The sequence below is a fragment of the Streptomyces sp. NPDC031132 genome (assembly GCF_055570595.1).
The window spans coordinates 224,911-268,856 of record NZ_JBVIGX010000007.1 but is presented as its reverse complement, the minus strand read 5'-3'; the positions used below and the strand labels follow the sequence as shown (position 1 = coordinate 268,856).

Annotated in this window: 40 protein-coding genes; 26 read left to right on the top strand and 14 right to left on the bottom strand. The window is 73.6% G+C overall.

Features of this window, described 5'->3' with window-relative positions:
- Positions 1–158: 158 nt before the first annotated feature.
- From ACZ49B_RS13640 to pgm, 3 genes are all read right to left on the bottom strand, one after another.
- Positions 159–884, bottom strand: a complete 726-nt coding sequence (locus ACZ49B_RS13640) for an SOS response-associated peptidase (protein WP_468304635.1) — start codon at positions 882–884, stop codon at positions 159–161.
- A gap of 389 nt (positions 885–1,273) precedes the next feature.
- Entirely contained in the window at positions 1,274–2,509 is a 1,236-nt protein-coding gene (locus ACZ49B_RS13635) for an FAD-dependent monooxygenase (protein WP_468304632.1), read from the bottom strand.
- A gap of 144 nt (positions 2,510–2,653) precedes the next feature.
- Complete coding sequence (pgm, locus tag ACZ49B_RS13630; RefSeq protein ID WP_468304629.1) at positions 2,654–4,294, bottom strand: phosphoglucomutase (alpha-D-glucose-1,6-bisphosphate-dependent); 1,641 nt, start codon at positions 4,292–4,294, stop codon at positions 2,654–2,656.
- 228 nt (positions 4,295–4,522) lie between these two features.
- Between pgm and ACZ49B_RS13625 the strand changes: the two genes are divergently transcribed.
- Positions 4,523–7,780, top strand: a complete 3,258-nt coding sequence (locus tag ACZ49B_RS13625; RefSeq protein WP_468304626.1) for an amidohydrolase family protein — start codon at positions 4,523–4,525, stop codon at positions 7,778–7,780.
- A 2-nt stretch (positions 7,781–7,782) separates the two neighbouring features.
- Here ACZ49B_RS13625 and ACZ49B_RS13620 read toward each other — a convergent pair whose 3' ends face one another.
- Positions 7,783–9,231, bottom strand: a complete 1,449-nt coding sequence (locus tag ACZ49B_RS13620) for an MFS transporter (protein ID WP_468304623.1) — start codon at positions 9,229–9,231, stop codon at positions 7,783–7,785.
- On the bottom strand, positions 9,228–10,103 hold the full coding sequence (locus ACZ49B_RS13615) for a class I SAM-dependent methyltransferase (RefSeq protein WP_468304620.1): 876 nt from the start codon (positions 10,101–10,103) through the stop codon (positions 9,228–9,230). The genes ACZ49B_RS13620 and ACZ49B_RS13615 overlap by 4 nt, the downstream gene beginning before the upstream one ends.
- 185 nt (positions 10,104–10,288) lie before the next feature.
- On the opposite strand from ACZ49B_RS13615, the gene ACZ49B_RS13610 reads away from it, so the two are divergent.
- Positions 10,289–10,912 (top strand): helix-turn-helix domain-containing protein, encoded by a 624-nt coding sequence (locus ACZ49B_RS13610; RefSeq protein ID WP_468304617.1) that lies wholly within the window; start codon positions 10,289–10,291, stop codon positions 10,910–10,912.
- Positions 10,913–11,273: 361 nt separating this feature from the next.
- Here the strand turns inward: ACZ49B_RS13610 and ACZ49B_RS13605 are convergent, their stop codons facing one another.
- Both ACZ49B_RS13605 and sigK read right to left on the bottom strand, forming a co-directional pair.
- Positions 11,274–12,023: an anti-sigma factor gene (locus ACZ49B_RS13605; protein WP_468304615.1), complete on the bottom strand. Its 750-nt coding sequence runs from the start codon at positions 12,021–12,023 to the stop codon at positions 11,274–11,276.
- Complete coding sequence (gene sigK, locus ACZ49B_RS13600; protein WP_468304612.1) at positions 12,020–12,640, bottom strand: ECF RNA polymerase sigma factor SigK; 621 nt, start codon at positions 12,638–12,640, stop codon at positions 12,020–12,022. The genes ACZ49B_RS13605 and sigK overlap by 4 nt, the downstream gene beginning before the upstream one ends.
- A 282-nt stretch (positions 12,641–12,922) precedes the next feature.
- Between sigK and ACZ49B_RS13595 the strand changes: the two genes are divergently transcribed.
- From ACZ49B_RS13595 to ACZ49B_RS13575, 5 genes are read left to right on the top strand one after another with little or no spacing between them, the layout of a single operon-like run.
- Positions 12,923–14,227 (top strand): NAD(P)/FAD-dependent oxidoreductase, encoded by a 1,305-nt coding sequence (locus ACZ49B_RS13595; protein ID WP_468304610.1) that lies wholly within the window; start codon positions 12,923–12,925, stop codon positions 14,225–14,227.
- A gap of 20 nt (positions 14,228–14,247) precedes the next feature.
- Positions 14,248–15,000: a DUF1365 domain-containing protein gene (locus ACZ49B_RS13590; RefSeq protein WP_468304607.1), complete on the top strand. Its 753-nt coding sequence runs from the start codon at positions 14,248–14,250 to the stop codon at positions 14,998–15,000.
- Positions 14,997–16,274, top strand: a complete 1,278-nt coding sequence (locus ACZ49B_RS13585) for a class I SAM-dependent methyltransferase (RefSeq protein WP_468304604.1) — start codon at positions 14,997–14,999, stop codon at positions 16,272–16,274. Before ACZ49B_RS13590 ends, ACZ49B_RS13585 begins: the two co-directional genes overlap by 4 nt.
- Positions 16,271–17,080, top strand: a complete 810-nt coding sequence (locus ACZ49B_RS13580) for a DUF1295 domain-containing protein (RefSeq protein WP_468304601.1) — start codon at positions 16,271–16,273, stop codon at positions 17,078–17,080. The genes ACZ49B_RS13585 and ACZ49B_RS13580 overlap by 4 nt, the downstream gene beginning before the upstream one ends.
- Positions 17,077–17,796, top strand: a complete 720-nt coding sequence (locus tag ACZ49B_RS13575; RefSeq protein WP_468304599.1) for an alpha/beta hydrolase — start codon at positions 17,077–17,079, stop codon at positions 17,794–17,796. The genes ACZ49B_RS13580 and ACZ49B_RS13575 overlap by 4 nt, the downstream gene beginning before the upstream one ends.
- Positions 17,797–17,802: 6 nt before the next feature.
- On the opposite strand, the gene ACZ49B_RS13570 is transcribed toward ACZ49B_RS13575, so the two are convergent.
- Together ACZ49B_RS13570 and ACZ49B_RS13565 are read right to left on the bottom strand one after the other, a co-directional pair.
- Positions 17,803–18,423, bottom strand: a complete 621-nt coding sequence (locus tag ACZ49B_RS13570) for a hypothetical protein (RefSeq protein WP_468304596.1) — start codon at positions 18,421–18,423, stop codon at positions 17,803–17,805.
- A 135-nt stretch (positions 18,424–18,558) separates the two neighbouring features.
- Positions 18,559–18,969, bottom strand: coding sequence for an organic hydroperoxide resistance protein (locus tag ACZ49B_RS13565; RefSeq protein WP_468304593.1), 411 nt, complete (start codon positions 18,967–18,969; stop codon positions 18,559–18,561).
- 123 nt (positions 18,970–19,092) lie between these two features.
- Here ACZ49B_RS13565 and ACZ49B_RS13560 point away from each other — a divergent pair, with 123 nt between their 5' ends.
- The 8 genes from ACZ49B_RS13560 (at position 19,093) to ACZ49B_RS13525 (ending at position 28,639) form a co-directional block, all read left to right on the top strand.
- The gene (locus ACZ49B_RS13560; RefSeq protein ID WP_468304590.1) at positions 19,093–19,566 is read left to right on the top strand and encodes a MarR family winged helix-turn-helix transcriptional regulator; all 474 of its coding nucleotides are present in this window, start codon (positions 19,093–19,095) and stop codon (positions 19,564–19,566) included.
- Between the two features lie 115 nt (positions 19,567–19,681).
- Entirely contained in the window at positions 19,682–20,068 is a 387-nt protein-coding gene (locus ACZ49B_RS13555) for a VOC family protein (RefSeq protein ID WP_468304587.1), read from the top strand.
- 295 nt (positions 20,069–20,363) lie between these two features.
- Positions 20,364–21,971: a benzoylformate decarboxylase gene (gene mdlC / locus ACZ49B_RS13550; protein WP_468304585.1), complete on the top strand. Its 1,608-nt coding sequence runs from the start codon at positions 20,364–20,366 to the stop codon at positions 21,969–21,971.
- Between the two features lie 92 nt (positions 21,972–22,063).
- Entirely contained in the window at positions 22,064–23,470 is a 1,407-nt protein-coding gene (locus ACZ49B_RS13545; RefSeq protein ID WP_468304582.1) for an FAD-binding oxidoreductase, read from the top strand.
- Positions 23,467–24,930, top strand: a complete 1,464-nt coding sequence (locus ACZ49B_RS13540; RefSeq protein ID WP_468304579.1) for a cytochrome P450 — start codon at positions 23,467–23,469, stop codon at positions 24,928–24,930. Before ACZ49B_RS13545 ends, ACZ49B_RS13540 begins: the two co-directional genes overlap by 4 nt.
- 89 nt (positions 24,931–25,019) lie before the next feature.
- The gene (locus ACZ49B_RS13535) at positions 25,020–26,375 is read left to right on the top strand and encodes a lipase family protein (RefSeq protein WP_468304576.1); all 1,356 of its coding nucleotides are present in this window, start codon (positions 25,020–25,022) and stop codon (positions 26,373–26,375) included.
- A 72-nt stretch (positions 26,376–26,447) separates the two neighbouring features.
- Complete coding sequence (locus tag ACZ49B_RS13530) at positions 26,448–28,388, top strand: peroxidase family protein (protein WP_468304573.1); 1,941 nt, start codon at positions 26,448–26,450, stop codon at positions 28,386–28,388.
- The gene (locus ACZ49B_RS13525; RefSeq protein WP_468304571.1) at positions 28,385–28,639 is read left to right on the top strand and encodes a hypothetical protein; all 255 of its coding nucleotides are present in this window, start codon (positions 28,385–28,387) and stop codon (positions 28,637–28,639) included. Before ACZ49B_RS13530 ends, ACZ49B_RS13525 begins: the two co-directional genes overlap by 4 nt.
- A 67-nt stretch (positions 28,640–28,706) precedes the next feature.
- On the opposite strand, the gene ACZ49B_RS13520 is transcribed toward ACZ49B_RS13525, so the two are convergent.
- Positions 28,707–29,564 carry an alpha/beta fold hydrolase gene (locus tag ACZ49B_RS13520; protein ID WP_468304568.1) on the bottom strand — a complete coding sequence of 286 codons (858 nt, stop codon included), beginning with the start codon at positions 29,562–29,564 and terminating at the stop codon, positions 28,707–28,709.
- Positions 29,565–29,685: 121 nt separating this feature from the next.
- A complete protein-coding gene (locus ACZ49B_RS13515; protein WP_468304565.1) occupies positions 29,686–30,042 on the bottom strand; it encodes an ArsR/SmtB family transcription factor in 357 nt (118 codons plus the stop codon).
- A 70-nt stretch (positions 30,043–30,112) separates the two neighbouring features.
- On the opposite strand from ACZ49B_RS13515, the gene ACZ49B_RS13510 reads away from it, so the two are divergent.
- The 6 genes from ACZ49B_RS13510 to ACZ49B_RS13485 all read left to right on the top strand — a co-directional run bounded on the left by ACZ49B_RS13510 (position 30,113) and on the right by ACZ49B_RS13485 (position 38,042).
- Positions 30,113–31,141, top strand: a complete 1,029-nt coding sequence (locus ACZ49B_RS13510) for a cation diffusion facilitator family transporter (protein WP_468304562.1) — start codon at positions 30,113–30,115, stop codon at positions 31,139–31,141.
- A 113-nt stretch (positions 31,142–31,254) separates the two neighbouring features.
- Positions 31,255–31,611 carry a VOC family protein gene (locus ACZ49B_RS13505; protein WP_468304559.1) on the top strand — a complete coding sequence of 119 codons (357 nt, stop codon included), beginning with the start codon at positions 31,255–31,257 and terminating at the stop codon, positions 31,609–31,611.
- 173 nt (positions 31,612–31,784) lie between these two features.
- Positions 31,785–34,190 (top strand): ATP-binding cassette domain-containing protein, encoded by a 2,406-nt coding sequence (locus ACZ49B_RS13500; protein WP_468304556.1) that lies wholly within the window; start codon positions 31,785–31,787, stop codon positions 34,188–34,190.
- 216 nt (positions 34,191–34,406) lie between these two features.
- Positions 34,407–34,769 carry an SAV_915 family protein gene (locus ACZ49B_RS13495; protein ID WP_468304553.1) on the top strand — a complete coding sequence of 121 codons (363 nt, stop codon included), beginning with the start codon at positions 34,407–34,409 and terminating at the stop codon, positions 34,767–34,769.
- A gap of 15 nt (positions 34,770–34,784) precedes the next feature.
- Positions 34,785–36,119, top strand: a complete 1,335-nt coding sequence (lysA, locus tag ACZ49B_RS13490) for a diaminopimelate decarboxylase (protein ID WP_468304550.1) — start codon at positions 34,785–34,787, stop codon at positions 36,117–36,119.
- Positions 36,120–36,404: 285 nt separating this feature from the next.
- Positions 36,405–38,042 (top strand): FAD-dependent monooxygenase, encoded by a 1,638-nt coding sequence (locus ACZ49B_RS13485; protein WP_468304547.1) that lies wholly within the window; start codon positions 36,405–36,407, stop codon positions 38,040–38,042.
- Here the strand turns inward: ACZ49B_RS13485 and ACZ49B_RS13480 are convergent.
- Positions 37,967–38,713, bottom strand: coding sequence for a DUF4386 domain-containing protein (locus tag ACZ49B_RS13480; RefSeq protein ID WP_468304545.1), 747 nt, complete (start codon positions 38,711–38,713; stop codon positions 37,967–37,969). The genes ACZ49B_RS13485 and ACZ49B_RS13480 overlap by 76 nt on opposite strands.
- A 121-nt stretch (positions 38,714–38,834) precedes the next feature.
- Between ACZ49B_RS13480 and ACZ49B_RS13475 the strand changes: the two genes are divergently transcribed.
- Positions 38,835–39,557 carry a TetR/AcrR family transcriptional regulator C-terminal domain-containing protein gene (locus ACZ49B_RS13475; RefSeq protein WP_468304542.1) on the top strand — a complete coding sequence of 241 codons (723 nt, stop codon included), beginning with the start codon at positions 38,835–38,837 and terminating at the stop codon, positions 39,555–39,557.
- Between the two features lie 9 nt (positions 39,558–39,566).
- Positions 39,567–40,187: an L-threonylcarbamoyladenylate synthase gene (locus tag ACZ49B_RS13470; RefSeq protein WP_468304539.1), complete on the top strand. Its 621-nt coding sequence runs from the start codon at positions 39,567–39,569 to the stop codon at positions 40,185–40,187.
- A 30-nt stretch (positions 40,188–40,217) separates the two neighbouring features.
- Here the strand turns inward: ACZ49B_RS13470 and ACZ49B_RS13465 are convergent, their stop codons facing one another.
- Positions 40,218–40,643, bottom strand: coding sequence for a guanyl-specific ribonuclease (locus ACZ49B_RS13465; protein WP_468304536.1), 426 nt, complete (start codon positions 40,641–40,643; stop codon positions 40,218–40,220).
- 186 nt (positions 40,644–40,829) lie between these two features.
- Here ACZ49B_RS13465 and ACZ49B_RS13460 point away from each other — a divergent pair, with 186 nt between their 5' ends.
- From ACZ49B_RS13460 to ACZ49B_RS13450, 3 genes are all read left to right on the top strand, one after another.
- Entirely contained in the window at positions 40,830–41,495 is a 666-nt protein-coding gene (locus ACZ49B_RS13460; RefSeq protein WP_468304532.1) for a maltokinase N-terminal cap-like domain-containing protein, read from the top strand.
- A 72-nt stretch (positions 41,496–41,567) separates the two neighbouring features.
- Positions 41,568–41,795, top strand: coding sequence for a DUF6296 family protein (locus ACZ49B_RS13455; RefSeq protein ID WP_468304529.1), 228 nt, complete (start codon positions 41,568–41,570; stop codon positions 41,793–41,795).
- A 275-nt stretch (positions 41,796–42,070) separates the two neighbouring features.
- Entirely contained in the window at positions 42,071–43,474 is a 1,404-nt protein-coding gene (locus ACZ49B_RS13450; protein WP_468304526.1) for a L,D-transpeptidase, read from the top strand.
- A 10-nt stretch (positions 43,475–43,484) separates the two neighbouring features.
- Here the strand turns inward: ACZ49B_RS13450 and ACZ49B_RS13445 are convergent, their stop codons facing one another.
- A complete protein-coding gene (locus ACZ49B_RS13445; protein WP_468304523.1) occupies positions 43,485–43,763 on the bottom strand; it encodes a hypothetical protein in 279 nt (92 codons plus the stop codon).
- Positions 43,764–43,946: the final 183 nt, after the last annotated feature.

Genomic DNA, 43,946 nt, shown 5'->3' with positions numbered 1-43,946 from the left:
GCTCTAATGCGCGCAAGAGAAGCCCCCCCATTGGTTTGGGTTTTGGCCAACCATATGTGGGCGGCCCGCGCGAACCCCCCCCTGTCCCCCCCCCCCCGACAACACGGCGAGGTGCGGCACCAGACACCGCGGGCCAGGCAGGACTGTGCGGACACCCCCTAGGGAGCCTCCAGCAGCTCCGGTCCGTTGTTGCGCACGCTGTTGACCGCCGTGGAGACCGGCCGGACGTCGAGGCGGCCGTCGGCCGGGGTGTGGAGGATCGTCCGGAGGCCGTGGACGTCCTGGTAGGCGGGATCCAGCCAGGTGTCGTGGTCCTCGGGGGACACGGCCAGGGGCATGCGGGGGTGGATCCGGCCGGCCGCGTCGACGGCCTCGGTGGTGATGATCGTGGCGGTGACGAGCCAGGCGGCCGGGTCGTCCTCGTCGGTCACGGCCGGGTCGCGCCAGAACTCGTACAGCCCGGCCATGGCCATGACCTCGGCGTCCTCCGGGGCGATGAAGTACGGCTGCTTGTACGCCTTCGCCGTGGCCGTGGCGGCCACGGACTGCCACTCGTAGAAGCCGTCCGCGGGCAGCAGGCAGCGGCGCAGGCTGAATGCACGGCGGTACGCCGGCTTCTCGTGCACCGTCTCGACCCGCGCGTTGATCATCCGGGCGCCGCCGTTCGGGTCCTTCGCCCAGGAGGGGACCAGGCCCCACCGCAGGGTGCGCAGCCGGCGCTCCACCTCCCCGGTCCCGCGGTCGGGGCGCTCGAGGACGGCCCAGACCTGGTCGGTGGGGGCCACGTTCCAGCTCGGCGCCAGCGTCTCCCGGGGATCCCAGCGGGCCTCGAACAGGCCGGCCAGGTCTTCGGGGGCTCGGCTCGAGGCATATCGACCGCACATGGCATCCACTCTCCCACCGCGACGGCTCCCCCGGCCGCCGGGCCGGCGCCGCGGGCGCGGGATTCAAGGAGGGGTACGTGCCCGCAGCCACCGGGGCGGCCGCCCGGGCCGCTCACCGCGGACGGCCGCCGTCTCCAGCGTAGGCCGCGATGCCGCTGCCCCGCACAGCGACGTGACCGGCAGGTACGGACGCGGCCGCTGCGAGCCGGTGTCACCGAACGGCGGGGCGCCGGTGCTCCGTGCGTCAGCCGCAGGAGCGCTGTGTCGGCAAGTGCAGGTCCCACAGCTCCACGCGTCCCGTGTCCTGGTCCCCGACGGCGAGCAGTTCGCCGTCCGGGCTGACGGCCGTGCGGCGCACGGCCGATCGTCGGCGCGAGCGAAGCTGCAGGTCAAGGCACCTTCCGGGTCACGGCTGTCATGGCCTGGCCGCCGATGTCGGCGGCGCCGCCGAGCTGCCCCTGCCACCACGACTCCGCCGCGCGGTGGTTCATCGCGGCCCAGGCGGGGGTCTGCTCGACCTGGCCCCGGCCGAGGCGGCGGGCCAGGGCGACCATCTCCCGCCCGGCCGCGCCCCGCGCGGCCTGGTACGCGTGCAGCAGCTCGTTCCAGGTGCCGGCCCGGCGCCAGGCGTCCTCGAACGCGGTGGCGTCCTGGAGGGCCTTGGCCGCCCCGCTGGTGTTGTGGGGGCGCACCACGGTGGCCGCGTCGCCGGCGAGCAGCAGCCGCCCGGCCGTCGTACGCGCCGTCTCCAGGTCGTAGATGGGCTGGACGAAGGTGTCCGCCGGCTCCGTCAGCCCGATCACCTGCGCCCAGTACGGCGGGAACTCCCGGTCCAGTAACGCGCCGAGGTGCGCGGTGAGTTCCTCGGTGACCCGCCCCGGCGGGAAGCTCGTCGGGTCGTCGAACGGCAGCCGCCCGGTCTGCGGGGGCATGGCGTACAGGACCCAGTTCACGCGGGGGCCGTCCGGCCCGGGAATGCGGTAGATGACGCAGCTTCCGCCGCCGAAGCAGACGGTGGTCACGGCCTCGGTGGGCCAGCCGCCGTCGCCGAGCGCCTCCAGCCGTCGCGCGTCGAAGTTCCCGCGCCAGCAGACGTACCCGGCGTAGGCCGGCCGGGATTCGGGGCAGACCGCCTCGCGTACCACCGAGCGGTACCCGTCGGCGCCGACGACCAGGTCGAACGCCTCGGTGGTGCCCTGCGCCAGCCGCACCTCGGCCCGCCCGCCGTCGCCGGCCACGCCGGTCACCGCCGCGCCCTGCCGGTAGACCACCGAAGCGGGTGTCGCCTCGCGCAGCCCTCTCCACAGCAGACCCCAGTGGTAGGAGTGGAACGGGAACGGCTGCTCCCAGAACACCCTGCCGGCCGGACCGGCCGCCGTGTCGTCCCGGACCAGCCACCTGCGCCGGGTCAGCCGGTGCGCGGCGATGCCGGCGGGCAACGCGCCGGTGGAGGCGAGTTCGGCGGCGCGCCCGTCGTGGATGCAGAGCCCCAGTCCGCGGTCCGCCAGCCGTCCGTGGGTGCGCTCCAGCACCACCACCTCGTCCGCGCCCGCCCGGGCCGCTGCCGACGCCAAGGCGCAGCCCGCAATGCTGCCGCCCACCACCGCGACCGTACCGCCTCGCATACGTGCCCCCTCCGCGCCCTCTTCGGAGTCCGCCACCCTACTGGGACTTTCCGGCCGGGGCAGGAGGTTCGTCCGAAGCCGGACACCGCACCGGACACCGCACCGGCCACCGCACCGGCCACCGCATCCCGCGCCTCGCTCCGCTCAGTCGGCGAGCGCCGCCGATACGACGGACCGGGCCTCCTCCTGTACGCGGGTCAGGTGGTCGGGGCCCAGGAAGGACTCGGCGTAGATCTTGTAGACGTCCTCGGTGCCCGACGGGCGGGCCGCGAACCAGGCGTGCTCCGTCGTGACCTTGATGCCTCCGATGGCGGCCCCGTTCCCGGGAGCCTGCGTCAGCACCGCCGTGACCGGCTCCCCCGCCAGGGTGTCGGCGGTGACCTGCCGGGGGGACAGCCCACCCAGCACCGCCTTTTCCTCGCGGGTGGCGGGCGCGTCGATACGGGCGTACGCGGGCTCGCCGAAGCGGGCCGTCAGGCCGGCGTACCGCTCGCTCGGGGTCTGCCCCGTGACCGCCAGCATCTCCGAGGCCAGCAGGGCCAGGATGACGCCGTCCTTGTCGGTGGTCCACACGGAGCCGTCGCGGCGCAGGAAGGAGGCTCCGGCCGATTCCTCCCCGCCGAAACCGATGGTGCCGGCGGCGAGCCCGTCGACGAACCACTTGAACCCGACGGGCACTTCGACCAGTTCACGGCCCAGGTCGGCGGCCACCCGGTCGATCATGCTCGAGGACACCAGCGTCTTGCCGATGCCCGCGGCCGCCGGCCACTGCTCGCGGTGGCCGTACAGGTACTCGATCGCCGTGGCGAGGTAGTGGTTGGGGTTCATCAGACCGCCGTCCGGGGTCACGATGCCGTGCCGGTCGGCGTCCGCGTCGTTGCCGGTGGCGATCTGGAACCGGTCCCGGCGCTCGATCAGCGAGGCCATCGCGTACGGGGAGGAGCAGTCCATCCGGATCTTGCCGTCCCAGTCCAGCGTCATGAACCGCCAGGTGGGATCGGTGTGCGGGTTGACCACGGTCAGGTCGAGGCGGTGCTCCTCGGCGATCCGCCCCCAGTACGCGACGGAGGCCCCGCCGAGCGGGTCGGCCCCGATGCGCACGCCCGCGGCGCGTACGGCGTCCAGGTCGAGCACGGACGGCAGATCGCGCACGTACGTGCCGAGGTAGTCGTACGCACCGGTGGTCGGGGCGGCGGCCGCCCGTGCGAACGGGATCCGCCGGACCTCCTTCATGCCGCCGGTGACGATCTCGTTGGCGCGCTCCTGGATCCAGCCGGTCGCCTCGGAGCCGGCGGGCCCGCCGTGCGGCGGGTTGTACTTGAAGCCGCCGTCCGCCGGCGGGTTGTGCGAAGGGGTGACCACCACCCCGTCGGCCAGGGCCGAGGTGCGCCCGCGGTTGTGGGTGAGGATGGCGTGCGAGACCGCGGGCGTCGGGGTGTAGCCCTGCGCGGCGTCGACGAGCACGGTCACGTCGTTGGCCGCGAAGACCTCGAGGGCGGTCACCCGTGCGGGTTCGGACAGGGCGTGGGTGTCCGCGCCGAGGAAGAGGGGGCCGTCGATGCCCTGCCGGGCCCGGTACTCGCAGATCGCCTGGCTGGTCGCGGCGATGTGGTCCTCGTTGAAGGCCGTGGCGAGGGACGAGCCGCGGTGTCCCGAGGTGCCGAAGCTGACGCGCTGGCCGGGATCCGCCGGATCGGGGTGCAGCGCGTAGTAGGCGGTCACGAGCCGGGCCACGTCGATCAGGTCCTCCGGGCGCGCCTGCTGCCCCGCTCTTTCGTCGAGCATCCGCCCATTCCTCCGTAGTCGATCCGTACTGACTCAAAGAGAACAACCGTGGTCATTGTGTCGCCCCCTGAACGTGCCCGCACCGCCGCCTCGCCACGCGGCCCGCCCCTGTGCGCCCGGTCACGCAGCCTGCCGTGTCCTACGGAGTGACCGCGGAGTCGGCCGGTCGTTGAGCCCGGCGGCAGAAACCCCGGCCCCCGGAACCCGACTGCGGAGACGTGGCAGCTGATGAACGCCCCCTACGGCACCGACCCGCGGAACCTGTCCCGCCGCAGGCTGCTCACTGCGGCGGGCGCCGTCGGCGCGGCGGAGCTCCTCGGGGCGGGCCCCGCGGCGGCGGCCGGTACCGGAAGCCCGTCGTCCGCGCCGGCTCCGTTGTCCTTCACGGCGGCCACGAACGGCGCGGCGAGCCTGTCTCCGGCCGGGGACCGGCTGATCGCCGAGATCCACAACGTGCTGTGGTCGGTGCCGGGTTCAGGAGGCGACGCCGTGCCGCTCACCGCGGCGGCCCTGGAGGCGAGCCGGCCCGTGCACTCGCCCGACGGCGCGTCGGTCGCCTTCTGCGCCTACGGCAGCGGTACGTACCACATCTGGACCATGCGCCCCGACGGAACCGGGTTGCGGCAGCGCACCGAGGGACCGTTCGACCACCGCGGGCCGGCCTGGTCGCCCGACGGGACGCGCATCGCCTTCGCCTCCGAGCGCGCCGGGGATCCGGTCGGCGGGGCGCCGTACCGGATCCACGTGCTGGAACCGGGGAGCGGCGCAGTCACGCCGGTGACCGGACTCGCCGGGCAGGAGGGGCCCCTGCAGAGCGGTCCCTGGGAGGACTTCGACCCCACGTGGTCACCGGACGGGAAGCGGATCCTGTTCGTCCGGGCGACGGTGACGGCTGCCGCGACCGGGCCCCGGGCGGATGCGCGGACCATCGCCTCGGTCGCCGCGGACGGATCGGGTCCGGTCACCGTCGTGTTCACCGAGCAGGAACCGGCCGCGCAGCTCCTGGCCCCGGCGGTCGCGCCGGACGGCCGCCGTACGGCATGGCTGCGGACCACGTCCCCGCCGAACGCCTCCTGCGTCCTCGTCGTCGACGGCCGGCCGGTGCCCCTCGCCGGGGACGTGGCGGCCCAGCCGCCGCGGTGGACGGCGGCCGGGGAGCTGCTGGTCACGGTCGACGGCCGGTTCACCCTCGTCCACCCGCAGCGGCCGCAGGCGCCCCGGACGATCCCCTTCCGCGCGCGGATGGCGGCGGACCGTCCGCGCTACCGGACGAAGCAGTACGACCTCGGTGCCGAAGGCCGCGTGCGCCCGGTCCGGGGCATCCATCTGCCCGCACTGTCCCCTGACGGGCGGTACGTCGCCTTCGCCGCCCTGAACACGCTGTGGCTCGGCAGCACTTCGGGCGGCCGCCCGCCCCGGCGGCTGCGCCAGGCGGCCCCCACCCGCTATCTGCTCGCCCCCTCGTGGGCGCCCGACGGGCGGTCCCTGCTGTACTGCGACGACCGCGACGGGCTGATGGCGGTCCACCGGCGGGATCTCGCCACCGGAGCGGAGAGCACGCTCGCGACCGGCGGCCGGGCCTTCCCCGCACTGTCGCCCGACGGGCGGCGGCTCGCCTGCCTCGACCTGGTCGGGCGGCTCCTCGTCCGCGACCTGGCGAGCGGCACGGAGCGCGTCCTCGCCGCGCCGCTCGGCGGGGGCGGGCTGCCGGGTCGGCCCAGCTGGTCGCCCGACGGCTCCCGCATCGCCCTGTGTGACCGCAATCGGCTCAACATGCGGTTCAGGGAGGGCTACAACCTGATCCGGGTGGTCGATGCGGCAACGGGCTCCGACCGCCTCCACCTCGTCGGTCCCCACGCCTCCGTCGCCGACCGGTACGACAGCGGGCCCGTCTGGTCGCCCGACGGCCGCTTCATGGCGGTGATCGTGGAGTCCGCGCTGTGCGTGCTGCCGGTCGCGCCCGACGGCTCCCCGCGGGGCGACCTGCGCACCCTGACGGCCGAACCCGCCGACCATCCCTCGTGGTCAGGTGACGCGAAGACCCTGCTGTACCTCTCGGGCACGCGGCTGCGCCTCATCGGCGTGGACGGCGGTCCGCCGAGGACCGTGCGCCTGCCGCTCGACCGGCGCCGTCCCACGCCGCCCGACACCGTCGTGCACGCCGGGCGGCTGTGGGACGGCACGGGCGAAACGGTACGGGAGGACGTGGACGTCGTCGTCCGCTCCGGACGCATCGCCGCCGTCGAACCCCACCGCGCGTCCCGGCCGTCGGCATCGGGGGGCTCCCGGTACGTCGACGCCTCGGCCGGGACGGTCGTCCCGGGACTGTGGGACACCCACACCCACCCGTGGCAGAGCATGTACGGGGGCCGCCAGAGCGTGGGCCAGCTGACGTACGGGATCACGACGGCCGTCTCGCTCGGCGGGTTCGCGTACGAACAGACCCGGATCCGCGAGGCAGTGGCGTCGGGGCAGCTCGCCGGGCCGCGGCTGCTGACCAGCGGCGAGCTCCTCGACGGGGCGCGCGTCGCGTACAGCATGGGGCGCGCCCACCGCACGGCGGAAGGGCTGCGCCGGTCGCTGGAGCGGGGTGCCGCGCTCGACTGGGATTTCGTCAAGACCTATGTACGGGCCCCGTCCTGGGTGATGGCGGAGGCCGCCCGGTTCGCCCACGACCGGCTGGGCGTCCGGTGCGGAAGCCACCTGGCCTCCCTGGCCTTTCAGCTGGGCCAGGATCTGACCACCCATCTGCAGGCCACCGAACGCGCCGAGGCGGGGCACGTGCTCACCGCCTCGGGCCGTTCCCACGAGGACGTGGCCGAGATCTACGGCGGGGGCGACGGGCGGCTCGCGATGATCGCCACCCCGTTCGCGGCCACCGCACTGATCGGGGCCGATCCGACGCTGGCGGAGGACCGGCGGGTCACGGCCGTCATGGCGCCCTGGGACGCCGATCTGGTGCGCCGGTCCGCCGCGGCCGCCCCGACGGCGGCTCAGCTGGCGGCGCTGCGCCGGGAGACCGACGTCTACCGCAGGCTGCTGGCCGCGGGAGGCCTGGTCGCCCTCGGCACGGACGCGCCGCTGGTCCCGGTCGGGCTCTCTCTGCACCTGGGGCTGCGCGCCCTGCACCGGGGCGGACTCTCCCCGGCCGAGGCCCTGCGTACGGTGACCGTCCTGCCGGCCCGGCTCTTCGGCCTCGGCGACGAACTCGGCACGGTCCGGCCCGGCCGGATCGCCGACCTGACGATCGTGGACGGCGACCCGTTCACCGATTTCGACACGCTGGTCCGGACCTCCGGTGTCCTCCGGGGCGGCGTACCCCACACGACGGACGACCTCGTGGCCGCCTGTACTCCGGCGACGGACACCGTGACGGCCGGCTCCCCGGCCGCCGGCGGCCCGGCCCACCGGCAGGCCGACCCGGTGGACTGGCTCGGCGAACGGCACTTGATGCTGCGCGACGGCTGCTGTCACGCCACCGGGTAGCGTCAGCCGACCGGTCGGCGTCGCGCGAGCGCACGGCCTCCCACGGCAAGGGCGATCGCGGCGGCGATCAGCGACGCCGCGACGGCGAACGTGATCCGCATCCCGTGGGCCACGGCCTCGGGGTGCGCCGTCGTGACGTCGGTCGTCGCCGAGGCGAGCGCGAACACGGCGCCCATGACGGATGCGCCGGTGACGAGCCCGAGGTTGCGGGACAGGTTGAGCACTCCCGAGATGACGCCCCGCTGGTCCGGGCCGACGTCTGCCATGACGGCGGTGTTGTTGGCCGTCTGGAACACCGCGTAGCCGGCGGTGGTGACCACGAGCGGGACGACGTAGCCGGCCACGCCGAGCGTCACCGACGTGAGGGACAGGGCCGCGCAGCCCACGGCCACGCCGGCGAGCCCCGCGACGGTCATGCGCTGTGCGCCGAAGCGGTCCGCGATACGGCCGGCGGGCACGCCGGTCAGTGCGGCGACGAGCGGACCGACCGACAGGACGAGTCCGACCAGGGCTTCGCCGAGCCCGAGCGCACGCGAGAGGTAGAACGGGCCGACCACCAGCGTCGTCATCATCACGGTGGAGACGAGCGCGCTCGTGCCGAGGCTCGCGCTCAGCAGCGGATCGCGGAACACGGCCAAGCGGATCAGCGGGGATGCCACGCTCGCCTCGGCTCGTACGAACAGGCCCACTCCGAGGACGGCCGCCAAGAGGAGAGCGAGGTTGAGCGGACCGAAGCTGCCGCGCCCCACGGTCATGGCCAGGGCATAGGCCCCGAGCGTCAGTGCGAGGAGCAAAGTGCCCACGTGGTCGAAGCGGCCCCGGCCGGTCTTCGCGTCCCGCCGGTCGACGGGCAGGTGGCGGTGGGCCAGGAGCAGTGCGAGGACCCCGAGCGGGGCGTTGACGAGGAAGATCGCCCGCCAGCCGGGGCCGGCGAGCAGCAGACCGCCGAGCGAAGGGCCGAGGGCCGTGCCGATCGAGGACATGGTGCCGAGCAGCCCCATGGCGCTGCCGGTCCTCTCCTTCGGCACCGTCTCACCGACGAACGCCATGGTCAGCGCCATCATGGTGGCCGCACCGAGGCCCTGCGCCGCCCGGGCGACGATCAGCAGCCCGAGTGTGGGGGCGAGTCCGCACAGCACCGAGGCCACCGTGAACAGGGAGATCCCGGACAGGAGGAGCCTGCGGCGGCCGATCATGTCACCGAGTCGGCCGACGCTGACGATCAGGGTCGTGATGGCGAGGAGATAGGCGAGGACGATCCACTGGACCTGCTGGAACGAGGCGCCGAACACCTGCGCCAGGGTGGGCAGGGCGACGTTCGCGGTGCTGGTGCCGAGCGAGGACAGCAGCATGGACAGGGACAGGCCGGCCGGCGCCCACCGGACCGAGGTCGCCTTCCCCTCGCCGCTCCCGGACAGCGCCTCGACGCGGCCTGCAGCGAGGCGCTTCATCGTGCGCTCCGTTCGCCGTCGGCCGCGCGCAGGCCCGTGAAGACCGTGGTGGCGGACAGGAGGAAGGCGTCGGGCCGGTGGAGGATGCCCCGCTGCGCCTCGGGATCGAGCAGTACGTCGAGCGTCCCGAGGTCTTCGGCGTTCAGGAGGTCGCCGGCGTTCTCCCGCAGCCGGGTCAGCTGGGTGTGCAGAAAACTGCGGGCCGTCCCGTCCAGGGGAGCCGGCAGGTCGAGGAGGTACGTGAAGCTGCCGACACCGGTGAGCCCGGCGCGGCCGAGCATCGCGGGCCAGTCCTCGACGACGGGGACGCTGCCGGGGAGCTCGGCGCGCATCGTCTCGAACGAGCGCTCCTGGACGGCGTCGAGCCGGGCCTGGAGGCCGGGTGTGCCGATCCCGATGTCGCGCGGGAGGAAGCGCACCGGCAGGCCGCCTTCCGCCACGGCGAGCAGCCCGCCGGGCCTCAGCAGAGCGGCGAGTGCGTTCAGCGCGCCCTGCTGATCGGCGAGGTGGTGCACGGTCTTGCTGCTCCAGATCAGATCCGCCGTACCGGGGCCGCCGTCCGTCGCCCCTCCGTCTCCGCCGTGCAGGCCCTCGGGCAGTTCCGCGTGCCGTACGGTCACCGTGGCGCCGAGGCCGAGCCGCTCGGCGCGGGCGAGGGTGCGGTCCAGCAGTCCGGGGGTGCCGTCCACGGCGACGGTTTCGGCCCCTGCGAAGGCTTCGGCGAGCACGCAGGTCATCACGCCCGGCCCGCTGCCGATGTCGAGGATCCGCCGGACCTCGGCCGGGGGGCCGAGCAGTTCGCTCAGGTGGGCCGCCGTCCGGTGGAGGACGGGGAGCTGGAGTTCGCCGCTCCGCTCCAACTGGGCTGCCATGACGTCCCAGTCGAGGTCGGCGTGACCAGGTCCGTGTCCGTGTCCGTGACCATGTCCGTGACCTTGTCCGTGACCGTGCCCGGGTCTGGAATCGCTGTGTGGGTTCATGCCGCGGAGCCTGCCCCCGAGGCCCGGTCACGACAACTCTTGTTGCTGTTTCCGGGACGGCGGGGTGGAATGCCTCCATGGACACACCCTCCGACACGCCACCGGGCACGCCGTCGGACACGCCGCCGCTGCCCTACCAAGCGGTCCTCGACGAGGTCGGCCCCCGGCTCAAGCGGCTGCGCGCCAAGCGCGGCCTCACCCTCGCCGCGCTCTCCGAGGCCACCGGCATCTCCAAGAGCACCCTGTCCCGGCTGGAGTCGGGGCAGCGCCGCCCCAGCCTGGAACTGCTGCTGCCGCTGGCGGGTGCGTACCACGTGCCGCTGGACGACCTGGTCGGCGCCCCCGAAGTGGGCGACCCCCGGGTCCGGCTGACGCCCCGTACGCTGCCGAGCGGCGGTTCGTTCGTCCCGCTGTCCCGGAGTCCGGGCCCGCTCCAGGCGTACAAGCTGGTCATCTCCGACCGGGGCGGCGAGCCGGACCTCCGTACCCACGAGGGCTACGAGTGGATGTACGTGCTGGAGGGCCGGCTGCGGCTGGTGCTCGCCGAGCACGATCTGGTCCTCGGCCCCGGCGAGGTCGCCGAGTTCGACACCCGGCTGCCCCACTGGTTCAGCAGCGCCGACGGACGGCCCGTCGAGATCCTCAGCCTCTTCGGGCGACAGGGCGAGCGCATGCACGTCCGCGCGAAACCCCGCGGCTGACGCCGCGAGGCGGTCGCAAGGCCGGCGGCCGGGGCAGCCGGCGGCCGGCGGCCGGCACGAGGAGGCTGGTACCCGGGTTCCGCAGGACCTCGCCCTTCCCGGAACCAGAGGCTCCCGGACAGAGCAGTCCCCGGCGGTCCTGTTCCGGTTCCGGGAGTTCAGCCGTCGCTGACGGCTCCCGCACCGACAGGATCTGCCGGGGGCCTGGCCAGAGCCGAGATGGGGGTCACGCGGACTTCTGGACGTCTCCGGAAGTGAGTGCGGCTCTCTCTGGTTGTCCGGTGTATTGACGAGTTTCCTCCCTATTTCGCGCGAGTCAAGAGGTATGAGCTGTTTATTCCCGTCTCCTCATATCTGCCGGTCAGGCCGGCAGTGCGAGGAGCATCAGGGGGCGGCTGGTGGGCTGGGCGGATCCGCCTGCGGGTTCGATCGTGAGTCCCACCCCGGAGGCGCCCCGCAGGCTGCCCTGCATGAGCGTGGCACCCTCGTGCGTGATGAGCCCGGCGGGGCGCATGGTGCCGTGATCGTCGAACCAGAGCTGGTACGCCCTGCCCTCGCCGGGGTCGGGAAGCCCGGTGCCGATGAAGACCGCCCCGTTCTGCTGCTTGGAGCTCACCACGGAGGTGGTGGCGCCGCCGGTGGTGCGGCCGCGCACCGTTCGGGCGTCGGGGGCGGCCATCACGGCGGTGAGGTCCTGGAGGCGGCGTTCGGAGGCCTCCGCCTGCTGCCGGGCCTGGTCGGTGCGCTGGCCCTGCCAGACGGTGACGCCCCCGAGGGCGGCCGCCGCGGCGAGGCTCGCGGCGAGGGCCAGCGGAACGGCCTTGCGGCGCAGGACGGCGCCGAACGTGAGCTGCCTGGCCGCCGCGGGCAGCAGCGGGGGCAGTTGGCGGACCGAATCGATGCCGTACAGGACCTCGTCCTTCATCCGCGCGGGCGGCGGGAGGGCGGCAGCGGCGGCCATGCGGGCGGCGGTGGCGGAGAATTCGGCCACCTCCTGCCGGCAGGACGGGCAGTCGGCGAGGTGCGCGGTGAACGCCTCGTGCTCCGCAGGTGTGAGTGCGTGGAGGGCGTACGCGCCGGTGAGGGTGTGCAGTTCCCCGTCGTGCTTCATGTGGTCACCCCCATGCAGTCGCGCAGCCGGATGAGCCCGTCGCGCATGCGTGTCTTGATCGTCGGTAGTGGAGTGCGCAGGGTCTCGGCGACCTCGCGGTAGGACAGGCCCTGGTAGTAGGCCAGCGTGACGGCCTGGCGCTGGATCTCGGTCAGGCCGCGCATGCAGCGCCGTACCTGTTCGCTCTCCAGACGGGTTTCGACCTGTTCCGCGACCTCGTCGAACGGGCGCGCCTGGTCGCGGGCGGCCTGGTCGTACTCGCGGTTGATCGCGGCCTGGGCGGAGCGGACGCGGTCGACGGCCCGTCGGTGGGCGAGGGTGGCGGCCCAGGTGCGCACGCTGCCCTGTTCGGGGCGGTAGCGGGCGGCTTGCCGCCACAGGTCGATCATCACCTCCTGCGCCACCTCCTCGGACTGGGCACGGTCGCGTACGACCCGGACGACCGTCCCGAAGACGGTCGCGGACAGGGCGTCGTACAGGGCGGAGAAGGCGTCCTTGTCACCGCGGGCCACCCGGGACATCAGGTCTTCGAGCCGGGGGCCCACGGCGTCGGGGACGCCGAAGGGCAGCGGTTGCCCGGTGGTGGCGGATGGTCCGCCGCGGTCCGTCCGTCGCATGACAGTCCTTCCTCTCGAAGGGACGGCCCTTCCACACAAGAGAGCCGACCGCTCCGGATGCTGCCAGGTCTGCGTTCTCAACCGGTCTTCGGAGCGGACATCTGTGCGGATTGGTCAACCCGCTCGCCAATTCCCGATCGATGTGCACCACCTGCACCACCTGCGCCGCAAACTCATTCCGCTTTCGACAACTGCCACCAATCCGCGAGCACTTCGGCCGCGAAGCAGGGGTGAACCGCCGTCACGGACGACGGCGTGGCGAACGGTGGGGAGTGAGCAACTGTGCGTACGAGGAACGTGGCCGTGATCGGCGGCGGTGTGGCGGGACTGACCGCCGCCTACGTCCTGCAGAAGGCCTGCGACGTCACGCTGTACGAGGCGGACCCCCGGCTGGGAGGCCACGCCCACACCCATGAACTGCCCGCCCCGGGCGGGGGGACGGTGGGCGTGGACTCGGGGTTCATCGTCCACAACGCGCGCACCTACCCGCTGCTGCTACGGCTCTTCCGCGAACTCGGAGTGGCCACGCAGGACTCCGAGATGAGCATGTCGGTGCGGTGCGACGGCTGCGGCCTGGAGTACGCCGGTGCCCGCGGGCCCCTCGGCCTGTTCACCGGACGGGCCGCCCTGCGCGCCCGGTACCTGCGGATGCTGGCGGAGGTACCGCTCTTCCATCGCCGCGCGCGTCACCTGCTGGACGCGGACGGACCGGTCGCCGGCCGTTCCGTCGGCGACGGTTCCGGCGGGGGCGGCCCGGAGCGGTACACCCTCCGGGCGTTCCTCGCCGACGGCGGGTTCTCCCCCTACTTCGTCACCCACTTCATCACGCCGCTGGTGTCGGCCGTGTGGTCCTGTCCCGCCCACACCGCGCTGGAGTACCCGGCCGCGTACCTGTTCCGCTTCCTCGACCACCACGGGCTGCTGTCCGTGACGGGCTCCCCACGGTGGAGGACCGTCACCGGTGGCAGCGCCGCCTACGTGGACAAGGTCGCGAAGGAGATCAGCAACGTCCGGACCGCCAGCCCGGTCGTCCGGGTGGACCGCATACCCAGCGGCGTCCTGGTGGGCAGCGACGACGGCATCACCGACGCCTACGACGCCGTCGTCATCGCCACGCACCCGGACCAGGCGCTGCGTCTGCTGGCCGACCCCACCCGGGACGAGCAGCGGGTCCTCGGCGCCTTCCGGTACGAGGCGAACCCGACCGTGCTGCACACCGACACCACTCTGCTGCCCCGCTCGCCGAGGGCCCGGGCCTCCTGGAACTACCACCTCACCGACTGCCGCCCGGGGGCGGAGGGGGTCCGGGTCAGCTACGACATGACGCGGCTGCAGCGGCTGCCGGGCGACACCGCCTACGTCGTCACCCTGAACGCGGGCGGGCGGATCGACCCCGAGCACGTCCTGGCCCGCATGGAGTACGCGCACCCCGTCTACACGCCCGAGTCGGTGGCCGCGCAGCGATCGCTGCCCCGCCTCAACACCTCGGTCACGGCCTTCGCCGGGGCGTACCACGGGTGGGGGTTCCACGAGGACGGCTGCCGCTCGGGCGTGCGGGCCGCCGCCGCGCTGGGTGTCCGGTGGTGACCCCGGCGGTGGCGCCGGGAATGCGTCCGGCCCTCCCCGCCGTGGCCGTGCCGGCCCTGTACGACTGCGTCGTCTCCCACGTGCGGACGGCCCCGGTGCGACACGCCTTCCGGCACCGCACGTACATGTGGCTCGTGGACCTGGACGCCCTCCCCCGGCTGCCGTGGGCGCTGCGCCCCCTGGCCCGGTTCGACGCCCGCGACCACTTCGACGCCGCCGCACCGACCGTCCGGGCCGGCCTCGACGCGTACCTGGCCTCCCGGGGCGTGCACGTCGACGGCGGGCGGGTCCTGATGCTGGCCCACGCGCGGGTCCTCGGGTACGTCTTCAACCCGCTGACCCTGTACTGGTGCCACGACCGCTCCGGCGCCCTGGTCTGCGTGGTGGCCGAGGTCCACAACACGTACGGGCAGCGCCACTGCCACCTGCTGCGTACGGACGAAGCCGGCCGGGCCGAGATGGCGAAGGAGCTGTACGTCTCGCCGTTCTTCCCCGTCGACGGCCGCTACCGCATGCGGCTGCCGGAGCCGCGGGAGCGGCTGGAGGTCATCGTCCGGCTCGAGCGCGCCGGGCAGCGGCCCTTCACCGCGACCCTGTGCGGCCGCCACCGCCCCGCCACCCCCCTCGCCCTGCTGCGCGCCGCCGCCCGGCGGCCGTGGTCCACCGCCGCCGTCTGGGCCGGAATCCGCCGCCACGGCATCCACCTGCTGCTCCGCGGGCTGCCCGTACAGCCCCGGCCCGAGCGCGCACCCGAGGAAGGCATCGCCCCGTGACCCTTTCCCTCCCCCGAACCATCGACGAACCCGTGGAGCGGTACTCCCTCGACGCACGGGCGTGGCCGGACGTGGCGAGCCTGCCGGCGGCGCCCTTCGGGCACGCGGCCGTCGCCCGGCGGCTCGTCCGCCGCGCCGTGACGGCGCTGCCCCTGCGCTGCCGGTTCGGCGCCGAGCCGCCCGTCGGCAGTGGGCCCTCGCTGACGGTCCACGACCCGGACGCGTTCTTCCGCCGGATCGGGGCACACGGGCTGATCGGTTTCGGCGAGTCCTACATGGCGGGCGAATGGGACAGCGACGACCTGACCGGTCTGCTGACCGTCCTCGCCGCGCACGTGGACGATCTCGTCCCCGCCCCGCTGCGCCGGCTGCGCGGGGCGTGGGTGCGGCACAGGCCCGAGGCCCAGCTGAACTCCCGGGCCGGCGCCCGGCAGAACGTCCACCGCCACTACGACCTGTCGAACGAGCTGTTCGCGCTCTTCCTCGACGAGACCCTGTCGTACTCCTCCGCCGTCTTCACCGCGTTCCCCGCGCGCCGCGAAAGCCTGCCGGCCGCGCAGCACCGGAAGATCGACCGATTGCTGGACCTCGCCTGCGTCGGCCCGGGCAAGCGCCTGCTGGAGATCGGCACCGGCTGGGGCGAACTCGCCCTGCGCGCGGCCGCCCGCGGTGCGCGCGTGACGACCGTGACCCTGTCCGCCGAGCAGCAGCACCTCGCGCGCCGCCGTATCGCCGCCGCGGGGCTGGCCGACCGCGTGGACGTGGAACTGCGGGACTACCGCGATCTGGAGGGCCGGTACGACGCGGTGGTGAGCGTGGAGATGATCGAGGCGGTCGGCAGGGACTTCTGGCCGACGTACTTCGCCGCCCTGCGCGATGCGGTGGCTCCGGGCGGGCGGATCGCACTCCAGGCCATCACCATGGGCCACGAACAGATGCTGCGCACCTCCCGTACGCACACCTGGATCAGCAAGTACGTCTTCCCCGGCGGCCTCATCCCCTCCCGCGAGGCCATCGAGACGCACGCGGCCGGGGCGGGGCTGCGCATCGTCTCCGACCAGGGGTACGGCGACCACTACGCCCAGACCCTGCAGCTGTGGCGGGAACGCTTCACGGAGCAGGCCGGCGCCGTGGCGGCGCTCGGCTTCGACCCGACGTTCCGGCGCATGTGGGAGTTCTACCTCGCCTACTCCGAGGCCGGGTTCCGGGCCCGCTACCTCGATGTCCGGCAACTGCTGCTGACGGAGGACGTCTCACTGGGAGCGGGGCGGTGAACCCGGTCTCCTGGGAGGCCCTCGGGAGCAACCTGGCCGCTGCCGCCGCCGCGGCCGTCACCGTGCTGCTCCTGGCCTTCGCGGTCGGGACGGCCCGACGCCTGCACCGGACGGTGGACATCGCCTGGGGCCTGGCCTTCGCCGCGGTCGCGGCGGTCTCGTACGTCCTCTCCTCGGGGTACGGGGACGGTGGCCGGCGGCTCCTGGTCGCCGCCGCCACCGTCGTGTGGGGGGTGCGGCTGGCCGGGCACGTCGCCTGGCGAGGCCGCGGGCACGGCGAGGACCCCCGCTACACGAAGTTCCTCGCCCGGGGGCGGGGCAACCCGCACGTGCGCGCCCTGTTCAAGGTCTACCTGCTCCAGGCGGGCCTGGTCTGGCTGGTTTCACTGCCCGTGCAGAGCGCCTCGTACACGGGCTCCCCCATCGGCGCCCTCGCCGCGCTCGGCTGCGCGCTCTGGGCGGTGGGGCTGGTCTTCGAGGCCGTCGCGGACTTGCAGCTCGCCCGGTTCAAGGCCGATCCGGCGCACCGCGGTACGGTCATGGACCGGGGGCTGTGGGCATGGACCCGCCACCCCAACTACTTCGGCGACTTCCTGGTCTGGTGGGGGATCTACCTGATGGCCTGCGGCACGTGGGGGGCCGCCCTGCTGTGCCTGGTGTCGCCGGTGGTCATGACACTGCTGCTGATCAAGGGGAGCGGCAAGCGCCTGATGGAGGCCCATATGGCAGAGCGTCCCGGCTACGCCGGCTACATCGCCCGTACCAGCGGGTTCCTCCCGCTTCCGCCCTGGCGGGGCCGCGCATGAAGCAGCCGACGGGCGCACTGGCGCTGCGCCGGGTGCCGCGGCACCCGACCGCCGCGGTGCTCCTGCTGCACGGTGGGCGCCCGGACGGGCTCGAGGCGCCGCCACGGCCGAACCTGCCGGGGCTGCGGATGCTTCCGTTCGCGCGGGCCATCGCGGACGCCGGACCGGCGCAGGACGTGGTCGTGGCGGAGGTCCGCTACGTACACCGGGGCTGGAACGGCCACCGCGCGGATCCGGTCCACGACGTCTGGCAGGCCCTGCGCGAACTGCGCTGCGTGGCCGGAGCGCTGCCCGTGGTGCTGGTCGGGCATTCCATGGGAGGACGGGCCGCGTTGCGGGCCGCCGCCGACCCGCTGGTCCGCGCCGTGGTCGGGCTCGCGCCGTGGTGTCCGCCGGGCGAACCGGTGCTGCATCTCGGGGAGACGGCCGTGGTGCTCCTGCACGACGAGGCGGACCGCGTCACCGATGCGCAGGCGTCCTGGGACTACGTACGCCGGGCCCGTGCGCGGGGCGCCCGGGCCGGGGGCATCGTCATGCCGTACGGGCGGCACGCGATGCTCCGCCAGGCGCGCAACTGGCACCGGATCGCCACCGACACCACGCTGGGCCTGCTCGGCCTCACCGCCCTCCCGGAGGACCTGTTCACCGGCGCGGTCCCCGCGGCGAGGCCGGGTCTGCGGGCTCCGGCCCGGGGGATCCGGACCGGGATCGGGTGAGTCCGGTCAGCTGCCCGGGCGAGCCGTGGCCGTCAGGGGGCGACGGTCGGGGGTCTCGACCTGCCGGCCCAGGGGCGCGAAGGCGAAGAGGAACAGCAGCCCTGCCAGCGGCAGCAGGTCCAGGCTGACCCCGGTGGCCACGATGGCCGCGACCACGGCGGCGGGCCGCCAGGCGGCGATCCGCCGCAGCGCCGCGAGCTGGGTCATGAGCAGCAGGAGGCCGACGTAGAAGAGGAGCGGACCGACGCTGTAGACGGCGGGTTCGACACCCGCGTGGGACTGGACGCGCCGGAAGAATGCGCGCATCGCCTCGCGGTCCTCGCTGAGGAACCCGGCGGCGAGGTCGATGACCACCTGGGCGACGACCGCGGCAGCGCCGAGCAGGCCCGCCACCACCCCTGCGGCGGCGAGCCCCCGGCCTGCCGGGCCGCGCCCCCGCACCGCCATCCGCCGCATCCCCAGGACGATCGGGACGAAGCACAACACGGCGGCCAGGAAGGCGAGATGCCCCAGGGACCAGGACAGTCCGGGGCCGTGTTCCCCGTCGGTCAGCCGGATGAGTCCGTAGGCCGTCATGCAGAGCGGCCCGACGGTGAACGCCGCCCGCTGCCAAGGTGTGTTCGACATGCGCTGATCATGTCGGCGCACGGATCGCCCCGCCCTCGGGGAACGCCCTGAGCCGACCCTGAAACACCCCCGACAGCCGGTCCGGGGACCGGGGGGGCGAGCCGGGGGCCCTGGCGACAGGGCCCCCGATCGGGACTACTCGATCACGAGCTCGACCGGGATGTTGCCGCGGGTGGCCTTGGAGTAGGGGCAGACCTCGTGGGCCTGCTTGACCAGCAGGGCGCCCGTCTCACCGGCGAGGGACTCCGGGAGCTCGACATGCAGGGTGACGGCCAGGCCGAAGCCCGTGTCGTCCTTGCCGATCGAGGCCTCCGCGGTGACCGACACCTCACCGGTGTCGACCTTGGCCTGCCGGCCGACCAGGCCGAGCGCGCTGGCGAAGCAGGCCGCGTAGCCCGCCGCGAAGAGCTGCTCGGGGTTGGTGCCCTGACCGTTGCCCCCGAGCGCCGGGGGCATGGCGAGCGCAAGGTCGATCTGGCCGTCGGAGCTGACCGTGCGGCCTTCGCGGCCGTTGGCGGTGGCGACAGCGGTGTAGAGCGCGTCCATCGGGGTTCCTCTCGGGGTGGTGACCGTGCCGGCCGGTGATCGGCTGACATCCACTACTAGAGCACACAATTCAGTTGTGCACAACTAAATGACCCGCAAGCTTTGCCCGGGTACACTTGCCCCATGAGCGAGCAGCCCACCGAAACCCTCCGCGAGGAGGACTTCCTCCGCCTGGACGGCCAGATCTGCTTCGCGCTGAACGCAGCGAGCAGGGCCTTCAACGGCCTCTACCGGGTCGTCCTCAAGGACCTCGGCCTGACCTACCCCCAGTACCTGGTCATGCTGGTGCTCTGGGAGCACGGCACGACGCCCGTGAAGGAGCTCGGCAACCACCTGAGGCTCGACTCGGGGACGCTGTCCCCCCTGCTCAAGCGCCTCGAGGCCGCCGGGCTGGTCCACCGCGAGCGCAGCACCGAGGACGAGCGGTCCGTACGCGTCGGCCCCACCGGGGCGGGTACGGCGCTGCGCGCACGCGCGGCGGAGGTACCGCGCCGGATCGCGGCGGCCACCGGCTTCGAGCTCGCCGAGATCCGCGACCTCCAGACCCGCCTGCACCGCCTCACCGCCGCGCTGGACGCCGCCGTCCCGGAGGTGTGACGGCCGGCTGGAGCCGAGGCGGCGCCCCGTACCGGGCCCCCCTCACGCCCCCGGCCGTGGCCGACGGGCGCCGCCCGCGAGGCGCACGCCGTGCAGAGGGCTTAGGTTCGTCGGCATGGTGCATGTACAAGGCAGCAGGATCCTGCTGACCCCCACGGACCCGGAGCGCTCGCGCGCCTTCTACGGCGGCACACTGGGGCTCGCCGTCTACCGGGAGTTCGGCACCGGGCCGGAACGCGGCACGGTCTACTTCCTGGGCGGCGGCTTCCTCGAGGTCTCGGGCCGCGCCGATACCCCGCCGGCGCCCGGGCTCCGACTGTGGCTGCAAGTCGCCGACGTGCAGGCCGCGTACGAGGAGCTGCGGTCGGGCGGAGCCGAGGTGCTGCGGCCGCCGCGGCGCGAGCCCTGGGGGCTGATCGAGATGTGGATCGCCGACCCGGACGGCGTCCGCATCGCGGTGGTGGAGGTTCCGGCGGACCATCCCCTGCGGTTCCGCCCCTGAACGCGCCGTACGGCTCGACCGGCGTACGCCGGCTTTCGCAGGGGGTGGGGGCGTGACCGGCCGAATTCGGCGCGCCCCGCCGGTGGAGTGAATGCGCCCTCCACCCATCGGGGGGACATCCGGCCCGGTCCATGGACGCGGCGTCAACCGCGCCCGGGCACGGGGCCGGTACCGGGGCGGATCCGCAGCAGGCGCGTAGCAGACACGGGTGGGCCGTGGAGGCCTTTTGTAAAGATCAACTCAGTGTGCTGGATTGATCACCGACAGTGCCCCCGGCTGCGCGGAAGGACACCGAATGCGCACGGTTCGAGAATCAGTCCTGGACGTTCTACGAGCACGTGGTATCACCACGGTCTTCGGCAACCCCGGTTCGACCGAACTGCCGATGCTCAAGCGGTTCCCCGACGACTTCCGGTACGTGCTCGGCCTCCAGGAGGCCGTCGTCGTCGGCATGGCCGACGGTTTCGCCCTCGCCTCCGGAACCACCTCCCTCGTCAACCTGCACACCGGTCCCGGCACCGGCAACGCGATGGGCGCGATCCTGGGCGCCCGCGCGAACCGCACCCCGATGGTCGTGACCGCAGGCCAGCAGGTGCGCGCCATGCTCACCATGGAGGCCCTGCTCTCCAACCCGCAGGCCACGCTGCTCCCCCAGCCCGCCGTCAAGTGGGCGTACGAGCCCCCGCGCCCGGCGGACGTCCCGGCCGCGCTGGCCCGCGCCGTGCAGGTCGCCGAAACCCCGCCCCACGGGCCGGTGTTCCTCTCCCTGCCCATGGACGACTTCGACGCGGAGCTCACCGAGTCGGAGGACCGGGCCGGCCGGGCGGCCGCGGCCCGGCGGATCACGCACGCCGCCGCGCCCGATGCGGCCACGGTCGCGGCGCTCGCCGAGCGGATCTCCCGGGCCCGCTCCGCCGTCCTGGTCGTCGGCGACGACGTCGACGCCTCCGGCGCCTGGGACGCGGTCCTCGCGCTCGCCGAGCGCACCGGGCTGCCCGTCTGGGCGGCGCCCGTCTCGGCCCGCGTCTCCTTCCCCCGCAGCCATCCGCAGTTCCGCGGGGACCTGGCCCCGGCGATCGGCCCGCTCGGCCGGCAGCTCGCCGGGCACGACCTGGTCGTCGTGGTCGGCGCGCCCGTGTTCCGCTACTACCCCTACGTCCCGGGGTCCCACCTGCCCGAGGGCACCGAGCTCGTCCTCCTCACCCGGGACGCCGAGGAGGCCGCCAAGGCCCCCGTCGGGGACGCGGTCGTCGCGGACCTCGCGCTGACCGTACGGGCGCTCGCGGACCGGCTCCCGGCCGGCGGCGGGACCGCGCCCGCGCCGCACGAGCAGGTGCGGTTCGCCGAGGCGGCCGACGGCGTCCTGACCCCGCTCGCCGCCATGACGGCCATCGCGCAGGGCGCCCCGGAGAACACCCTCTGGGTCAACGAATCGCCCTCCAACGTCCCGCAGTTCCACGAGGCCACCCGGATCAGCGCCCCCGGCTCCTACCTGTTCTCCGCGGGCGGCGGACTCGGCTTCGGGGCCGCGGCGGCCGTCGGCGCCCAGCTCGGCGCACCCGAGCGGCCCGTGGTCTGCGTCATCGGCGACGGCTCCATCCACTACGCCGTGCAGGCCCTGTGGACCGCGGCCACGTACAAGGTCCCCGTCACCTTCGTCGTCCTCAGCAACGCCAAGTACGCGATCCTCCAGTGGTTCGCGCAGCTCGAGCACGCGCAGGGCGCGCCCGGCCTCGACATCCCCGGTCTCGACATCACGGCCGTCGCCGACGGCTACGGGGTGCGCGCCCACCGGGCCCACGGCGCAGGTGAACTCACCAAGCTCGTACGGGACTCCGCGTCCCAGCAGGACGGTCCGGTGCTCATCGACGTGCCCGTGACCACCGAGCTCCCCTCCCTCTGAGCCCGGATCGGGAGGCGTCCGGCGCTTCAGGGCCGGGCCCTGACCCGCCGGACACTCCCTCAGCCCCCCACCTCGCCACCAGAAGGCCCCACATGTCCCCCGACACTCCCCTCCTGTCCCGCCTGCGCACCCTCCTCACCGACCACGCCGACGTCCTGCACACCGACCCCGAGACCCTGGCCGCGCACGCCCGTGACGCTGCGCCGTTCTCCGAGGCCGGCACCCCCGCCGTCGTCGCCTTCCCGCGCACCGCCGAGCAGGTCCGGCACATCATGCGCACCGCGTACGAACTCGGCGTCCCGGTCGTCCCGCAGGGCGCCCGCACCGGTCTCGCCGGCGCCGCGAACGCGATCGACGGCTGTGTCGTCCTGAGCACCGCCCGGATGGACCGCATCCTCGAGATCGACCCCGCCAACCGGCTCGTGCGCTGCGAGCCCGGCGTGGTCACCAAGCGCCTGAACGACGCCGCCGGCGAGTACGGGCTCTCGTACCCGCCCGACCCGGCCTCCTGGGAGCACTGCACCATCGGCGGGAACATCGCCACCGGCGCCGGCGGCATCTGCTGCGTCAAGTACGGGGTCACCGCCGACTACGTCCGCGGCCTGGACCTCGTCCTCGCCGACGGCCGCCGGATGCGGACCGGGCGGGACACCGCCAAGGGGGTCGCCGGTTACGACCTGACCCGGCTGCTCGTCGGCTCCGAGGGCACCCTGGCCGTCATCGTCGGAGCCACGCTCGCGCTGCGTCCCGTACGGCCGCCCGCCCTGGCCCTGCTCGCCCAGTTCCCGACCCTGACGGCGGCCGGGGACGCCGTCGCCGCGATCACCACGGCCGGGCACGTCCCGTCCGCGCTCGAACTCCTCGACCGGGCCACCTCCCAGGCCGTCGCCGACCACGGGCACCCGATGCTGACCCCGGGCGCCGCCGCCACGCTGATCATCGAGAGCGACACCGCCGACCCCGGCCGCGATCTCGCGGCGATGGCCCTCCTGTGCAAGGAGGCCGGGTCCCGGAACCTGGTCACCGCGTCCAGTGCCGAGGAGTCCCGGCAGGTCATCGAGGCCCGGCGGCTGGTCACCCCGGCCCTGGGGGCGTTCGCCTCGACCCTGGGCGGCAGGCCGACCGCCTTCATCGAGGACGTGGCGGTGCCCCGCTCCGAACTGGCCAAGTTCATGGGCACCATCGAGGAGATCGCCGTACGGAACCGGCTGCGGATCTTCACCCTCGGCCACGCGGGAGACGGCAACCTGCACCCGACCGTCGTCTTCGACGAATCGGACGCGGACGAGTTCCGCCGCGCCCAGACCGCGTACGACGACATCATGGCCGCAGGCCTCGCCCTCGGCGGGACCAGCACCGGCGAGCACGGCATCGGCACCCTCAAGCGCGAGTGGCTGACCCGCGAACTCGACCCGGTCAGCCTGGAGCTGCAGCGCGGGCTCAAGCGCCTCTTCGACCCGAAGAACCTGCTCAACCCCGGCAAGGTCGTGGAGGCATGACCGAGGCCGCGGCCCGTACCGCCGCCGAAACCAACGCCGGAACCAACGCCGGCCCGCACCCCGGGATTGACGGCGAGGCCACCGCCGGCTCGGCCGCCGAGGCCACCGGCACGGCCTCCGCCCCGGCCCTCGCCGTACCGCGGCCCGCCCGGGCCGGGCGCGCCGAGACCGTCCGGTTCGCCGCCACCCACACGCTGCCCGCGTTCGTCCGCGGGGCCTTCCAGCTGCGGCCCCGGGTCGTGGCGGCGTACGCGGCCCTCGGCCAGCAGGGCTGGTCGGCCGCGACCCTGCGGGCCATGCGGGCCCGGCACGGCGGGGCGCCCGTGGAGGTGCGCGGCCTGTCGGGGACGCTGCTGGTCCTGCTGGACCAGGCCGACGTCCGGCGGTTCTACGAACTGCCGGTGCGCACCCTCGCCATGGACGCGCCCGACAAGTACAAGGGCCTGTCGCTGCTGGAGCCCACGGGGGTCATCTGCTCCCACGGAGACACCCGCGAGGAGCGCCGGCGCGTCAACGACGAGGTGCTCGCGGCGGACCGGCCCGTGCACCCCTCGTGCACGGAGTTCCAGGCCGTCGTCGCGGAGGAGGCTCCCGCCCTGATCCAGGGCTCCGAGCTGGACTTCCCGCTGCTGCGCCGTACGGTGGCCCGGATCGGGCGCCGGATGGTCCTCGGCGACGCGGCCGCGGGCGACGAGGAGCTCGCCCGGTGGCTGCTCGCGATCCGCGAGGAGGCCAACTGGATGCGGATGCGCAAGGGTCGCGCCGTGGCCGCCGAGGCGCTGTACCGCAAGGCCGCCGCCCGCGTCGAGGAGTACGCGGCCGGGGCCGAGCCGTACACCCTGGCCGCGCTCGCGCGCAGCCACCCCGCCGCCGCCGGACCGGACGCGGCCGCGCTGGACGCGGTGGGCCAGGCCCACCACTGGCTGCTCGCCCTCGACGCCGTCGCCCCGATCGTGGCCCGTACCCTGCTGCTGCTCGCCGCGCATCCGGCGGAGCAGGAAGCGCTGCGGGCCGAGGTGGACGGCGGGGGTGCGGAGCTTCCCCGGCTGCGGGCCTGCGTTCAGGAGACGCTGCGGCTGTTCCCGGTCGTGCCCGACCTCGTACGGGTCACCCGCGCCGAGACCGAATGGCGCGGGGTCCACTATCCGGCGGGGACGGCCGTACTGGTGCCCGCCCTGTTCCACCAGCGGGATCCCGAACACGTTCCGGCCGCCCACCAGTTCGTGCCCGGCCGATGGCTGCGGCCCGGGGCGGCGCAGGACATCCGGATGGCGCCCTTCAGCCACGGCGGCGGGCGCTGCCCCGGCGAGCACCTGGGGGTGCTGACGGCGGCAGAGCTGGCCGCGGCGGTGCTGCGGGGGCACCGGGTCACGGGCGGCCGGCCCGCGGTGGACCCGTGCCTTCCGCTGCCCGGCATCCTCTCCTCGGCCGGCATCCGGCTCACCCTCGCCCAGCGCTGACCACGTGCGGCGGCGCGGGACCGGCAGCCGCCGGGCCCCGCGCCCGCACGGCCGTCACAGCTCCCCACCATGCCCCGGAGGGCACCTGCATGACCGATGCCATGACCGCCGTCACCGGGCAAGAACCGGACATCGACTCCCTGCACCACGTGTGCCGCCTGCTCGCGGAGGCCGCCGACGCAGTGGGGGACGCCTCCCGGTACGCGTCCGAACTCGCCCTCGGCACGCGGCTGCCGCGCACCGCCCGAGGCGGCGCCGCCCGGCGCACCCTGCTGCGGACGATCACCGACCCCAAGGGGCTGGGCTGGGCCCCGCGCGGCCGCGGGCTCGCCCGGATCGGCTGGCTCGCGGGGGTGTTCACCAGCCGCGAGAGCCTCGCGGTGAGCCTGGCCGTGACGGGCCTCAAGGCCCGGATCCGGGCCGCCGCCGTGACCCATCCCGAGCTGCTCGGAGACCCCGACACCGCGCGCGTGCTGAGAGCCGTCGAGGGGGACCGCCAGCGGGAGGCGATCCGCGTCTTCCGCTCCCTCCTCGGGAACAAGGGCGCCGAGCGCGCCTTCGCCCTGCTGGCCCCCTCGTTCGCCGACATCCTCGCGTGGAACGCCCTCACCGACGAGAACCCCCTCAACGACGCGGCGGGCTGGGAGGTCGCCACCGGCCGGACCCTGGCCGGTACAGATCCGATCCTCGGCGTCAGCGCCCGGGTCTGGGCCCTCCTCGACCGCGGCCCCGGCCGGGCCGAGCCGTTCGTGCCCTCCCCCCGGCTCGCCGAACGCCTCGACACCACCGGCACCATCGCCGGGTACGTCCGCAACATCGACGCGGTGGGCACCGACGGAACGCTGCTCGTCCAGCAGGTCGTGGGACCCGACGGCGTCCAGCGCTACGTCGTCCAGCTCGCCGGCATGTCCGGCGTCAGCGACGAGAGCCCCCAGGACCTGCTGGGCGCCGTGCACGCGGTCGCGAGGCCGGCCACCCCGTACTCCAGGGCCGTCGCCAAGGCGCTGCGCCAGCTGATCCCCTCGGGCTGCGAACTGGCCCTGGTGGGCCACAGCCTGGGCGGGATCACCGCCATGAACCTGGCCGCCGACCGGGACTTCTGCGGCATCCACCAGGTCACGCACGTCGTCGCGGTCGGCTCCCCCATCGACGGCAAGCGCCCCGCCGATCCCCGGACCCGGGTGTACTCGCTGGTCAACGAGCACGACGTGGTGCCCAGCCTGGAGGGCCGCTCCTCGGTCTCCCCGTACGCACTTCCGGCGCAGTTCACCGAGTTCACCTGGACCGACGACACGCACGCCTTCCCGCTGTGCCATGCCGCCGAGCGGTACGCGCACAACCTCGAGCACGAGGTTCCCGAGGCGAGCGCGCTCGTGGACGCCGATCTCGCGCCGTTCCGGGGCCGGGTGACCGCCACCCGCTTCTTCCGGCTCTACGACCGCTGACGGCGCCGCCGCCGAACCCGCCCCGCCCCTCCCCGTCCCCACACCCCTGTCCGCCGACCGCTGAGGAACACCATGACCGACTCCACCTCCACCGAGCAGACCGCGGCCCCGCGCGAGGGGACCCCGGCGGCCCCGGCCGCCGACGCGGCCCTTCCCGCCCAGGCTGCCGGTCCCGCGCAGGCCGCCGGCCCCGGCCAGGCTCCCGCGTACGGCCCGCCCGGGCTCCTCGAACGCCTCGGCTCGGCCGCCTTCGCCCGTGTCAACCGCACCCGCGCATGGCACGAACTGCCGCTCCCCCTGGGGCTGCTGAACCTCCGGGTGCTCCGCGACGACCTGCGGCGCAAGAACCTGTACGACACGTACGACGCGGGCGGGGAGCGCCGCCGGCGTCCGACCCGGGCGCTCGCGCCCTACCGCTCGTACGACGGCTCGGGCTACGACCCGTACGACGAGGACATGGGCCGGGTCGGCACCCGGCTGGACCGCAACGCCCCGCTGCACCTGGTGTTCCCGGATTCCGACGAGGAGCTGATGTCGCCGAGCCCGCGCGAGATCAGCAGGCAGCTGCTGGCCCGCAAGGGGTTCGTGCCCGCGCCCACGCTCAACCTCCTGGCCGCCGCCTGGATCCAGTTCGAGAACCACGGCTGGGCCAACCACGGCGACAACGAGGAGGCCGAGCCGTTCACCGTCCCGCTCGCCGAGGACGACGACTGGGCCGAGCACGGCGGCACCTGCCCGATGCGCGTGAACCGCACGCGCCCCGACCCGGTCGCCCACACCGCGGCCGGTGCGCCGCCCACGTACGAGAACACCGTCACGCACTGGTGGGACGGCTCGCAGATCTACGGCTCCGACGAGGCCCGCTGCCGGGCGCTGCGCACGGGCGAGCACGGGCGGCTCATCGTGGAGGACGGCCGGCTGCCCGCCGATCCGCGGCCCGGGAAGTCCTGCCTGGACTGGACCGGCATGAACAGCGACTACTGGACGGGCCTGTCGCTGCTGCACACGCTGTTCGCCAAGGAGCACAACGCGATCTGCGACTACCTGCGCGCCCATTACCCGACATGGGACGACGAGCGGCTCTTCCACACCGCGCGGCTGGTCAACACCGCACTGATGGCGAAGATCCACACGGTGGAGTGGACGCCGGGCATCCTGGACACGCCGGTGCTGCGGCACGCGATGGACGCCAACTGGTACGGGGTGCTGCCGCGCTGGGTCAGCCGGACGTACGGGCGGCTCGGCAAGGGCGAGATGCTCAGCGGCATCCTGGGCTCCCCGACCGACCACCACGCGGCGCCCTTCTCGATGACGGAGGAGTTCGTCTCCGCGTACCGGCTGCACCCGCTGATCCCCGACGAGCTGGCCGTCCGCGACCACCGTGCGGGCGCCGTCCGCGCGACGATCGGCTTCGACGACATGCAGGGCGCGCGCACCCGTACGGCGGTCGACGCGTACGGCATGAGCGACCTGTTCTACAGCTTCGGCACCGCCCACCCGGGCGCCCTCGTCCTGCACAACCACCCGGACGCGCTGCGCAATCTGGCCCGGCTCACCGGCGAGCACATCGACCTGGGCACCGTCGACATCCTGCGCGACCGCGAGCGCGGGATCCCCCGCTACAACGCCTACCGGCAGATGTTGCGCAAGCGCCCGGTCACCTCCTTCGAGGAGCTGACGGGCGGGCATCCGGGCGACACTCCGCTGCTGAAGGAGCTGTACGAGGGGCGCCTGGACCGGGTGGACACCCTGGTCGGCAATCTCGCCGAGCCGCGGCCGGACGGTTTCGGCTTCAGCGACTCCCTCTTCCGGATCTTCATCCTGATGGCGAGCAGGCGGCTCAAGAGCGACCGCTTCTTCACCACCGATTACCGGCCCGAGGTCTACACGGCGGAGGGACTGGAGTGGGTGGACCGGAACTCCATGGTGTCCGTCCTGCTGCGCCACCACCCGGAACTGGCCCCGGCCCTCGACGGCGTGACCAACGCCTTCGCACCCTGGAGGGCCCTGTGAGCGCCGTTCCCGCGCCGCGCACGGAGCAGCAGCAGCGGTACGAGCCCGCCGAGGGGCTGCGGGCTCACTCCGCGGCGCTGCTCCGGCACGCGGAGCGGCTGCGGGCGGGGGCCGTGGCGCTGGACTGGAGGGGTCCGCAGGCCGAGGCCTTCCGGTGGCGGATCGAGGCCCTGGCCGACCGCTGCGCGACGGCGGCGGCCGGTCTGACCCGGTCCGCGGAACAGCTGGACGCGGCCGCAGGCACCCGCTGACGGCCGGGCCCGGCTCCCCCGCGAACCGGGCCCACGGGCTCCGCGCCACTTCCGCGGCACTTCCGCGCTACTTCCGCGCCTCGTCCACCACCTCGTGCACGGCGTCCGCGACCAGCCGGGGCCGCTCGACCGCGATGCCGTGTCCGCTGTCGGTGTCGGTGATGTGCCGGGCGTGGAGTTCGCGGGCGAGGTCGTCCTGGGCGGCGCGCCAGGCCGGCCAGGTCGATCCGCTGTCGCCGACCTCGAGGTCCCACGGCTCGTCGGAGGTCAGCACGGCGGCGGGCAGGGGGTGCGGCATCGGGGGCGCGCTGCGGATCTCCGCCACGGAGGCCTCGTAGTCGGGCACTTCGCGGCCCTTGCCGGGGTCCATCGCGTCGATCTTGTGCATCCAGCCCGACCACCGGGCCGGCGTCAGGGTGTCCCTCAGGTAGGGCGACGCGCCGTCGACGGTGACGAGGCCGGACACCCGGGGGAAGTCGGTGCGTGCGAAGAGTTCGGCGATCATCGCCCCCCAGGAGGCGCCGACCAGCACGTACGGCCCGTGCTCGCCGGCGGCGGAGAGCACCGCCCGCAGGTCCTGCACCCCCGCTCGCGCCGTGGTGGGCTGGGGCACCGGGGTCGAGGAGGTCGGCTTTCCGTCGGCCCGCGTGGTCCCGGGGCGGTCGTAGGCGCACACCCGCGTGAACGAGGCGACCGTGGGAAGCACCGCCGCCGCACTGGGTTTCAGGCCGGCCGCCGGGGCGGCCGGGTCCACGACATGGGTCCACTCGTCCCCGGCGCCGCCCGTCCCGGAGACGAGCACGACGGTCGGGGACCCCGTTCCCCGGCACTCCAGCTGGATGCGGCGGCCGCCGCCGACGGGCACCGGGCGGGAGGGATCACCGGAGGGGTCGCCCGGGGCGACGGTCGCCGTAGCCGTAGCCATGACCGTCGTCGTAGCCGTGGGCGTTGCCGCGGCCGGGCCGCCGCCCGCGGCGAGCGCGAGAGTTGCCACGACGGTGACCGCACCAGCCAGGACCCGGCGTCCTCCGGACACCCACCCAGTGTCACACCCTGCCGCGACCGGGGCGATCGGGCCCGGCTGCGGCGAGCGCCTCGGCGACGAGGCGCCGCAGGTGGTCGTCGGTCAGGGCGTACACCACGCGGCGGCCCTCCTTGCGGGTGGTCACCAGCCCCGACATCCGCAGCCGGGCCAGGTGCTGGCTGACGGCCGGCCGGGCCGCTCCCACCGCCGCGGCCAGGGTGCCGACATCGGCTTCGTCCGAGGCCAGGGCGTGCAGGAGGGCGAGGCGGGTGCGGTCGGCGAGCAGACCCAGGATCCCGGCGGCGGCCTCGAAGGCCGGCGGGCCAGGCTCTTGCGGGTGCGAATCCTGCGCAGGTGATAGGTGCATGCGTGCGCTCATACGCACATAATAGGCGGGTGGGTGCGTCCGTCCACCCTTCCCTGTCGTCCTCGTCGAAAGCGAGCACGCCGTGAGCCACCACCACGAGCACCACCACGGGTCGTTCCGCGCGCGGCTGCGGCACCGGCTCTCGCACCTCGCGCACGCGTTCACCCCGCACGGCCACGCGGCGTCCGGCAAGGTCGACCCGGTGATGGAGACCTCCCGCCAGGGCATGCGCACGCTGTGGCTGTCCCTGGGCGTCCTGGGCCTGACCACGGCCGTCCAGGCCTGCGTCGTCGCCGCGTCCGGGTCGGTGGCCCTGCTCGGCGACACCGTCCACAACGCCGCCGACGCGCTGACCGCCGTACCCCTCGGCATCGCGTTCGTCCTCGGCCGGCGCGCGGCGAACCGCCGCTACACCTACGGCTACGGGCGCGCCGAGGACCTGGCCGGCATCGTCGTCGTCCTGACCATCGCCGCCTCCTGCGTCCTGGCCGGCTACCAGGCCGTGGACCGGCTCCTGCACCCCCGCGAGATCACCGGGCTGTGGGCCGTCGCGGGCGCCGCGGTGGTCGGTTTCCTCGGCAACGAGTGGGTGGCCCGGCTGCGGATCCGCACCGGCCGCCGGATCGGTTCCGCGGCGCTCGTCGCCGACGGGCTGCACGCCCGCACCGACGGGTTCACCTCCCTCGCCGTCCTGCTCGGCGCGGGCGGCGCCGCGCTCGGCTGGCAGAGCGCGGACCCGATCGTCGGCCTGCTCATCACCGGGGCCATCCTCCTGGTGGTGCGGGATGCCGCGCGCGAGGTCTGCCGGCGCCTGATGGACTCGGTCGATCCGAGTCTGGTCGACACCGCGCACGACGCGCTGCTGGGCGTGGCCGGAGTACGAGGCACGGGCCAGGTCCGCATGCGGTGGATCGGGCACGCGCTGCGCGCCGAGGCCGACATCGTCGTCGACCCACACCTCACGGTGGTGCAGGCACACGCCCTGGCCGTCGAAGCGGAGCACGCGCTCATCCACGCCGTCCCCCGGCTGACCGCCGCCACCGTGCACATCGACCACACCGCCGACCACGGCGACCCGCACGCGGCCCTCGCCCACCACGGCGGACGGTGAGGAGCGGGCGACCGGACCGGTCAGGATTCGAGAAGCGCGGGCCCGGCGGCCGCGGCTAGCGTGGCCGACATGGACCTCACCGTCCCCCGACCCCCGCGACTCCAGGAGCGACCATGACCAGCTCGTCCACCCAGGGAATCAAGACCGTGCTGCACCCCGTCTCCGACCTGGCGAAGGCCAAGGCGGTCTACGCCGCGCTGCTCGGCGTGGAGCCGCAGGCCGATTCGGAGTACTACGTCGGCTTCGAGGCCGAGGGCCAGCACATCGGACTGGTGCCGGGCGGCGGCCCGCAGGGCATGACCTCTCCGGTCGCCTACTGGCACGTGCCGGACATCGAGGCGAAGCTCGCCGAGGTGACCGCCGCGGGCGCCACCGTGAAGGAGCCCGCGCACGACGTCGGCGGCGGCCGCCTGGTGGCCACCTTCACCGACCCGGACGGCAACGTCCTCGGGCTGCTCCAGGACCGCTGAGGACCATGTGTCCTGCGACGCCTCGGCCGGGCGCACCGCACGGCCGGGGCGTCGGCGGCCGTGCGGGCCGAAGCGCAGAAGGGCCGGACGTACGGGCCGGAAGCTGGTTGGATCGAGCGGGCGACGACGACGGGGTGCGCGAAGGCGGCCTCCGCTGAGCAGATGGAGACACGATGAGCAAGGCCACGGGGACGGACGCGCAGTCGCCTGCGCTGCACGGTGCCGACAGCCACGACCTGATCCGCGTGCACGGCGCACGCGAGAACAACCTCAAGGCCGTCAGCATCGAGATCCCGAAGCGCCGCCTGACCGTGTTCACGGGCGTCTCCGGCTCGGGCAAGAGCTCTCTGGTGTTCGACACGATCGCCGCGGAGTCGCAGCGGCTGATCAACGAGACCTACAGCGCCTTCGTACAGGGTTTCATGCCGACGCTGGCACGGCCCGAGGTCGACGTCCTCGAAGGACTGACGACCGCGATCATCGTCGACCAGCAGCGGATGGGCGCAGACCCGCGCTCCACCGTCGGCACCGCCACGGACGCCAACGCGATGCTGCGCATCCTCTTCAGCCGGCTCGGCACCCCGCACATCGGCCCGCCCAGCGCGTACGCCTTCAACGTCCCCTCGGTCCGGGCGAGCGGTGCGATCACCGTCGAGCGCGGGGCCAAGCAGACGGTGAAGGCGACCTTCAACCGCACCGGCGGCATGTGCACCCGCTGCGAGGGCCGCGGTTCGGTCTCGGACATCGACCTCACCCAGCTGTACGACGACTCCAAGTCGCTCTCCGAGGGCGCGTTCACCATCCCCGGCTGGAAGTCGGACAGCCAGTGGACCGTACAGGTCTACGCCCAGTCCGGATTCGTCGACCCGGACAAGCCGATCCGCAAGTACACCAAGAAGGAGATGCAGGCCTTCCTGTACGGCGAGCCCGTCAAGGTGAAGGTCAACGGTGTCAACCTCACCTACGAGGGGCTGATCCCCAAGCTGCAGAAGTCGTTCCTGTCCAAGGACAAGGAGGCGATGCAGCCGCACATCCGGGCCTTCGTGGAGCGGGCGGTCACCTTCACCGTCTGTCCCGAGTGCGACGGCACCCGGCTCAGCGAGGGGGCCCGGTCCTCGAAGATCAAGCGGATCAGCATCGCCGACGCCTGCGCGATGCAGATCAGCGACCTGGCCGAGTGGGTCCGCGGCCTCGACGAGCCGTCGGTGGCGCCGTTGCTCGACGCCCTCCGGCAGACCCTCGATTCGTTCGTGGAGATCGGGCTCGGCTACCTGGCACTGGACCGGCCGGCGGGCACGCTGTCCGGCGGCGAGGCGCAGCGCGTCAAGATGATCCGCCACCTCGGTTCCTCGCTCACCGACGTCACGTACGTCTTCGACGAGCCCACGGCGGGCCTGCACCCCCACGACATCCAGCGGATGAACGACCTGCTGCTGCGGCTGCGGGACAAGGGCAACACGGTGCTCGTCGTGGAGCACAAGCCGGAGATGATCGCGATCGCCGATCATGTCGTCGACCTCGGCCCCGGCGCGGGACCAGCGGGCGGCGCCGTCTGCTTCGAGGGCACCGTCGAGGGGCTGCGGGCCGGCGGGACGCTCACCGGCCGCCATCTCGACGACCGGGCAGCCGTCAAGGAGAAGGTGCGTACGGCGACCGGCGCGCTGGAGATCCGCGGTGCGACGGCGAACAACCTGCGGGACGTCGACGTCGACATCCCGCTCGGGGTGCTCACGGTCGTGACCGGAGTCGCCGGCTCGGGCAAGAGCTCGCTCGTCCACGGATCACTGCCCGGAAAATCGGGGCCTGCGGGCGCGGAGGTGGTGTCGATCGACCAGACCGCGATCCGCGGCTCGCGGCGGAGCAACCCGGCGACGTACACGGGGCTGCTCGAGCCGATCCGCAAGGCGTTCGCGAAGGTCAACGGGGTGAAGCCGGCGCTGTTCAGCGCCAATTCCGAGGGCGCCTGCCCGACGTGCAACGGCGCGGGTGTCATCTACACCGACCTGGCGATGATGGCCGGGGTCGCCACCCCGTGCGAGGAGTGCGAGGGCAAGCGGTACCAGGCATCGGTGCTCGAGTACCACCTCGGGGGCCGCGACATCAGCGAGGTGCTGGCGATGTCGGTGACCGAGGCCGAGGAGTTCTTCGGCGCCGGCGAGGCGCACACCCCGGCCGCGCACCGCATCCTGGGCAGGCTCGCCGACGTCGGGCTCGGCTACCTCAGCCTCGGCCAGCCGCTCACGACCCTGTCCGGCGGCGAGCGGCAGCGGCTCAAGCTGGCCACCCACATGTCCGACAAGGGCGGCGTCTACGTCCTCGACGAGCCGACCAACGGCCTGCACCTCGCCGACGTGGAGCAGCTGCTCGGCCTGCTCGACCGGCTGGTGGACTCCGGGAAGTCGGTCATCGTCGTCGAGCACCACCAGGCGGTCATGGCGCACGCCGACTGGATCATCGACCTCGGCCCCGGCGCCGGCCACGACGGCGGCAAGATCGTCTTCGAGGGCACACCCGCCGACCTCGTCGCCGCCCGCTCCACCCTCACGGGCGAGCACCTCGCGGCGTACGTCGGGGCCTGACCGCGGCGCACGCGCCGGCCGCCCGGCCCTGCGAGCCGGGCCGGGCCGGGCGTGCGTCAGTGGCGTGTATGGACTCGGCCGTTTTCCGTCAAGGTGGCGTCAGGGGCCGGCGCGAAGAGCGGGCGGCCGGGGATAGCTTCGGTGTCGCGCCCCGGACCGCCTCCCCGCAGTCGGGGCGTCACCCGTCGCTGATTGCGGTTCCTCAGGGAGGGCCCCATGTGTCTGTTCCGGTACGAAGACGATCCCGAGCCCGAGGAACGGGTCCCGGCCGGGCTCCTGTACGTGCCCGTCCGGCCGGGAAGTGGAGCCGGGGCGGTGATCCGGCTGTTCCGTACTCCGCTGGGCGACCGTACGGCCGTCGGATTCACCAGTACGGGCCGGCTGGCCGCCACGCTCGGCGAGGCCCAGGGCTGCATCCGGCTGTCGGAGTCGGTGCTGCGTGAGCTGTGCGAGCCGCTCGGCGCGGGCCTGATCACCGTCGACCCGACGCTGTCGGCTGCGTCGGCCACTCCGGCGCCCGCTCCGGCGGCCGCGGCCGCGCCGCTCGGGCCGGGCCGGCTACCGGCCCAGGCCGTCTGAGGGGGGAGAAGTTCCATGACCACTGCCACACGGTCCGAGATCGCCGCGGGCGCCGACGAGTTGTCCGTCTGGCCTGCGTCGACGACCCGGCTTCCGCACGGCGGCCTCGCCGTCGGCGGGGTCTCGCTGACCGAGATCGCCGACCGCTTCGACACCCCGACCTACGTACTGGACGAGGGCGAGGTGCGAACCCGCTGCCGCACCTACCGCGACGCCTTCCCCGACGCCGAAGTCCTCTACGCCGCCAAGGCCTTCCTCTCCCGCGCCATGGCCCACCGCATTGCCGAGGAAGGCCTCGGACTCGACGTCTGCTCGGCCGGCGAACTCGAACTCGCCGTCACCGCCGGGTTCCCGCCGGAGCGCATCCTCCTGCACGGCAACGCCAAATCACCCCGCGACATCGACACCGCACTACGCCTCGGCGTCGGCCGGATCGTCATCGACAGCCCCTCCGAGATCGCCCGCCTGGCCGCCGCCGTCGGCCCGACCGGACACCAGAAGGTACTGGTCCGCGTGGTCCCCGGCATCTCGGCCGGCGGCCACGAGAAGATCCGCACCGGCACCGACGGCCAGAAGTTCGGCCTGTCCCTCACCGACGGCTCCGCCCAGCACGCCGTCACCCGCATCCTCGGCCAGCCACAGCTCCAACTGGTCGGCCTGCACTGCCACATCGGCTCCCAGATCACCGACGTGAAACCGTACGCCTGCGCCCTGCGCCGCATGGTGGGCCTCATGGCCCGCATCCGCGACAGCCACGGCATCACGCTCCCCGAACTCGACATGGGCGGCGGCCACGGCATCGCCTACCGGCCCGGAGAGCCCGCACTCGACCTCACCACCCTCGCCCGCCGGCTCCGCGCCGAGCTCCTGGAAAGCTGCGCCGCGGCCGGACTCACCGTCCCCCGCCTGGCCATCGAACCCGGGCGCGCCATCGTCGGCCCCGCCGCAGTGGCCCTCTACCGCGTCCTCGCCGTCAAACGCACCGGAGAGCAGACGTTCGTCGCCGTCGACGGCGGCATGAGCGACAACCCCCGCCCGGCCCTCTACGGCGCGCGCTACGCACCCCGCCTCATCGGCCGCCGCTCCACCGCCGACCCCCGCACCGCCACCGTGGTCGGCCGCCACTGCGAGGCCGGCGACGTCCTCGCCGCCGACGTCGAACTCCCCGCCGACGTCCACCCCGGAGACCTCCTCGCCGTCCCCGTGTCCGGCGCCTACCAGCAGTCCATGGCCTCGGGCTACAACATGGTCGGCCGCCCCCCGGTCGTCGCGGTCGACGACGGCACGGCCCGGCTCCTCGTACGCCGCGAGACCCTCGACGACTTCCGCCGCCGCGACGTCGGCGACTAGGGGGTGTCCGTAAAGTTGTGCCGGGCGCCCGAAGAGCGCCGCCCGCGGCGTCTGGTGTCGTGCAGCGCAAGGCGGAGGGGCGCCCGAGTACCGGACCTACTCGGGCGCCCCGACAACACGGCGAGGTGCGGCAGCAGACACCGCGGGCCAGGCAGGACTTTGCGGACACCCCCTCGGCCGCCGGCGCCGGCGCGGTTCCGGCATCCGGTCCGATCGCCGGGCGCGGGCCCCCGGGCCACCATGGAGGGAGATCGTTCGAACGGGGACCCCGCCCGGGAGGCGCCGATGGTGCACACCGATGGAGCAGCTGCGGACGTCCTGGTGGCAGGCGCCGGCCCGGTCGGGCTGACGGCGGCCGCCGAGTTGCGGCGGCGCGGGATCGCCTGCCGTGTCGTCGACCGGCTCCCGGCGAGGCTGCCGTACGCGAAGGCGGTGGGGATCCAGCCGCGGACCCTGGAGATCTGGGACCGGATGGGCTTCGTCCGGGCCGCCCTGGAGGCGGCCGTCCCGATGCGGGGGCAGCTGACGTACGTGAACGGCGTGGAGCAGCCCCGGCTGGACCTGGTGCTGCCGCCCGAGGTGCCGTACCGCTTCGCCGCACTGCCGCAGTACGAGACCGAGCGGATCATCGAGGAGTTCCTGGAGGGCCTCGGGACGCGCATCGAGCGGGGCACCGAGCTGGTGTCGTTCGTCCAGGACGCCGACGGGGTGACCAGCCGCCTCACCACTCCCGCCGGGGAGGAGGAGGTCCGCAGCCGCTTCCTGGTGGGCTGCGACGGCGCGCACAGCATCGTCCGCAAGGGGCTCGGCCTGGCCTTCGAGGGCGGCGCCTTCCCCGAGGAGTACATGCTCGCCGACGTTGAGGTCGACTGGGACCTGCCGTACGCGTACGGGGTGCGGGCGATGCACCACGACGCCCGGGGCGCCGTCGACGACGTGCTGGTGTGCATCCCCCTGCCCGGCGACCGCCGCTACCGGGTGTCGATGATGGTGCCGCCCGAGCTCTCCGCCGCTCCCCCGCAGGGCGGTGACGCGGTGGTGCACGGCCTGGAGGGCGGCCGGGCCCCCGAACTCGGGCACATCCAGGCCGTTCTGGACCGGCTGTCCCCGCAGCCCACGACGGCGTCGGCCATGCGCTGGTCGTCGGTGTTCCGGATCAGCCACCGGCTGGTGGACCGCTACGGGGAGGGGCGGGTCTTCGTGGCGGGGGACGCGGCGCACATCCACCCGCCGACCGGGGCGCAGGGCATGAACACCGGGATCCAGGACGCCTGGAACCTGGCCTGGAAACTGGCGCTGGCCGTGCAGGGTGCCGGGGCTCCGGGGCTGCTGTCCAGTTACGACGCCGAGCGCCGGCCGGTGGGCGAGGAGGTCGTCGGCCGTACGGTCCGGCACGCCGCCGAGGGCGTCCAGGCCGATCCGGAGGACGCGGACACACTGATGATGCGCCAGGCCCAGCTGCTCGTCGGCTACCGCGGCAGCCCCCTCGTACGGGCGGCGGGACCGGGCGACGCCGAAGGACCCGGGCCGCAGCCCGGCGACCGGGCACCGGACTGCGGCGGGCTCGCCGGGGACGTCGCCGCCTATCCGATGCGGCTGTTCGACCTGCTGCGCGGCCGCGAGCACGTGCTGCTGCTCTACGGGCCCGGCCCGGCGCTGGACGGCCTCGCCGAACTCACTTCCGCGGTACGGGGCTTCGCAACGGGCCGGGTCGGGGTGTGCGCGATCCTCGCGGACACCGAGGCGGACCGGCCGGCGCCGGTGCCCGTGTACCGGGACGGCCGGGGCGAGTTCGCCCGGATGTACGGGGTACGGGAGCCGGCGGCGTTCGTGGTCCGGCCGGACGGCTACCTCGGCGCCAGGCTGTGCCCGCCGACCGCCGCGGGGCTGCTCGCCCACTTCTCGGCGGTGTTCGGGGGCTGAGCGGGCTCGCTGAACCCCTTGACGAGGAGCCGGACGGCCAGGGTCACTTCCCAGGCGAACACCGGGAGGGCGGCGAGTGATCCGGCGACCGAGACCTGCTCGTAGAGGCCGAACAGCACGGCGGTCGCCGAGGCGCAGATCAGGGCGCCGCCGACCAGTCCCAGTACGGCGACGGGCCGCGGGACGAGCCGGGAGCGGTACATCAGGCAGGCCAGGACGAGGGTGTTGGCGCCCAGGACGAAGTTGGGGCCGAAGAGGAACATCCAGTCGTGGAGCGCCACGAGGGTGTGGGCGGCCGTGACGAGGGACGGGGCGTCGGCGCCCGCCGCTCCCGCGGAGTCCCTGCGCAGCGTCACCACCGACAGCACGCTGATGATGCCGACGACGATGACGGCCGCCTCCAGCAGGCGCCCGCAGACGTAGCCGAGCGCGGCGCCTTCGTTCTGCCTCCTGAGGACCGGGTAGAGGGCGACCCCGGTTCCTGTGACCGCCAGCGCGAGGACGAACTCGAAGAGTGCCCCGAGGAACACCCGGGTGTCGGCGCCGGCGCCGAGGACGTAGTCGGCGTCGTGCAGCACGGGGCCGTAGAGCGCGAGCCCGCCGATCGCGGCGACCTCGGTGACGAGGAACAGCACACCCGTCACGACGGCGATTTTCCTGGTTGAGCTCATGCGGAACCGACCCCTCTTCTCAGGTGTACGGCGTACACCTGAGCCGTACGTTAGGTGTACGCCGTACACTCGTCAAGCCGGGAATCCTGCCCGGGCACGCACGACGAGGGAGCTGATCGAATTGACCCGGAAGACGGAGGCTGCGCCCCGGGCGCCCCTGAGCAGGGACCGGGTGCTGCGCGCCGCCGTCGCGCTGGCCGACGGCATCGGGATCGAGGCGCTGAGCATGCGCAGGCTCGCCCAGGAGCTGGGCGTGGTGCCGATGGCCCTCTACAAGCACGTCGCCAACAAGGAACAGCTCCTGGACGGCATGGTGGAGGCCGTGGTGGGCGAGATCGCCCCCCCGGCCCCCGGATCCGACTGGCAGGGCGCGGTCCGCCAGCGGATCCTCTCGGCACGGGCGGCGTTGCTGGGGCATCCGTGGGCGGCTCAGGTGATCCGGTCACGCAGCGGCCCCACCCCGGCGGTGCTCGCGTACATGGACTCGGTGATCGGGATGTTCCGCGCCGGCGGCTTCTCCGTCGATCTCACGCACCACGTGATGCACGCGCTGGGCAGCCGCATGCTGGGATTCACCCAGGAGCTGTTCGACGCCGCCCCCGGCCCCGGTCCGGAGGGGCAGGCGGCCGTGCCCGCGGAGGCCGCGGCGGCCTACCCCCACGTCACGGAGCTGGCCATGGCCGCCGCCCACGACGGGGACTCCGTCGTGGGCGGCGGCTGTGACGATCAGTTCGAGTTCGAGTTCGCTCTGGATCTGCTCCTGGACGGCTTCGAACGCCTCCGGCAGCAGGGCTGGACATCGAGCGCCCGTCGCTCGCTCACCGCCGGTGGCCTGATCGCGTAGGCTCGGCCAATGGCCAAGTACTTCGACGTGCACCCCGAGAACCCCCAGCAGCGCACCATCGGCAGTGTCGCTGACAGCATCCGCTCCGGCGCGCTCGTCGCGTACCCCACGGACTCCTGCTACGCGCTGGGCTGCCAGCTCGGCAACCGTGACGGCCTCGCCCGGATCCGGTCCATCCGCAACCTCGACGACCGCCACCACTTCACGCTGGTGTGCCAGGACTTCGCCCAGCTGGGCCAGTTCGTGCAGATCGACAACGACGTGTTCCGCGCGATCAAGGCGTCCACGCCCGGCAGTTACACCTTCATCCTCCCCGCGACGAAGGAAGTGCCGCGCCAGCTGATGCACCCCAAGAAGAAGACGGTCGGCGTACGCATCCCCGACCACGCGGTGACCCAGGCCCTGCTCGCCGAGCTGGGCGAGCCGCTGCTGTCCAGCACCCTGCTCCTGCCCGACGAGCCGGAGCCGCTGACCCAGGGCTGGGAGATCAAGGAGCGGCTCGACTACCTGGTGGACATCGTGGTCGACTCGGGCGACTGCGGGACCGAGCCGACCACCGTCATCGACTTCTCCGGCGGCGGCGCCGAGATCGTACGCCACGGAGCGGGCGACACCACGCGCTTCGAGTGACGCCGCCCGGAGGCCGTGCGGACGGGCCGGTCAGCAGCCGAAGTTGACGCGCCGGAACGTCGCGTAGTGGTCGGCGGTGTAGTAGTCCTCCTCCCACTGCTGTCCGGTGATGATCCGGCGCGCGCCGCGGGTCGGCGAGCCCGGGGTGACCACCGTGTACTCGTGGTAGTAGCCGCTGCCGTGGAGCGGCAGCAGCCGCTCACGGTTCTGGAAGACGACGCCGTCCTGGGAGTACGGGAACGGACCGCCCTCGTCGATGAGGTCGAGGGTGTGGTGCGCCTGGGACGGCAGCGCCGAGTAGCAGATGCTGCCGACCGCTGCCGCGGAGGCGGCCGCGGCGACGGAGACGGGCGCGGAGGCCGGAGCGGGAGCCGCCGCGGCGGCCGGTCCGGTGAGGAGCGCGGCGGCGACCGCCGCGGCGCCGGCGAGGGCCACGAAGCGTGGGGGGATTCTCATGCGGCCCATGATGACGCGCGTAGAGCAGCGGCCGTCAACGCCAACTCCATTGAGTTTCCTGCCTGTTCACCGGGGGTGTGCAGCCCTTGGCACGGATGCCGCCCCCGGTTGAGGCGGACGCAACCTGGGACACCTCGCGACGCCGATGGCAGGATGATCACCAGTCGACCGAGAGAGGTGCCGCACATGGCCGTCGTCCACCGGACCACGATGACCCCTGGAAAGCTGGAGCTGCTCGCTGCCTGGCTTCCCGCTCAGCCCTGGTACCAGGGCCCGGACGCGGCCGGTGCGCCGCAGCCGGCCAAGGCCGGGGGCTTCCGGCTCGACGACCCGCAGGGCGAGGTCGGGATCGAGTTCATGGCCGTCACCGACGGTGCGGGAGACCGGTCGGTCACGTACCTCGTCCCCCTCACCTACCGCGGGGCCCCGCTCGACGGGGCGGAGGACGCCCTCATCGGCACCTCCGAGCACGGGGTGCTGGGGCGCCGGTGGATCTACGACGGGACCCACGACCCGGTGCTCGTCGACCGGTTGTACGCGCTCGTGCTCGGCGAGGCCGAGGCGCAGGCCCAGAGCGAGAGCGACAGGCCCGACCCGTCCGTCGCGGCCTGGTCCGCGGGGGCCGGCGCCCCGGGGCCGCTCGCGGTCCTGGAGGTGTCCGCCGGACCGGACACCTCCGACGTGCTCGTACAGACCCCCGCCGGGAAGCTGACCATCAGCGTGCAGCGTGTCCTGCGGCCCGTACCGGCGGAGGCCGACCCCGCCGGGCAACCGCTGGGCCACGTCACCGCGGACTGGACGCTGCCGGACGGCACGAAGGCCCGCGGCCGGTACGCCGTCGTGCGCGCGTAGGCGGCGCGCACCGGGCGCGGCGCGCATCATGGAGGTGGGGGACGCTCTTTCGCCCGGCAGAGGAGGGCGCGGATGAGTTCCGAGCGCTACGAGCTGGTGTTTTCCGAAGGACCGGACACGAGCGAGGACGTCGTGGTGGTGACGGCCAGCGGCCAGGCCGGTCCCGGCGGCCACCCGGTCTACACGGACCCGACCGGCATCGTCCGGGCGGAGATCAGCGACCAGGAGGAGGTACGCATCCTGGCCTCCGGCGGCGGCCAGAACCCGGCCCGCGTGGTCCGGGTCCGGCCGCTGCCCTGATCCCACTCGCGGCCGGACCGGCAAGTGGCGGCGGGGCCGCCTAGGTTGCGCCGTTGCCCGCTCCCCGTTGCTCCGTACGAGTTCTCTTGCGTGCCCGTTCGGTCGCACCCCCCGAGCGCATGATCATCATTTAGCCGCGCAATCGTTTTGATGCTCCCATCGGGCCGTGGGCGAGCTGGGAGGGCTGCGTGGCGATGTCATCGACGCACCGTGCACAACAGGAGCGAAAGGCAAGACGGGCACGAAGGGTCAGGGCGTGGAGTGTGGTGGCCGCCGTGACCGGCGCCGTCCTCGTGGTCGCCGCGGCGCCGGACCGGGCGCCGGAGCAGGACGGCAAGGGGTCGGCGGACGGCGGCCCCGGCGCCTCCTTGACCCTGCTCGTCGGCCGGGCCCTGGACGAGGGTGACGGCGGCATCGCCGCTCGGTGCGCGGTGGAGGGCTTCCGGGACGGTTTGTGCACCGGCTGGCGGCAGCAGCGCGTACGGGCCACCGCCGGGGGCGCCGGGTCGGTGCTGCGGGGGCCCGCGTCCCGCGCGGCCGACGGGTCGGTGCGCACGGTCGTCCTCCCCACGAACGCCGGCGGCCCGCTCGAGATCGCGCTCGCCGAGGCGGGGCAGCTCACCGATGTCACCGTCCGCGACGGGCACGGGCGCTACGTGGGCGGCACCCTCGCCCCGAAGAGCCGCCACTGGACCAACACCGAGCCGCTGCGGGCCGGCGAGCTCTACACCGTACGGGTCGGCGCACAGGACGCCGCCGGGACGCCGGTCGGCGTCACCATGGCCTTCCGGACCGCGCCGCCCCCGGCCGGGGGCAGGCTCACGGTGGAGTTCGGGCCGAGGCCCGGGACGTACGGCGCGGGGCAGATCGTGACGGCCGCGCTGAGCCGGCCGGTTCCCGCCACCGACCGCACGGCCCGGGCACGGGTGGAGCGGGCGCTCCAGGTGACCTCGGAGCCGGCGGTCGAGGGCGGCTGGCACTGGGTGGACGACTCGACGCTGCACTACCGGCCGCGTACGTACTGGCCGGCGCACGCCGAGGTGCACGTGACCAGCGGCCTCGACGGGGTCGAGGTCGGCGCCCACGGCTACGGCGGCCCCTCCGACTCCACGGAGTTCACGATCGGGGACCGGATCGAGGCGGTCACCGACTCCGCCGCCCACGAGATGACCGTACGCCGCAACGGACGGGTCATCCGGACGATCCCGGTGACCACCGGAAAGGAGGGATTCCGGACCCGCAGCGGCGTCAAGGTCGTGCTGCGCAAGGAGTACCAGGTCCGGATGCGCGGGGACACGGTCGGCATCAAGCGCGGTACGACCGAGTTCTACGACCTGCCGGTGTTCTACGCGACGCGGGTGACGTGGAGCGGCGAGTACGTGCACGCCGCGCCCTGGTCGGTCGCTTCACAGGGCGAGGAGAACGTGAGCCACGGCTGCACGGGCATGAGCATGGCGGACGCCGCCTGGTTCTTCCAGACGGTGCGCGAGGGGGACGTCGTGCAGGTGGTGAACAGCGGCGGCGAGCCGATGGCGCCGTTCGACAACGGCTTCGGCGACTGGAATCTGGACTGGCGGTCCTGGCAGGCGGGCAGCGCCCTCACGTCCGCGCCCGTCTCGGCCGCCGCCCTCCCGGCGGTGTCCCGCCATGCCCCTTCCCGGCTGCGGCCCCTGACATGACCGTACAGCTTCAGGGACGCCAGATTCCCAGCGCGACAAGGGCAACGAAGAAGAGCCCCAACGTGACGAGTTGCATCGCGCAGCTCCCCCTCGTACGCACCGGCACATAGGCGTCTCCGCGCTTGAGGTAGGTCGCACGGGACACGTCCGTCCTGAAGAGGAACTGGGTCACCCGGCCGATGACCCCGAGCAGGAGGAGTCCCGCGATGACCTTCCCCCACACGGGCCACGTGTCGACAGCCGACGCAAGCACCATCAGATCCTGATCCCCCGAACTGGCCGCGGACACGCGCCCGCCTGCCCCACCCCGTGACGTGCCGTCAGGGTAGTGGCGTCGGCGGCCGCCCACCAGATCACGACCGGCCACGCCCCGGGGGGGGGGGGCGAGAGGAAACCCGAGAGAGAGGGTGCGTCTTTCCTGGGGGGGTTGGGGGGGGGGGGGAAAGAACAAAGAAGGGGGGGGGGGGGGTTC

Excerpts from the sequence above, each read along its gene's own strand:
- ACZ49B_RS13465 (WP_468304536.1), bottom strand. The coding sequence starts at position 40,643 with ATGAGAATCCCCCCACGCTTCGTGGCCCTCGCCGGCGCCGCGGCGGTC.
- ACZ49B_RS13640 (WP_468304635.1), bottom strand. The coding sequence starts at position 884 with ATGTGCGGTCGATATGCCTCGAGCCGAGCCCCCGAAGACCTGGCCGGC.
- ACZ49B_RS13590 (WP_468304607.1), top strand. The coding sequence starts at position 14,248 with ATGCGTCCGGCCCTCCCCGCCGTGGCCGTGCCGGCCCTGTACGACTGC.
- ACZ49B_RS13495 (WP_468304553.1), top strand. The coding sequence starts at position 34,407 with ATGTGTCTGTTCCGGTACGAAGACGATCCCGAGCCCGAGGAACGGGTC.
- ACZ49B_RS13635 (WP_468304632.1), bottom strand. The coding sequence starts at position 2,509 with ATGCGAGGCGGTACGGTCGCGGTGGTGGGCGGCAGCATTGCGGGCTGC.
- pgm (WP_468304629.1), bottom strand. The coding sequence starts at position 4,294 with ATGCTCGACGAAAGAGCGGGGCAGCAGGCGCGCCCGGAGGACCTGATC.
- ACZ49B_RS13470 (WP_468304539.1), top strand. The coding sequence starts at position 39,567 with ATGGCCAAGTACTTCGACGTGCACCCCGAGAACCCCCAGCAGCGCACC.
- ACZ49B_RS13530 (WP_468304573.1), top strand. The coding sequence starts at position 26,448 with ATGACCGACTCCACCTCCACCGAGCAGACCGCGGCCCCGCGCGAGGGG.
- ACZ49B_RS13610 (WP_468304617.1), top strand. The coding sequence starts at position 10,289 with ATGGACACACCCTCCGACACGCCACCGGGCACGCCGTCGGACACGCCG.
- ACZ49B_RS13460 (WP_468304532.1), top strand. The coding sequence starts at position 40,830 with ATGGCCGTCGTCCACCGGACCACGATGACCCCTGGAAAGCTGGAGCTG.
- mdlC (WP_468304585.1), top strand. The coding sequence starts at position 20,364 with ATGCGCACGGTTCGAGAATCAGTCCTGGACGTTCTACGAGCACGTGGT.
- ACZ49B_RS13520 (WP_468304568.1), bottom strand. The coding sequence starts at position 29,564 with ATGGCTACGGCTACGGCGACCGTCGCCCCGGGCGACCCCTCCGGTGAT.
- ACZ49B_RS13560 (WP_468304590.1), top strand. The coding sequence starts at position 19,093 with ATGAGCGAGCAGCCCACCGAAACCCTCCGCGAGGAGGACTTCCTCCGC.
- ACZ49B_RS13480 (WP_468304545.1), bottom strand. The coding sequence starts at position 38,713 with ATGAGCTCAACCAGGAAAATCGCCGTCGTGACGGGTGTGCTGTTCCTC.
- ACZ49B_RS13455 (WP_468304529.1), top strand. The coding sequence starts at position 41,568 with ATGAGTTCCGAGCGCTACGAGCTGGTGTTTTCCGAAGGACCGGACACG.
- ACZ49B_RS13615 (WP_468304620.1), bottom strand. The coding sequence starts at position 10,103 with ATGGCAGCCCAGTTGGAGCGGAGCGGCGAACTCCAGCTCCCCGTCCTC.
- ACZ49B_RS13545 (WP_468304582.1), top strand. The coding sequence starts at position 22,064 with ATGTCCCCCGACACTCCCCTCCTGTCCCGCCTGCGCACCCTCCTCACC.
- ACZ49B_RS13605 (WP_468304615.1), bottom strand. The coding sequence starts at position 12,023 with ATGAAGCACGACGGGGAACTGCACACCCTCACCGGCGCGTACGCCCTC.
- ACZ49B_RS13540 (WP_468304579.1), top strand. The coding sequence starts at position 23,467 with ATGACCGAGGCCGCGGCCCGTACCGCCGCCGAAACCAACGCCGGAACC.
- sigK (WP_468304612.1), bottom strand. The coding sequence starts at position 12,640 with ATGCGACGGACGGACCGCGGCGGACCATCCGCCACCACCGGGCAACCG.
- ACZ49B_RS13575 (WP_468304599.1), top strand. The coding sequence starts at position 17,077 with ATGAAGCAGCCGACGGGCGCACTGGCGCTGCGCCGGGTGCCGCGGCAC.
- lysA (WP_468304550.1), top strand. The coding sequence starts at position 34,785 with ATGACCACTGCCACACGGTCCGAGATCGCCGCGGGCGCCGACGAGTTG.
- ACZ49B_RS13625 (WP_468304626.1), top strand. The coding sequence starts at position 4,523 with ATGAACGCCCCCTACGGCACCGACCCGCGGAACCTGTCCCGCCGCAGG.
- ACZ49B_RS13485 (WP_468304547.1), top strand. The coding sequence starts at position 36,405 with ATGGTGCACACCGATGGAGCAGCTGCGGACGTCCTGGTGGCAGGCGCC.
- ACZ49B_RS13570 (WP_468304596.1), bottom strand. The coding sequence starts at position 18,423 with ATGTCGAACACACCTTGGCAGCGGGCGGCGTTCACCGTCGGGCCGCTC.
- ACZ49B_RS13555 (WP_468304587.1), top strand. The coding sequence starts at position 19,682 with ATGGTGCATGTACAAGGCAGCAGGATCCTGCTGACCCCCACGGACCCG.
- ACZ49B_RS13565 (WP_468304593.1), bottom strand. The coding sequence starts at position 18,969 with ATGGACGCGCTCTACACCGCTGTCGCCACCGCCAACGGCCGCGAAGGC.
- ACZ49B_RS13515 (WP_468304565.1), bottom strand. The coding sequence starts at position 30,042 with ATGAGCGCACGCATGCACCTATCACCTGCGCAGGATTCGCACCCGCAA.
- ACZ49B_RS13535 (WP_468304576.1), top strand. The coding sequence starts at position 25,020 with ATGACCGATGCCATGACCGCCGTCACCGGGCAAGAACCGGACATCGAC.
- ACZ49B_RS13620 (WP_468304623.1), bottom strand. The coding sequence starts at position 9,231 with ATGAAGCGCCTCGCTGCAGGCCGCGTCGAGGCGCTGTCCGGGAGCGGC.
- ACZ49B_RS13505 (WP_468304559.1), top strand. The coding sequence starts at position 31,255 with ATGACCAGCTCGTCCACCCAGGGAATCAAGACCGTGCTGCACCCCGTC.
- ACZ49B_RS13500 (WP_468304556.1), top strand. The coding sequence starts at position 31,785 with ATGAGCAAGGCCACGGGGACGGACGCGCAGTCGCCTGCGCTGCACGGT.